63 protein-coding genes and 1 tRNA gene (1 of these 64 running past the window's edge) are annotated in these 56394 nt (G+C 43.5%); 54 read left to right on the top strand and 10 right to left on the bottom strand.

The window, feature by feature from the left end; translation table 11 throughout:
- Positions 1-52: 52 nt before the first annotated feature.
- A complete protein-coding gene (obgE, locus tag FFM84_RS04285) occupies positions 53-1348 on the top strand; it encodes a GTPase ObgE (protein WP_130843235.1) in 1296 nt (431 codons plus the stop codon).
- Positions 1349-1394: 46 nt separating this feature from the next.
- Here obgE and FFM84_RS04280 read toward each other — a convergent pair whose 3' ends face one another.
- Together FFM84_RS04280 and FFM84_RS04275 are read right to left on the bottom strand one after the other, a co-directional pair.
- Complete coding sequence (locus FFM84_RS04280) at positions 1395-2171, bottom strand: hypothetical protein (RefSeq protein WP_130843236.1); 777 nt, start codon at positions 2169-2171, stop codon at positions 1395-1397.
- 532 nt (positions 2172-2703) lie between these two features.
- Entirely contained in the window at positions 2704-2982 is a 279-nt protein-coding gene (locus FFM84_RS04275) for a hypothetical protein (RefSeq protein WP_130843237.1), read from the bottom strand.
- A gap of 146 nt (positions 2983-3128) precedes the next feature.
- On the opposite strand from FFM84_RS04275, the gene rnz reads away from it, so the two are divergent.
- From rnz to FFM84_RS04250, 5 genes are read left to right on the top strand one after another with little or no spacing between them, the layout of a single operon-like run.
- A complete protein-coding gene (gene rnz, locus FFM84_RS04270; protein ID WP_130843238.1) occupies positions 3129-4058 on the top strand; it encodes a ribonuclease Z in 930 nt (309 codons plus the stop codon).
- Positions 4059-4067: 9 nt separating this feature from the next.
- Complete coding sequence (locus tag FFM84_RS04265; RefSeq protein WP_130843239.1) at positions 4068-4859, top strand: SDR family NAD(P)-dependent oxidoreductase; 792 nt, start codon at positions 4068-4070, stop codon at positions 4857-4859.
- 17 nt (positions 4860-4876) lie between these two features.
- Positions 4877-5224, top strand: a complete 348-nt coding sequence (locus FFM84_RS04260) for a LapA family protein (RefSeq protein ID WP_130843240.1) — start codon at positions 4877-4879, stop codon at positions 5222-5224.
- A 30-nt stretch (positions 5225-5254) separates the two neighbouring features.
- Positions 5255-7582 (top strand): single-stranded-DNA-specific exonuclease RecJ, encoded by a 2328-nt coding sequence (gene recJ / locus FFM84_RS04255; RefSeq protein WP_130843241.1) that lies wholly within the window; start codon positions 5255-5257, stop codon positions 7580-7582.
- A gap of 18 nt (positions 7583-7600) precedes the next feature.
- Complete coding sequence (locus tag FFM84_RS04250) at positions 7601-8119, top strand: adenine phosphoribosyltransferase (RefSeq protein WP_130843242.1); 519 nt, start codon at positions 7601-7603, stop codon at positions 8117-8119.
- 128 nt (positions 8120-8247) lie between these two features.
- On the opposite strand, the gene FFM84_RS04245 is transcribed toward FFM84_RS04250, so the two are convergent.
- Both FFM84_RS04245 and FFM84_RS04240 read right to left on the bottom strand, forming a co-directional pair.
- Positions 8248-8586, bottom strand: a complete 339-nt coding sequence (locus FFM84_RS04245) for a ribonuclease G (RefSeq protein WP_130843243.1) — start codon at positions 8584-8586, stop codon at positions 8248-8250.
- A gap of 100 nt (positions 8587-8686) precedes the next feature.
- Positions 8687-9238, bottom strand: a complete 552-nt coding sequence (locus FFM84_RS04240) for a winged helix-turn-helix domain-containing protein (protein ID WP_130843244.1) — start codon at positions 9236-9238, stop codon at positions 8687-8689.
- 122 nt (positions 9239-9360) lie between these two features.
- Between FFM84_RS04240 and FFM84_RS04235 the strand changes: the two genes are divergently transcribed.
- The 3 genes from FFM84_RS04235 to FFM84_RS16085 all read left to right on the top strand — a co-directional run bounded on the left by FFM84_RS04235 (position 9361) and on the right by FFM84_RS16085 (position 11271).
- Positions 9361-10578 carry an MFS transporter gene (locus FFM84_RS04235; RefSeq protein WP_130843245.1) on the top strand — a complete coding sequence of 406 codons (1218 nt, stop codon included), beginning with the start codon at positions 9361-9363 and terminating at the stop codon, positions 10576-10578.
- A 124-nt stretch (positions 10579-10702) separates the two neighbouring features.
- Positions 10703-11125 carry a PTS glucose transporter subunit IIA gene (locus tag FFM84_RS04230; protein ID WP_165450101.1) on the top strand — a complete coding sequence of 141 codons (423 nt, stop codon included), beginning with the start codon at positions 10703-10705 and terminating at the stop codon, positions 11123-11125.
- Positions 11122-11271 (top strand): hypothetical protein, encoded by a 150-nt coding sequence (locus FFM84_RS16085; RefSeq protein ID WP_165444440.1) that lies wholly within the window; start codon positions 11122-11124, stop codon positions 11269-11271. The genes FFM84_RS04230 and FFM84_RS16085 overlap by 4 nt, the downstream gene beginning before the upstream one ends.
- A 588-nt stretch (positions 11272-11859) precedes the next feature.
- On the opposite strand, the gene FFM84_RS04225 is transcribed toward FFM84_RS16085, so the two are convergent.
- Entirely contained in the window at positions 11860-12318 is a 459-nt protein-coding gene (locus FFM84_RS04225; protein ID WP_371852216.1) for an HIT family protein, read from the bottom strand.
- A 294-nt stretch (positions 12319-12612) separates the two neighbouring features.
- On the opposite strand from FFM84_RS04225, the gene fabZ reads away from it, so the two are divergent.
- The 22 genes from fabZ (at position 12613) to FFM84_RS04125 (ending at position 28454) form a co-directional block, all read left to right on the top strand.
- Entirely contained in the window at positions 12613-13050 is a 438-nt protein-coding gene (gene fabZ / locus FFM84_RS04220) for a 3-hydroxyacyl-ACP dehydratase FabZ (RefSeq protein WP_130843248.1), read from the top strand.
- A gap of 76 nt (positions 13051-13126) precedes the next feature.
- On the top strand, positions 13127-14101 hold the full coding sequence (locus FFM84_RS04215; protein ID WP_130843249.1) for a beta-ketoacyl-ACP synthase III: 975 nt from the start codon (positions 13127-13129) through the stop codon (positions 14099-14101).
- Between the two features lie 31 nt (positions 14102-14132).
- Entirely contained in the window at positions 14133-14381 is a 249-nt protein-coding gene (locus tag FFM84_RS04210) for an acyl carrier protein (RefSeq protein ID WP_130843250.1), read from the top strand.
- A 3-nt stretch (positions 14382-14384) separates the two neighbouring features.
- Positions 14385-15314, top strand: coding sequence for an ACP S-malonyltransferase (locus FFM84_RS04205; protein ID WP_130843251.1), 930 nt, complete (start codon positions 14385-14387; stop codon positions 15312-15314).
- A complete protein-coding gene (locus tag FFM84_RS04200) occupies positions 15311-16036 on the top strand; it encodes an SDR family oxidoreductase (protein WP_130843252.1) in 726 nt (241 codons plus the stop codon). The genes FFM84_RS04205 and FFM84_RS04200 overlap by 4 nt, the downstream gene beginning before the upstream one ends.
- 17 nt (positions 16037-16053) lie before the next feature.
- A complete protein-coding gene (fabF, locus tag FFM84_RS04195; RefSeq protein WP_130843253.1) occupies positions 16054-17295 on the top strand; it encodes a beta-ketoacyl-ACP synthase II in 1242 nt (413 codons plus the stop codon).
- On the top strand, positions 17292-17723 hold the full coding sequence (locus FFM84_RS04190) for an acetyl-CoA carboxylase biotin carboxyl carrier protein (RefSeq protein WP_130843254.1): 432 nt from the start codon (positions 17292-17294) through the stop codon (positions 17721-17723). Before fabF ends, FFM84_RS04190 begins: the two co-directional genes overlap by 4 nt.
- Positions 17723-18139, top strand: coding sequence for a 3-hydroxyacyl-ACP dehydratase FabZ family protein (locus FFM84_RS04185; RefSeq protein WP_130843255.1), 417 nt, complete (start codon positions 17723-17725; stop codon positions 18137-18139). The genes FFM84_RS04190 and FFM84_RS04185 overlap by 1 nt, the downstream gene beginning before the upstream one ends.
- A gap of 20 nt (positions 18140-18159) precedes the next feature.
- Positions 18160-19548, top strand: coding sequence for an acetyl-CoA carboxylase biotin carboxylase subunit (locus tag FFM84_RS04180; protein WP_130843256.1), 1389 nt, complete (start codon positions 18160-18162; stop codon positions 19546-19548).
- Positions 19517-20359: an acetyl-CoA carboxylase carboxyltransferase subunit beta gene (locus tag FFM84_RS04175; RefSeq protein WP_130843257.1), complete on the top strand. Its 843-nt coding sequence runs from the start codon at positions 19517-19519 to the stop codon at positions 20357-20359. Before FFM84_RS04180 ends, FFM84_RS04175 begins: the two co-directional genes overlap by 32 nt.
- Positions 20352-21125, top strand: a complete 774-nt coding sequence (accA, locus tag FFM84_RS04170; protein ID WP_130843258.1) for an acetyl-CoA carboxylase carboxyltransferase subunit alpha — start codon at positions 20352-20354, stop codon at positions 21123-21125. The genes FFM84_RS04175 and accA overlap by 8 nt, the downstream gene beginning before the upstream one ends.
- Before the next feature lie 20 nt (positions 21126-21145).
- Positions 21146-21904, top strand: a complete 759-nt coding sequence (gene fabI, locus FFM84_RS04165; RefSeq protein ID WP_130843259.1) for an enoyl-ACP reductase FabI — start codon at positions 21146-21148, stop codon at positions 21902-21904.
- Positions 21904-22434, top strand: a complete 531-nt coding sequence (locus tag FFM84_RS04160) for a 4'-phosphopantetheinyl transferase family protein (protein WP_130843260.1) — start codon at positions 21904-21906, stop codon at positions 22432-22434. The genes fabI and FFM84_RS04160 overlap by 1 nt, the downstream gene beginning before the upstream one ends.
- A 315-nt stretch (positions 22435-22749) precedes the next feature.
- Positions 22750-23541, top strand: a complete 792-nt coding sequence (locus FFM84_RS04155; protein WP_165444439.1) for a CAP domain-containing protein — start codon at positions 22750-22752, stop codon at positions 23539-23541.
- 14 nt (positions 23542-23555) lie between these two features.
- Positions 23556-24035, top strand: coding sequence for a hypothetical protein (locus tag FFM84_RS04150; protein ID WP_130843262.1), 480 nt, complete (start codon positions 23556-23558; stop codon positions 24033-24035).
- 104 nt (positions 24036-24139) lie between these two features.
- Positions 24140-24227 (top strand) — tRNA-Ser (locus FFM84_RS04145).
- A 711-nt stretch (positions 24228-24938) separates the two neighbouring features.
- Positions 24939-25301: a hypothetical protein gene (locus tag FFM84_RS04140; RefSeq protein WP_130843263.1), complete on the top strand. Its 363-nt coding sequence runs from the start codon at positions 24939-24941 to the stop codon at positions 25299-25301.
- A gap of 228 nt (positions 25302-25529) precedes the next feature.
- A complete protein-coding gene (locus FFM84_RS04135) occupies positions 25530-25889 on the top strand; it encodes a hypothetical protein (RefSeq protein WP_130843264.1) in 360 nt (119 codons plus the stop codon).
- 9 nt (positions 25890-25898) lie between these two features.
- On the top strand, positions 25899-26165 hold the full coding sequence (locus tag FFM84_RS16080) for a hypothetical protein (protein ID WP_165450236.1): 267 nt from the start codon (positions 25899-25901) through the stop codon (positions 26163-26165).
- 609 nt (positions 26166-26774) lie between these two features.
- Entirely contained in the window at positions 26775-26933 is a 159-nt protein-coding gene (locus FFM84_RS16075; protein WP_165444430.1) for a hypothetical protein, read from the top strand.
- Positions 26934-27064: 131 nt separating this feature from the next.
- The gene (locus FFM84_RS04130; RefSeq protein ID WP_165444429.1) at positions 27065-27496 is read left to right on the top strand and encodes a MerR family transcriptional regulator; all 432 of its coding nucleotides are present in this window, start codon (positions 27065-27067) and stop codon (positions 27494-27496) included.
- Between the two features lies 1 nt (position 27497).
- Positions 27498-28454, top strand: a complete 957-nt coding sequence (locus tag FFM84_RS04125; RefSeq protein ID WP_130843267.1) for an NAD-dependent epimerase/dehydratase family protein — start codon at positions 27498-27500, stop codon at positions 28452-28454.
- Between the two features lie 16 nt (positions 28455-28470).
- Here the strand turns inward: FFM84_RS04125 and FFM84_RS04120 are convergent, their stop codons facing one another.
- Positions 28471-28962, bottom strand: coding sequence for a DUF7000 family protein (locus FFM84_RS04120; RefSeq protein WP_174795748.1), 492 nt, complete (start codon positions 28960-28962; stop codon positions 28471-28473).
- Between the two features lie 293 nt (positions 28963-29255).
- Here FFM84_RS04120 and FFM84_RS04115 point away from each other — a divergent pair, with 293 nt between their 5' ends.
- Positions 29256-30425, top strand: coding sequence for a hydroxymethylglutaryl-CoA synthase (locus tag FFM84_RS04115; RefSeq protein WP_130843268.1), 1170 nt, complete (start codon positions 29256-29258; stop codon positions 30423-30425).
- 44 nt (positions 30426-30469) lie between these two features.
- Here FFM84_RS04115 and FFM84_RS04110 read toward each other — a convergent pair whose 3' ends face one another.
- Complete coding sequence (locus FFM84_RS04110; protein ID WP_130843269.1) at positions 30470-31078, bottom strand: hypothetical protein; 609 nt, start codon at positions 31076-31078, stop codon at positions 30470-30472.
- A 168-nt stretch (positions 31079-31246) separates the two neighbouring features.
- Here FFM84_RS04110 and FFM84_RS04105 point away from each other — a divergent pair, with 168 nt between their 5' ends.
- Together FFM84_RS04105 and FFM84_RS04100 are read left to right on the top strand one after the other, a co-directional pair.
- Positions 31247-32176 (top strand): GH25 family lysozyme, encoded by a 930-nt coding sequence (locus tag FFM84_RS04105; protein WP_130843270.1) that lies wholly within the window; start codon positions 31247-31249, stop codon positions 32174-32176.
- A gap of 57 nt (positions 32177-32233) precedes the next feature.
- Entirely contained in the window at positions 32234-32881 is a 648-nt protein-coding gene (locus FFM84_RS04100; RefSeq protein ID WP_130843271.1) for a DNA alkylation repair protein, read from the top strand.
- A 97-nt stretch (positions 32882-32978) separates the two neighbouring features.
- Here FFM84_RS04100 and lexA read toward each other — a convergent pair whose 3' ends face one another.
- A complete protein-coding gene (lexA, locus tag FFM84_RS04095) occupies positions 32979-33608 on the bottom strand; it encodes a transcriptional repressor LexA (RefSeq protein WP_130843272.1) in 630 nt (209 codons plus the stop codon).
- Between the two features lie 131 nt (positions 33609-33739).
- On the opposite strand from lexA, the gene FFM84_RS04090 reads away from it, so the two are divergent.
- Positions 33740-34003, top strand: coding sequence for a DUF896 domain-containing protein (locus tag FFM84_RS04090; protein ID WP_165444428.1), 264 nt, complete (start codon positions 33740-33742; stop codon positions 34001-34003).
- Between the two features lie 97 nt (positions 34004-34100).
- Positions 34101-34334: a YneF family protein gene (locus FFM84_RS04085; protein ID WP_130843274.1), complete on the top strand. Its 234-nt coding sequence runs from the start codon at positions 34101-34103 to the stop codon at positions 34332-34334.
- 17 nt (positions 34335-34351) lie between these two features.
- Here the strand turns inward: FFM84_RS04085 and FFM84_RS04080 are convergent, their stop codons facing one another.
- Positions 34352-34987: a lysophospholipid acyltransferase family protein gene (locus FFM84_RS04080; RefSeq protein WP_130843275.1), complete on the bottom strand. Its 636-nt coding sequence runs from the start codon at positions 34985-34987 to the stop codon at positions 34352-34354.
- Between the two features lie 110 nt (positions 34988-35097).
- Here FFM84_RS04080 and FFM84_RS04075 point away from each other — a divergent pair, with 110 nt between their 5' ends.
- From FFM84_RS04075 to FFM84_RS04060, 4 genes are all read left to right on the top strand, one after another.
- Complete coding sequence (locus FFM84_RS04075) at positions 35098-35850, top strand: tRNA1(Val) (adenine(37)-N6)-methyltransferase (protein WP_130843276.1); 753 nt, start codon at positions 35098-35100, stop codon at positions 35848-35850.
- Entirely contained in the window at positions 35840-36112 is a 273-nt protein-coding gene (locus tag FFM84_RS04070) for a GIY-YIG nuclease family protein (protein ID WP_130843277.1), read from the top strand. Before FFM84_RS04075 ends, FFM84_RS04070 begins: the two co-directional genes overlap by 11 nt.
- Positions 36113-36196: 84 nt before the next feature.
- Complete coding sequence (locus FFM84_RS04065) at positions 36197-37195, top strand: D-2-hydroxyacid dehydrogenase (RefSeq protein WP_130843278.1); 999 nt, start codon at positions 36197-36199, stop codon at positions 37193-37195.
- 135 nt (positions 37196-37330) lie between these two features.
- Positions 37331-37939, top strand: a complete 609-nt coding sequence (locus tag FFM84_RS04060; RefSeq protein ID WP_130843279.1) for a DJ-1/PfpI family protein — start codon at positions 37331-37333, stop codon at positions 37937-37939.
- Positions 37940-37971: 32 nt separating this feature from the next.
- Here FFM84_RS04060 and FFM84_RS04055 read toward each other — a convergent pair whose 3' ends face one another.
- Positions 37972-38694, bottom strand: a complete 723-nt coding sequence (locus FFM84_RS04055; protein WP_130843280.1) for an HAD family hydrolase — start codon at positions 38692-38694, stop codon at positions 37972-37974.
- 224 nt (positions 38695-38918) lie between these two features.
- On the opposite strand from FFM84_RS04055, the gene rpsB reads away from it, so the two are divergent.
- From rpsB to infB, 14 genes are all read left to right on the top strand, one after another.
- Positions 38919-39725, top strand: coding sequence for a 30S ribosomal protein S2 (rpsB, locus tag FFM84_RS04050; RefSeq protein ID WP_130843281.1), 807 nt, complete (start codon positions 38919-38921; stop codon positions 39723-39725).
- 101 nt (positions 39726-39826) lie between these two features.
- A complete protein-coding gene (gene tsf, locus FFM84_RS04045) occupies positions 39827-40705 on the top strand; it encodes a translation elongation factor Ts (RefSeq protein ID WP_130843282.1) in 879 nt (292 codons plus the stop codon).
- A 158-nt stretch (positions 40706-40863) separates the two neighbouring features.
- Complete coding sequence (pyrH, locus tag FFM84_RS04040; protein WP_130843283.1) at positions 40864-41586, top strand: UMP kinase; 723 nt, start codon at positions 40864-40866, stop codon at positions 41584-41586.
- A 2-nt stretch (positions 41587-41588) separates the two neighbouring features.
- On the top strand, positions 41589-42152 hold the full coding sequence (gene frr, locus FFM84_RS04035) for a ribosome recycling factor (protein ID WP_130843284.1): 564 nt from the start codon (positions 41589-41591) through the stop codon (positions 42150-42152).
- Between the two features lie 121 nt (positions 42153-42273).
- Positions 42274-43053, top strand: a complete 780-nt coding sequence (gene uppS / locus FFM84_RS04030; RefSeq protein ID WP_130843285.1) for an undecaprenyl pyrophosphate synthase — start codon at positions 42274-42276, stop codon at positions 43051-43053.
- 15 nt (positions 43054-43068) lie between these two features.
- A complete protein-coding gene (locus FFM84_RS04025; protein WP_130843286.1) occupies positions 43069-43854 on the top strand; it encodes a phosphatidate cytidylyltransferase in 786 nt (261 codons plus the stop codon).
- Positions 43855-43897: 43 nt separating this feature from the next.
- Complete coding sequence (gene rseP / locus FFM84_RS04020; RefSeq protein ID WP_130843287.1) at positions 43898-45175, top strand: RIP metalloprotease RseP; 1278 nt, start codon at positions 43898-43900, stop codon at positions 45173-45175.
- A gap of 40 nt (positions 45176-45215) precedes the next feature.
- Complete coding sequence (locus FFM84_RS04015) at positions 45216-46925, top strand: proline--tRNA ligase (protein ID WP_130843288.1); 1710 nt, start codon at positions 45216-45218, stop codon at positions 46923-46925.
- 136 nt (positions 46926-47061) lie between these two features.
- The gene (locus FFM84_RS04010) at positions 47062-51375 is read left to right on the top strand and encodes a PolC-type DNA polymerase III (protein ID WP_130843289.1); all 4314 of its coding nucleotides are present in this window, start codon (positions 47062-47064) and stop codon (positions 51373-51375) included.
- A gap of 137 nt (positions 51376-51512) precedes the next feature.
- Positions 51513-51989, top strand: coding sequence for a ribosome maturation factor RimP (gene rimP, locus FFM84_RS04005; protein ID WP_130843290.1), 477 nt, complete (start codon positions 51513-51515; stop codon positions 51987-51989).
- Positions 51990-52008: 19 nt separating this feature from the next.
- Positions 52009-53250, top strand: a complete 1242-nt coding sequence (nusA, locus tag FFM84_RS04000) for a transcription termination factor NusA (protein WP_130843291.1) — start codon at positions 52009-52011, stop codon at positions 53248-53250.
- Between the two features lie 18 nt (positions 53251-53268).
- On the top strand, positions 53269-53568 hold the full coding sequence (gene rnpM / locus FFM84_RS03995) for an RNase P modulator RnpM (protein WP_130843292.1): 300 nt from the start codon (positions 53269-53271) through the stop codon (positions 53566-53568).
- On the top strand, positions 53558-53863 hold the full coding sequence (locus tag FFM84_RS03990) for a YlxQ-related RNA-binding protein (RefSeq protein ID WP_130843293.1): 306 nt from the start codon (positions 53558-53560) through the stop codon (positions 53861-53863). The genes rnpM and FFM84_RS03990 overlap by 11 nt, the downstream gene beginning before the upstream one ends.
- A 14-nt stretch (positions 53864-53877) precedes the next feature.
- Positions 53878-56394, top strand: partial view of a translation initiation factor IF-2 gene (gene infB / locus FFM84_RS03985; protein WP_130843294.1) — the 5' portion only. The gene runs 42 nt beyond the window's last position; the window shows 2517 of its 2559 coding nt (coding positions 1-2517); its start codon is at positions 53878-53880; its stop codon lies beyond the right edge, outside the window.

Here is a 56394-nt window from a genome sequence, read left to right as displayed (position 1 = left end):
TTCGCACGGAACCATTCGTAGATAAATAATATAGAAGAAACAGGAGAAAACTATGTTTGTCGATCAAGTAAAAGTAGATGTAAAGGCCGGTAACGGTGGTAACGGGATGGTCGCATTCCGGCGCGAAAAATTCGTGCCTAATGGTGGTCCCGCTGGTGGCGATGGTGGTCGCGGTGGCAGTATCGTATTACAAGCCGATGAAGGGTTACGGACCTTGATGGATTTTCGTTATACGCGTAAATTCAAGGCCGATAATGGTGGTAACGGGATGATCAAGCAAATGACGGGTCGTTCTGCTAAAGACCGGATCATTAACGTGCCACTAGGGACGGTTGTGACTGACGCCGATACTGGTAAGCTCATCGGGGATATCACTGAAAAAGATCAAAAATTAGTAATTGCTAAAGGTGGTCGTGGTGGTCGTGGTAACATTCACTTCGCCAGTCCAAAGAACCCCGCGCCAGAAATCTCTGAAAATGGTGAACCAGGGGCTGAATTAACGATTCGGCTAGAATTGAAAGTGTTGGCTGATGTTGGTTTGGTCGGGTTCCCATCTGTTGGAAAATCCACGTTATTATCAGTTGTCACGAGTGCTAAGCCTAAGATTGCGGCTTATCACTTTACCACCTTGGTGCCTAATCTTGGGATGGTACGTTTAGATGATGGGCGCGACTTCGTTATGGCGGATTTACCTGGGTTAATTGAAGGGGCCGCTAACGGGGTTGGTTTAGGGATTCAATTCTTACGCCATATTGAACGGACGCGGGTTATTCTGCATTTAATCGATATGAGTGGTGTTGAAGAAAATGATCCATTTGAAGATTATTTGAAAATCAATCATGAATTGACCAGTTATGATCCTGACTTGTTGAAACGACCACAAATCGTGGTGGCAACGAAGATGGATATGCCAGATTCAGCAGCTAACTTAGCTGAATTTGAAACGAAGCTAAAAGCTGATGACACGTTACCAAGTACGCCACAAATTTATCCAATTTCATCGATTACGCAACAAGGGATCAAAGCCTTGTTGGCCCAAACCGCTGACTTGTTGGCCGTAACGCCACAATTCCCAGTTAAGGGTGTCGATGATGTGGAACATCGTGATTACGATGCAACTCCAGATCAAGACTTTACGGTTGAAAATCCAGAAGATGGCTTGTTTGTCTTATCAGGTGAAAAACTTGAACGACTCTTCAAGATGACTAACTTGGATCGCGAAGAAAGTCTCATGCGTTTTGCCCGTCAATTACGGGGCATGGGCATTGACGATGCTTTGCGGGCTGCTGGCGCTGAAAACGGCGACACGATTCAAATTTTAGATTATGCTTTCCAATTTATGGACTAGTTCTGATAAAAACGGTCACCTTCATTATGAGGGTGACCGTTTTTGATTAGTTGTTTTGTAACCTTAAGGTGTGCATATCGCTAGCTTTAGTGAGTGTTTTGCCGCTAGGAGTAAAGATTCCGCCAAGCTCAACTTGAACTTGTTTGACAGTGGTTGGATTACTAGTAATCAGTGCCATCGTAAAGGCCGTTTTGCTGGCTTTGGCGGTGAGACGCAACCCGGCGCCGGCATCATACATTTGCGTTGCTTGGGTGAGTGTTTGGCCTTGATCGGTTTTGACGGCTGTGATGCCATCAATGTTGACGGATTGATCACGATGGTTAGTGACGGTATACCGTAATTGTAGCGTGTAGTACGTGCCTGTAATCTGATCGGTATTTAACGCTTGATTGGCCATTTTTAACGCGTTTTTTGTGGTTGGTTGATTCTTTAAAATCCGAATTTGCGTAAATTTAAAGGTGACGTGACCGTTTGTGAACGATTGCGTGGTTGGTTTGATTTTAGTCAAACTCACTTTAGTTCCGGCCTGATCATACGTATATTGGTGAGCCTTAGTCAGTTGCCCGCTTTTGACATAAAGTCGATCATGTTGAGCCTTTTTAGGTGCCTTGAAATCTTTAAGTGTGGTGGCAGTCCCGTTACTGTTATCATGACTAGTGCTAGTTTTGGCCTTGGTGGTGTCTTTAGGTGCTTGTTTAGATTTAGTCGACTGGCTTTCAAATTGCGCTGCCATTTTATGATAACTTGGTGTCCGACTGGCCGAACAGCCACTGAGTAAGCCAACACTCAGCAATAATCCCCAGATGATGCTTGTTTTCTTCATGTTTGTACTCCTTTTGACGCTAACTTAAGTAAAGGTTGAAAGATATACCAGTAATGACTTGAGTCGTACTTGACCACCTACGTCAGTCAGTGATTCTGCCAGCTGTGGGACCGGCTCCAGCCGAAATTCGGGCTTCCACCTCGCTTTTAAGCCTAGCCCAAATCGCTAGTCTCAAAAGTCATCCACATCGTAAGCCCGGGAAAAACATCCGGACTAACGATGTTTTCACGGCCGGCGCCATCACAGTCTGGCTCCGGTTATCTTGTCGATCACTCAAGTAATCACTATAACCGAAAGTTCACATTGAGCCCAGCCGTGGGAAGCTCTTAGCGATTTATCGCTTAGAGATTGGCGCTTTTGAAATACAGGCTTGGTGGTTCAAAACGACGGTTCAGACCGCTTTTTGGCTGAACCGGTCCTTCCACAGCGTTCCGGCTCAATGTGGGTGAACGTTAGGTGGCAAGTTGGTCTATCTTCGATCGGTGAATGCTCGTCATATCAATAATTGTTGTTAAAAAACATTTAATCTATCTTAACCTAATAATAGTCGTTGTTCACTCAACCGGTACCCAAAAATAGGGATTACCGACGTTGCAGCCACTAATAATGGCGCTTGCCCATTAAGTTGTTGGGTTCGTGCAAAGAATTGATCCAAAGTTAACGGGGTTGTTTTGGGATTAGTGACTAACAACAATTGTTTGTCGTGCCAACGTAAGTCTTGAATCGGTTGTATTTCGGCATCGACCTCCCAGTAGAGTGGGAGTTGCCGGTTTAAATCAACGGTGGAGAGCTTGAAATCAATTAAACGCATTTTTTCGCCTCGATAAATAGTTACAAACTTTCTTTAGCTGAAATGATACAATAACATAGGAACGAATACAAAGACTAATCGTTGTGAATTAGCTCGGTTTTCGGTAAAATAATTAGCAGACTGTACAGATAAGGACGAACAAAACGATGCAATTAGAATTTTTAGGAACCGGTGCTGGTTCACCGGGAAAGTTTCGTAATGTCACTAGTACGGCATTACGCTTGTTAGATGAACGCAATGAAGTTTGGTTATTTGATGTTGGTGAAGGGACACAACATCAAATTTTACGCACGACGTTAAAACCGCGAAAAATCACCAAAATTTTTATTACCCATTTACATGGAGACCATATTTTTGGGTTACCTGGGTTGTTAAGCTCGCGGTCGTTTCAAGGTGGCGATGAACCGTTAACGATTTATGGCCCTAAGGGAGTCCGTGATTTTGTGATGACTGCGTTGCGTGTTTCTGGGACGCGATTGTCCTACCCATTAAATTTTGAAGAACTAACCGATGGTGGCGTTATTTTTGAGGACGCAACCTTCAAAGTTTCTTGTCAAAAATTGGAACATCGGATTGCAACCTTTGGTTATCGCGTTGAAGAAGCGGATCATCCAGGTGAGCTACAAGCTGAAAAGCTAAAAGCGATGGATATTCCAAGTGGTCCCGTCTATGGGCAATTAAAAGCTGGTCAAACGGTTACGTTACCGGATGGTCGGACGATTAATGGTCAAGACTTTTTGGCTGCGCCACAAGCTGGTCGCACGGTCGCCATTTTAGGTGACACGCGTCAGACGCCGAATGCACTTGTGTTGGCCCAGGACGCGGATGTTTTGGTGCATGAAAGTACGTTTGGTAAGGATGAAGGTAAACTAGCGCATAACTATTACCATTCAACGAGTACCCAAGCGGCTCAAATCGCTAAAAAGGCCGGCGTAAAGCAATTACTACTGACACATATTTCGGCTCGCTATACGGGTAAGTTATCCAAAGAACTTCAAAAACAAGCGCAAGCAGTTTTTAAGAATACAAAAGTTGTGCGTGATTTTGATATTATTGACGTTCCTTTTCAAAAGTAGGTGTAAGTAATGACGGATTTAACAGGACAAGTTGTCTTAGTTACCGGGGCTTCTAGCGGTTTGGGCGAGCAACTTGCGTTAGCCGCTGCCACGGCTGGGGCCACGGTGGTTCTAATGGCTCGGCGACAAGCCCGATTAACTCGGGTGGCCGATCAATGCCGAATCTTATCAGCGGCGCCAGCCGTGGCCTTAGCTGGTGATATTAGCTCAGTGGCCGCGGTAGATCATGTGTTTGCAACGATTGATGAGTTATATGGCCGTTTAGATGTGGTTATCAATGCAGCTGGTTTTGGTTATTTAGCACCGGCAGTTGAGATTGATCAGGCCGCCATGGCTAAAATGTTGCGGGTGAACACGTTGGGCGTGATGTATGTCAGTCAATTAGCCGCCAAAAAGATGTTAACGGCGGGACATGGCGAAATCGTCAATATTGCCTCCATGGCTGGTAAAATGGCCACGCCTAAATCGGCTGTTTATGCCGCGACGAAGGCCGCATTGATTGCTTATGATAATGCGTTACGGCTGGAATTGCGGGCGGCCAATATTAATGTATTGACGGTTAATCCCGGACCAATCACGACGGACTTTTTTAAAACCGCTGATCCAACGGGGCACTATTTAGATGCGGTCAGTTGGTTAGCCTTAAATCCAGTTAAACTGGCTGAACAAATTGTGGGTAAATTAGGACATCATCGGCGTGAACTGAATATACCGTGGGTGATGAACGCGGCTAATCTCGGTTATCAATTAGCACCTAAACTGGGCGATTGGTTAGCGGGATCGGTCTTTAATTTTAAATAAAATAAGGGGTTGTGGTCATGAAGAATCAATGGCGATTAGTAAGTGCGTTAGTGATTGTGTTGATTATTGTGGTGTTTGCGATTTTAAATGTTGAGCCAGTTCGGGTGAACTTTGGGGTAGCTGCAGTCCATTGGCCACTGATCTTAGTGATTGTGATCACGCTAATTTTAGGCGTGGTGATTGCGGTATTAATGGCGACAGTCGCTGCGGCTAAAGAGCGCAGTGCACATGCCGAAGCCTTAGCTGCGGCTCAAGCAGAAATTGACAAGCTAACGACTGAAAATAAAAGTTTAACGTTACGTTTAAACAATAAAGGTAAACAAAATCGGTCAAAAACGCCGACAGAACCGACATCAGCGCAATAAAGATCGATTGATGATGAAAGGAAGGATGCCATGTTAGCAGCAAAAAAGCACTGGGTGCAACCAACACCAACGGTTGACGAGACAGCGGTGACGGCTTTAGCTGAAGCCGTCTCGGTCACACCATTAGTCGCACGACTATTAATCACGCGTGGCATCACTACGCCGGCAACGGCGAAGATATTTTTACAAGCGGATCAACAACCATTAAATGATCCATTGCAAATGCATGATATGCAAAAGGCTATTGATCGAATTCAGGATGCGATTGTAGCTGGTGATCAGATCACCGTTTATGGCGATTATGATGCCGATGGGTTAACGAGTACGTCAATTATGGTTGAAACGCTTGATCAAGTGGGCGCACAAGTGAATTATTATATTCCTGATCGATTTAAGGATGGCTATGGCCCCAATCAAGCCGCTTTTGACCACTTAATTGAAGCGGGGACTAAACTGTTCGTGACCGTTGATAATGGGGTAGCAGGTAATGACGTCATTAATGCGGTTCAAGAAAGAGGCATTGACGTGGTCGTAACTGACCATCATGAATTGCCAGCAGAATTACCCGATGCGTATGCAATTGTGCATCCACGTCATCCAGAGGGGCACTATCCGTTTGGCGAATTATCAGGTGCCGGCGTGGCCTTTAAAGTCGCAACGGCCCTATTGGAAGAAGTTCCTGAGGAATTGCTCGATTTAGCGGCAATTGGGACTGTTGCCGATTTAGTGTCGTTAACTGGTGAAAATCGGACCTTGGTTACGCTGGGGCTAAAAGTTTTACAACAAACAACGCGGCCAGGTCTATCAGCTTTGATTAAAGCAGCTGGTTTGGACAATGATCAGTTAGATGCCACGAGCATCGGTTTTGGGATCGCACCGCGCTTGAATGCGTTGGGACGGTTGCAGTCGGCACAAAGTGGGGTCGAATTACTGACCACTTTAGATGACGAGCGCGCGACGAGTTTAGCGACGACCATTAACCAACTCAATGACAAACGTCAAGGCTTAGTACGTGATATTGCGGATAGTGCTTTAGCGCAAGCTCAGTTGCCGGAAAATCAGGCCCGGCAGACGTTAGTGATTACTGGGAAAGATTGGCACGAAGGCGTCTTAGGGATTGTGGCGAGTCGGTTAGTGGAAGCGACGGGTAAACCAACCTTAGTCTTGAATGAAGATGCTGACGGGCGACTAAAAGGGAGTGGGCGTAGTATTGACGCCTATAACCTGTTTGCGGCCATTGATCCGATTCGCGATGATTTAGTTGCGTTTGGGGGGCATCACATGGCTGTCGGCTTGACCGTCATGGCTGATCAATTGTCAACGCTAAAAGAGGCGTTAGAAACAGCGGCGACAGCTAATGATTTAGCTGCGCATGCGCAAGCAACTTTACAAGTAGATGGTGTCTTGCCGTTAAGTGAGGCCACTTTGGAAACGTTGGCGGCCTTGCAACCGTTAGCGCCATTTGGAACCGATAATCCAGCACCGATGTTTGAAATTGATCCGACTGAAATCACCCAAGTGCGGGCGATTGGGGCGGACAAACAGCATTTGAAACTTCAATTAAGTGATGGCACGCAAAATGTCGATGCGATTGCTTTTTCAATGGGGACTGCAGCTGGGGCAATTGAGGCCAGTCCAACAAATGTCAAAGTTGTGGGTGAACTGAGTGCCAATACTTGGAATGGTCAGACTAAGCCACAAGTTATGGTGAAAGATTTAGCCGTAACTGGCAGTCAGGTGATCGATGCCCGGACACAACATTTAACGGCGCATCAGTTTAATCAGCCAGGGGTTTATGTGTTCTTCCATCAGAATTTGATGAAACGATTAACGGATTACTTGAATGATCATAGTCAAGCGGTTTTGGCGAGTGACCAAGCGGCACTAGCAGCAGTGACTGATCAATCAGTGTTTATTGTGGACTGTCCAGATACATTAGCTGATTTAACCGACGTTTTACAACAATTACCACTCAATCAAGTGACCTTGTACTTGTATCGGCGTGAATCGCTTTATTTGGCGGGAATGCCAAATCGCGAACAATTTGGTAAACTATATAAATTCACGTTGGCACATCATGATGTCGATATCCATCACCAACTGTCACTGGTGGCTGGACACTTACATCTTCAACGAAATCTGCTTATTTTCATGATACAGGTGTTTTTTGAGGTGGGATTTGTTAAAATAAATGATGGTGTCATGAATGGAGTTTCGAATCCACAAAAAGCGGATTTACATCACGCCCCTAGTTATCAGCTACGCGAGCAACAAATTGCTGCTGAAGAAACTCTTTTGTATAGTAAATCTGCAGCGCTTCAAACCTGGGTGAAAAACCAAGCTGCAGTGAAGAATTAAAGGAGCTGTTTATAAGTAATGGCATTAGATTTAACAAAATACGTTGCCAGTATTCCAGATTATCCGGAACCCGGCATTATCTTTCGGGATATTTCACCATTGATGGCTGATGGCGAAGCTTATCGTGAAGCAACTGATCAAATCGTTAAATTTGCACGTGACAAACATGTCGACATGATTGTCGGCCCTGAAGCACGTGGTTTTATCGTGGGTTGTCCCGTCGCTTATGAACTAGGCGTTGGTTTTGCCCCTGCTCGTAAAAAGGGTAAGTTACCACGGGAAACGGTTAAAGCAACTTATGACTTGGAATACGGCCAATCAGCCCTTTACTTGCATAAAGATGCGATTAAACCTGGTCAAAATGTCTTGGTGACTGACGACTTGTTAGCCACGGGTGGAACGATTTCCGCAACCATTCGCTTAGTTGAAGAATTAGGTGGTAATGTGGTTGGGACCGCGTTCTTAGTTGAATTACAAGACTTACACGGCCGTGATAAAATTAAAGGTTACGATATCTTAAGCCTAATGGACTTTTAGGTTAAAAAATAGTGCAGTAGTCAGAAATTGACTGCTGCACTATTTTTTTAGTTATTGGGCTAAGATTGAAAGCTGTTTTTTAGCCAAAATTAGCATTTTTGCCACCTGACTCGTTACGGTTTCAACCTTTAGTTACTGAACAACTGCATTAAAATACTGAAGAACATGAGATAAGAGACCAAAATTAGCACGCTGTTTACAATAAATGCCACGATACCTGCGCGATTCCAGGTTGCTTGAGTTGCTTTAAACTTATCGATGTCTACTGCTTGATACTGACCTTTTTGCCAGGCCCAAGTATTGCCTTTAATCCCACAAACAAAAACCCAAATGAGATTGAAACCAGGAATTAAAGCCAAGAGTGGCAAATAAGTTTTGTTGCCGATTCCCCAAAGATAAGAAAATGTAAACGCGCCCCAGTTCCAACCTTTAACTTCGGCCGGAATGGGGGTTTCTTTATCAATCATGATCATACCTCCCCAAAAATAATTATTGTGATGAATAAATGATGTTCATCATTAAATAACTACGCCAAGGAGGGAAACTTTCATTTTTAACTATTAAAAATTACCACTTTTCAATTAGGAGATGATTCACTTGTTTGTCGGTGGCAGCCGGATCAGGGTCATTTTTTTCAGCATTTTCAATCAGATTCAATAGATCCGCACGTAATTTTTGGGTGCCGGCCGGGGATAACTCGAGTTTACTAAAGGTTGCTAGTAGCGTATCGAGTTCAGTATCCGCTGCTGTCTCTAGCTTTTGTTCTAAATGGGTTAAAAATTGCTGTTGCTGATAGAGGAGTAGTTGAGTAACGTCACTGGGATGAGCTTGCACCCAGGCCCGTGATAACGCTGGTGTTGACATTTCGGCTTGGGTTAACTGATAACTGGAGTAGTAGTATTCTGTTAGATTCTTGACCTTGAGTTGCTGTACAACAGTTAATAAATCAGCAGCGACCATTTTATTAATCGTGTAGTACAACTGATTAAGCGGAATTTTAGTTGCGGTTGAAATTTGTTTTGGTGTTAAGCCGTTGGGGTCTTTGGTGGCCGTAATAATGGCCATGACTTTATCGTCGGCTAATAGTTTCGCGAGTTGAGACCGCGTTGATGTTGTCATTTCATTCACCTCACAAGTTAGCGTATCCGTTTGACAAAATAAAATCAACTGATTATACTTTATTTTATCATTTAAATTAATTTAAATGATAAAATAATTTTACATATAGGAGTGATCAGCCGTTGACAGCTTTGTTAAAGAATCGTGCATTTGTGGCCTTAACGGGTGCAGATGTGTTAGAAACGATCGGTGTTAGTTTGTTTAATCTGATTTTATTGACGTATGCCCGGACGTTTGCTCAGGCACAACTGTTGGTGTCAGTTGTTTCGGTAGCCGCGGTTTTACCTGGCGTATTTGGCTTGGCTTTAGGACGTTTAGCTGATCGATTGGTGGCAAAAGGCCGGTGGTTGATGCGAACGAAGTGGTTACAAGCGGGGTTGTATGCCGTGATGACACCATTAATTAATCACCGGACGATGGGAATTTTTTTCATGGTCGTTGCCATTAATTTAGGTTCGGACTTGCTTGGTCAATTGAGTGCTTGTTTGCGGCAACCGTTGCTGCAAGCAAAAGTACCGACTCAGTGGCAAGCTGAAGCGTTGGGAATCAATCAGGGGATTGCCACCTTAATGCAACTAGTCGGTCAAGCTGGCGGAGTGGTGCTCATTGGACTAAATGGTAGTTACCAACTAGCCAGTGCGGTTAACGCGTTCACTTTCTTGTTAGCCGGTTTAGTTTTGAACTGGCAGCAGCGTGTTTTGACATTACCATTAGTTGCTAAAAAGCTACCAGTTTTGTCAATACGGGCGTTGCTGCGACAAGTCAAAGTGGTGATGGAAGCGAGTGCTGGTCTGAATTTCGTAGCCGTTAGTTTGAATTTATTGTTGGTTAATGCAGTGGGTGCGAGTATTGATGGTATTTTGACTTTGTTTTTGTTGCAACAAGGTTCACGGTTACCGGTTAGTTTTAGTGTTGGTATCGTGATTGTCAATACAGGCTTTATCGGTGGGCTGATTTTAGGTAGCTGGTTACAACTAGCTTGGTTGCGTCGCCTGACTTATCGGACCATGGTCTGGTTCACAATTGGTGTGTTGAGTTTGATTTATATCGAGCTTTGGTGGGGACAAAATTTTTGGGTGGTGACGTTGGGAATGTTGTTAGCTGGCTTTGGCATGGGCCAATTGAATCCGAAACTGAATGCCGGTTTATTACAACGTGCACCTGCTGAGATCGTTGGGAGCTTGCAAGGGTTATTAATGTCGTTAGCCACGTTGGCAGTCCCGATCGGTAGTATTGGTATCGTCCTGATTTATAATGTCGAATCGCAACAAGCCGCCTATGGTGTTTCGTTGGGCTTACTCGTGTTAGCGGCCGGTTGTTTAATTAAACGATCGGCGTAGCAAAATTTTTTTGAAAAAAGTTAACAGAAACCCTTGACCTGAAACGCGTCTCATACCGTACAGTATAAATGTAGTAAGGAAGCGTTAACAAAGTAACGTTTAAAAAATACTGGAGGCTATGATCATGGGACTATTTCGACGGCATCATCAATTTAAACTTAAAGCACCGGTTATGGGGATGCCAGTCGATTTAGCATCCGTTGCCACCAATGAACAAGTTCGGTTGGCAATCAAGCCAACTAATGCTGAGGTGCATTCACCGATTCATGGTGAAGTTGTCGCGTTAAATACACGAGCGATTAAATTGCAGGATTTAGAGGGGCATACGTATTGGGTGCGGTTGACGCAGGCCTTAGCGCATGCCACAACAACCTTGTTTGATTGGCAAGTTCGCGTTGGCGATTCAGTCTCACCAATGACGTTACTCGGAACCTTTGATATCACGGCTGTTCGGCAGGCGCAACAAGCGGTATTGGTTACACAAACCACTTTGACGGCGCAAGCGCCACAACGTGAAGTGATGACAGGGATGGTGATGCAGTCATGACATTATTAATCACTTTGGCAGTCATTCGCTATGTCCGTGGGCGACTAGTCGCACATGCTGCACGAGCACAATCTCATGTGACTAAAGCGGTCACGCCGCAATATCAAACGACGGTAACCGTTAAGAAAACGCAACATGCTTGTTAACTCGCAACTAATAAAAACCAATTCGCATTGACGAATTGGTTTTTTTTATTTTCAAATTATTGATATTTAGCTAAAGGTTGAAAGCTACTTTTTAGCAATAATCGTTGACATGATGAGCATTCATCGATCAAAACTGATCGTACTTGCCACCTACCGTTCGCCCACATTGAGCCGGAACGCTGTGGGCGGACCGGTTCAGCCAAAGAGCGGTCTGAACCGTCGTTTTGAACCACCAAACCCGTGTTTCAAAAGCGCCAAGCTCTAAGCGATAAATCGCTAAGAGCTTCCCACGGCTGGGCTCAATGTGTGCGCACTCTCAGTTATAGTGGTGATCACAAACTTGATTAACAACCACAAGGTAACCGGAGTTAGCCAGTGATGGCGCCGGCCGTGAAAACATCGTTAGTCCGAATGACTTTTCCGGACTTTACGATGTGGACGACTTTTGAGACTAGCGGTTTTTGCTAGGCTCGAAAGCGAGGTGGCAGCCCGCACTTTGGCTGGAACCGGTCCCCACAGCCGGCAGAATCGCTGGCTGACGTAGGTGATCAATTTAGCGTAATTACCGTCATACTTAACTTTCAACCTTTAGTATTTAGCTAAAACGTGATCTAACGCTTGGTTCAATGCGGCTTTAGCTGTTGCTAATTCGGTCGCATTGGGGGTCGCTGTGTCGGCATACATGATGGCTGGATCAACCCACCAAACTGGTCCGGGTTTAGGCGTATCCCCAAGATGGCGTGGAAAAAGATGCCAATGAGCATGGGCGTCACCATTACCGAGCATTTCAATGTTCATTTTATCGGCGTGAAAGGCTAGTGCGCAAGCTTCGGCGACCCAACTCATTTCAATTAAGAAGCGTGTTTTTTGTGCTGGCGTCATTAAGTGAAGTTCCGTCACGTGAGCTTTGGCGAGGAAAAGCGTATAACCTTTAAAATATTGAGAATCAGCCAAGACAACGTAACCACTTGTCAGTTCGCGCACGAACCAAGGATTTTGGTGCTGCTGAATGGCGGTGATCCGTTGGCAAATGAGGCAATTTTTCATGAGCATGACGGCTTTCTTTTAATTATTTTAATAAAACAGGTATTTAACACATTATAAACTTTATAGTCCAATAACTAACCTGATGACATTCATTAGCTAAACTGATATCAGTTTAGCGTAAAATGCCTATAAATTCCAAAATAAATTTGTGCGGTCGAAAGTCAATTGGCATCAGCTTTTAGGTTTAATTAGAAATGACATATTATAAACGATTTGCCAAAAATCGATTGACAATTTTTTCCCAAATCGCTAACTTAATGCCATTCCCAAACGCCACGAAAGGAGCAACAAACAATGAGTGTCTTATCAGCAAGTGAAATTATGCAATTGATTCCGAATCGCTATCCCATTTTATTTATGGATCGGGTGGACGAGTTACATCCAGGAGAATCAATTGTTGTGACGAAAAATGTCACGATTAACGAATCTTTTTTTCAAGGCCATTTTCCGGGTAATCCGGTGATGCCAGGTGTTCTAATCATTGAAGCCTTGGCACAGGCCGCATCAATTCTGATTTTGAAATCTGAAAAGTTTCAAGGTAAAACCGCCTATTTAGGCGCGATCAAACAAGCCAAGTTTCGGCACATGGTACGGCCAGGTGATGTTTTAAAATTACATGTCCAATTGACCAAACAACGATCCAACATGGGAACGGTTAGTTGCCAGGCAATGGTCGATGATCAGCCGGCTTGTACGGCGGATTTAACCTTTATTGTTGGGGCGACCGACTAAATCTTTGAGAGAAAGGTGGCTTAGGGTCGAGATGTTGGCGGTTTGGGAAGCTTGAGCACACATCTCGACTACCCCCATGACACAATCATTTTCGATATTAGCGAGTGCCAAAGCAGTACCCAAAAAAGTGGTGACCAATCAAGACTTAACGGCATTGATGCCGACTTCGGATGACTGGATCACACAACGCACGGGCATTCGGCAACGACATGTTGCCACGACTGAAACGACAACTAGCTTAGCCGCGGCGGTTGCTAAAAAATTATTAAGACAAAGCCAAGTCGCCGCTACCGCAATTGATCTCATCGTCGTGGCGACAATGTCACCGGATTACTTAACGCCGGCTACTGCGACACAGGTTCAAGCAGCGATCGGTGCTGACAATGCGGTTGCGTTTGATATTAATGCGGCTTGTGCGGGATTTGTCTATGGTATGCAAGTGGTTAATTGTCACTTGCAACCAGGGCAAACCGCCATGCTGATTGGCAGTGAAACGCTTAGTCGGTTAGTCGATTGGCATGATCGTCGTACGGCTGTGCTGTTTGGCGATGGTGCCGGTGGGCTGCTCATAACACGACCAGCCGAGTCGAGCGGACAATGGCTAGGTAGTCATTATGCGACATTTGGTGCGGCCGGTCACTATTTAACGGCTGGACAGTTGCCAAATCAGCATCCGTGGGCAACTGCCACGGACAGCACGCAGTGGCCATTTAAAATGAATGGTCGCCGTGTTTATGACTTTGCCACCAAGCAAGTGCCAATTTCAATTCAGGCGGCCTTAACTGATGCACAACTGACAACAACCGATATTAAAGGATTTATTTTACATCAGGCCAACGCACGAATTATTAAGCAGGTGGGTGACCAATTACAACTAACCACCGACCAGTTACCGATGAATATTGCTGATTACGGCAATACGGCAGCCGCTAGTGAACCAATTTTATTGGCTGAGCAACTCGCACGAGGAACTTATCAGCCAGGCGATAAATTGGTGTTTACCGGGTTTGGCGGTGGCCTATCTGTCGGAACCGCAATTGTGACTTTATAAGTCAAAACTAACTTTTATGGAGGATTTTAACATGACTAACACAGAGGTATTTGAACAAGTAAAAAAGATGATCGTAACGCAATTAGATGTGGATGCTGCCAAGATTACGATGACGACAAATTTTGCCGATGACTTGGCGTTGGATAGCTTAGATGTCTTTGAAGTGATCGACAAAATTGAGGATGAATATGATATTGAAATTGAAACCGATGATGCGTTAGCGACGGTGGGTGATTTGGTCAATTATGTGGTTGCTCAAGTTAGTACGCCTGAGGAATAGCCGATGAAAACGGCAATTTTATTCAGTGGTCAAGGGCAGCAATTTGCGGGAATGGGGGCTGATTTATATGCTGAACAACCCATTTATCGAACTGCAATTGATGCGGTTAATCAACAACTGACTTGGGACTTACGCTGTGATGACGATTGGCTAGACGATGTGACCCGAATTCCAGTCGCCATCACGGCCATGGATTTGGGTTTATATCAGTTGCTACAGTCCCAATTTCCACAACCCGCTGTGGTGACGGGATTGAGCTTAGGCGAATATAGTGCCCTGATTGCGGCTAAAGTGATGTCTGTGTCGACTGGGATAAAACTCGTTGCTGATCGCGCCCGTTATATGGAACGTGCCGGCTTACAACAGCCAGGACAACTAGTGGCGGCATTAAAGGTAACGCCGGAACTGGTTGAGATGGCCTGTCGAGCCGCACAGACTGCGGGTGGACGTGCTTATCCAGCCAATTATAATTTAGCCGATCAAATTGTTTTGGGCGGTGATGCGCTTGGTATTCAGGCTGCAACAGCCTTTTTAAAAACTCACGGTATTAAACGCGTGGTACCACTATCAGTGGCGGTGGCTTCACATACACCATTAATGACTACGGCAAGTACCGCTTTAGCGAAACGGTTGGATTTTGTAGATGTTCGCTTACCCCAAGTACCGGTGATCAGTAACACAACAGGGCAACCATTTACCATGGCGACCGTGAAAACGACGTTAACGCAACAGTTAGTGGCCCCAACGCATTTTGACCAATGTTTACAGGCTGTGAAAGCGGCCGCGGTCGATATGATTATTCAAGTGGGACCTGGTCATAATTTAGCGAAGTTTGCCAAACAGACGATTCCAACGGCTAACGTGTTCACGTTAGAAAATAGTCATGACTGGCAGGCGCTGATGGCCTTGATTAATGGAGGTGTTCAAGCATGACCGATGATGTGATTTTGATTACGGGTGCTGCTCATGGTATTGGCCGCGCAGCGGTTGCCCAATTAGCCCCACAAGTAGGGCAAGTTGTTATGAACGTGCATCATGAACTACCGGCCGATGACTGGGCACAGCTGCAGGCAAAATGGCCCAATGTCACCCAACTAGTCGGCGATGTCGGTGATGAGACCAGCGCTGAGCAACTTGTGGCAACAGTTATGGCGCGCTTTGGCCGCTTGGATGGGTTAGTGAACAATGCAGGAATCACCCACGACAAGTTATTAACGCGGTTACGTGGGCAAGATTTTGCAGCCGTGTTACAAACGAATTTGGTCGGGACGTTTAACATGACGAAATATGCGCTAAAAGTCATGCAACGTCAGCATCGTGGGGCTATTGTGAATGTTGCTAGTGTGGTGGGCTTGCACGGCAATATTGGCCAAGCCAATTACGCTGCTAGTAAAGCGGGAGTCATTGGTTTAACCAAGACAACCGCTAAAGAAGGGGCTCGTCGCCAGATTCGGTGTAATGCCGTGGCGCCTGGGATGATTACGACGGCCATGACTGATCAATTGTCCGAGCCAGTGACGACAGCGGCGTTGGCCGAGATTCCATTACACCGGTTTGGAACGCCGGCGGAAGTCGCCCAAGTAATTCAATTTTTATTACAACAACCTTATTTAACTGGACAGGTCGTCACCATCGATGGTGGGATGACGATTTAATGCTAGGAGGAATGAAGATGACACAACCACGAGTCGTTGTAACTGGGATGGGGGCCGTCACCCCTTTAGGAAACGATGTGACCGATTTTTTGACGGGGATCTTTGCAGGTCAAGTTGGGATTAACCCAATTACTAAATTTGATGCCACTGCGACGGGAATTACCGTTGCTGGCGAAGTCAACGGGTTTCAACCGGAGAAACGCTTGGCTAAAAAATTAGCTAACCGGTTGGACTTGTTTTCAACTTATGGGTTATATAGCGCCGATGAAGCGATGACCCAAGCCGGTTTGACGGCCGAGACAATTGACCCCGAACGCTTAGGCGTCATCTATGGGTCCGGCATCGGTGGCTTAACGACGATCGAAGAACAAGTGATTAAAATGCATGATAAGAGTCCTAAACGCGTCTCACCATTATTTGTGCCAAATGCCATTGTAAATATGGTGGCGGGCAATATTGCGATGCAATTTAATGCGCAAAACACGAGTCAAGCAATTGTGACAGCGTGTGCTTCGGCAACGAATGCGATTGGTGATGCGTTTGAATACCTACGCCAAGGCAAAGCCGACGCGATCATTACAGGTGGTTCAGAAGCTTCTGTGAACCAGATTGGGATTGCGGGATTTGCGGCATTAACAGCTTTATCTAAGGCGACTGATCCGATGCAAGCGTCATTACCATTTGATAGCCAACGTCAAGGGTTTGTGATGGGTGAAGGTGCCGGTACCTTGGTGCTAGAGACCTTGGATCATGCGCAACAACGCGGTGCGACCATTTTGGCCGAAATTGTGGGTTACGGGACAACGAGTGATGCCTATCATATGACAGCTCCACGCCCAGATGGTGCTGGTGCCAAACGCGCAATGCAACAGGCGATTGATGAAGCGGGAATTACGCCGGCAGCAGTCGATTATATCAATGCGCATGGGACCGCGACGGCCGCCAACGATAGCGCCGAAGCCCAGGCGATTGCCAGTCTCTTTGCGGCTAATGAATCACTGAAGGTCAGCAGTACTAAAGGGATGACCGGTCATTTACTTGGTGCGGCGGGGGCAATTGAAGCGATTGCCACGGTTGGTGCTTTGCAGCAAGGTCGTCTGCCGGTTAATGTGGGAGTGACGCAGCAAGATCCAGCGTGTCCAGTCACACTAGTAGATGAAGCCAACCAGCAGACTGCGCCTACTTATGCGTTGAGTAATTCCTTCGGCTTTGGCGGACACAATGCGGTGGTGGCGTTTAAAAAGTGGGTGACTGCATGAGTGAATTGAACAGTGAAACGATTACAACCCTAATGAGTCAGTTTGATACATCCACGGCGCAAGTGTTGGATTTAAAGACAGACCAGTTTACGCTGCATTTAAATAAGAATGTGGACATGGCATCTGATACCACTGCGAGTGCTAAGCCAGTGATAGCAGACCAAGTTGCTAAAGCCGTAACTACTGAGCAACCAAAGATTAAAGCACCACTAGTTGGTGTGGCTTATTTAGCCGCGTCGCCTGATAAACCGGCCTTTGTATCAGTTGGTGATCATGTTAAAGCCGGTGAGACGGTCTGTGTGATTGAAGCGATGAAGCTAATCAATGACGTGCCAAGTCCGGTGAGTGGCACGATTACGAAAATATTGGTGAGCGATGCGACCATGGTTGAATATGACGAGCCATTATTTGAGATTGAGGTGGACTAATGGCAACTGTTCAAGACTTAATCCCACAACGGTATCCGTTTCAACTACTGGACAGATTGATTGACGTGACGCCAGGGGTTCAGGCACAGGCTGAGAAGCTCGTAACGATTAACGAGTGGTTCTTTCAATCTGAGACGTTAACTGGACGGACGATGTTGCGTCCACTGTTACTAGAAATTCTCGCTCAAACAGGGGTGGCAGCGTTGCTTTCGATGCCTGATAATCAGGGGAAAAACGTCTTTTTTGGTGGCATTCAACAAGCCACCTTTCAAGCTTCGGTACAGCCTGGTGACCGTCTGCAAACCATGGTGACGTTGACTAAATTAAAGCATCGAATTGGCATGGGACATGGTGTTATTCGTTGTGAAGGCCAAGTCGTGGTGACCGCCGATTTGATTTTTGTTATACAACCTTAAAGGTGAAGGAGGAAACGGTCATGTTTACCAAAGTATTAATTGCCAATCGTGGTGAAATCGCGGTACAGATCATTCGTGCCTTGCATGAATTAGCCATTCAAGCGGTGGCCGTTTATTCGGTGGCTGATCAAGATAGCCCGTTTGTGCAGTTGGCAGACGAAGCGATTTGTATTGGCGCTGGGCCTGCGGTTGACTCTTATTTGAATATGCAAGCAATTGTTAGTGCGGCTAATTTAACGGGGTGCCAAGCGATTCATCCTGGGTATGGTTTCTTATCTGAAAATGCGACGTTTGCTGCTTTGTGTGCGGAGTGCCAATTGACGTTTATTGGCCCGGATCCTGCGGTGATTGAAAAGATGGGTGACAAAGCCGTTGCGCGCCAAACGATGCAGGCTTTGGGGATGCCAGTTATTCCAGGCAGTGTCGGTATTCTGGATACCGCAAGCGCGGCAGTCACGGCTGCTAAACAACTGGGTTATCCAGTGATGATCAAAGCCGCTGCTGGTGGTGGCGGTAAGGGTATTCGAGCGGTAAACAATGATCATGAGTTAATGATCGCGTTTGAAACCGCCCAGCAAGAGGCCCAAGTGTCTTATGGTGATGACCGATTATATCTCGAAAAAATAATTACGGCGGCTAAACATATCGAAGTTCAAGTGATTGCTGATCAGCATGGGACCAGCGTCTACTTACCAGAGCGAGATTGCTCGCTACAGCGACAACATCAAAAGGTAATTGAAGAGAGTCCTTGTCAAGCCTTAACGACCAGCGAACGCCAACAATTAGGTGAACTAGTTGCCAGTACAACCAAGAAATTGCATTATACAAATACTGGTACTTTTGAATTTTTAATGAGCCCTGATCATCAGTTTTACTTTTTGGAAATGAATACCCGATTGCAAGTTGAACATACCGTGACTGAAATGGTCACGGGTGTCGAATTAATTAAGGCTCAAGTGATTGTTGCGGCCGGTGAGCCGCTACCATTCACGCAAGCTGATATTAAAATTCAAGGTGTGGCGATTGAAGCACGTTTAAATGCCGAAGATCCCGCGCAACAATTTCGCCCACAACCGGGTCGGATTGACCAATTATTGTATCCAGTCGGTACGTTAGGTGTTCGAATTGATGCCGGCGTGGTTGCTGGAAGTACGATTTCACCGTTTTACGATTCAATGATTGCGAAAGTGATTGTGCATAGTCGTCATCGCGCAACGGCGATTCGTAAATTGCAGCGGTGTTTGACAGAATTATCGATTACAGGTGTGAAGACCAATCGTCATTTCTTAACTGCATTGTTGGACACTACTGCAGTGCAAACGGGTGAGACGACCACTACTTATATTGAAAAGTCATTTTTGAAAGGATGGTTGACCGATGCCCAAACGAAAATTTCAAGCGCCAACTGAGCAACAATTATCGGTGCGACGCGACCAAATTCCAGATGAGTTATTGACACAATGTCCGGTCTGTCAAAAAACTTGTTATACCCAAGAACTAACTGAATGGCAAGTTTGTCCACATTGTGGTTATGGCTTTCGGTTAACTGCTTGGACACGAGTTGCTCAGTTGACAGATGACTTTCAAGAACTAGATGCTGAGTTAACAATACCGGAACGATTCGCTGATGCGGCTTATCGAGCGAAAATAACGCAGGCAAAAGCAGCAACTAAGTTGAAAGAAAGTGTATTGACTGGGTTAGCCAAACTTGAGGATGAGACGGTTGGGTTAGGTGTGATGGATCCCTATTTTATGATGGGTAGTTTAGGTAGTGCCACCGGAGAAAAAATCACCCGATTATTTGATCGTTGTACGGCTCAAAAGTTACCTGTGATCCTATTGACGGCATCGGGTGGTGCCCGGATGCAAGAAGGAATGTCCGCTTTAATGCAGATGGCAAAGGTGTCAGCGGCAGTAGCAAAACACCGTAATGCCGGATTATTGTATATAACAGTTTTAACCGATCCCACAACTGGTGGTGTGACGGCTAGTTTTGCGATGCAAGGCGATATTATTTTAAGTGAGCCAAAGGCATTAATTGGGTTTGCCGGTCGCCGAGTGATTGAACAGACGATTCAGCAGACGCCACCGGTTGATTTTCAACGCGCCGAAACCTTATTAAAAAATGGTTGGATTGATCAAGTTGTGCCACGACCAGTTTTGAAAGCGACGCTGGGTCGTTTATTACGATTAACGAGTGGAGGTGGCGACAATGGCTGAAAATCAATCAGCGTATGATCAAGTGTTAGCCGCACGGGCAACTGACAAGATTAGCATTCAACGTTTGATAGCTGGATTGACAACCGATTTTTTTGAGTTGCATGGTGATCGACAAGCCGGTGATGATGAGGCGGTTATTACCGGGGTAGCGATGTTGGCTGGTCAAACCGTGATGACGATTGGGATTCAAAAAGGGACATCGACTATGGAAAACCAAGCGCGGCATTTTGGATGTGCCACTCCAGCTGGTTATCGTAAAGCACGACGAGTCATGCGGCTGGCAGAACAGCTTGGTTATCCGGTATTAGCATTGATTAATACGCCAGGTGCCTATCCGGGTGTCGATGCTGAGTATGCGGGACAAGGGCGAGCCATTGCCGATTGTTTATTAACCGGACTGCAATTGAAAGTCCCATTTATCAGTGTGATTGTGGGTGAAGGTGGTAGTGGCGGCGCGTTAGCGTTAGCTTGTGGTGATCAAGTTTGGTTATTTGAACACAGCACTTATTCGATTTTGTCGCCTGAAGGCTATGCAACTATTTTATGGAAGCATGCCAATAAGGCGCCACAAGCGGCCGCTAAAATGCGTTTGACCCCAGCGGAACTGTTAGCGGATGGTATGGTTGAACGAATTGTACCAGAAGTGAAAACGGCTGCGGACTGTAATAAGTTACAACAGGCCTTAAGTCAAGCGTTTCAAGGATTAGCGGCCAAGCCAGTGACTGAATTAGTTGCTGAGCGTCAGGCACGCTATCGTCAATTTTAATGAAGTGAGGATTTGAAGTTATGGATGGCATTTTAACAGGTAAAACGTTGGTCGTGATGGGAGTGGCCAATCAGCGCAGTATTGCATGGGGGTGCACGGAGGCCCTTATTGCTCAAGGGGCGCGGGTGATTTTAACGTATCAAAATGATCGCTTGAAACAAAGCTTGCAACGGTTTGTTGCGAAAGATCAGCCCATGGTTGCCTGTGATGTGGCCGATGATGATCAGATTGAACAGGCTTTTGCGACCATTAAAGCGGAATACGGTGAAATTGATGGCTTAATCCATGCCATTGCCTATGCGGACAAGGCTACCTTAGAAGGTGATTTCGTTGAGACAACTAAGGCCGGCTACGATTTAGCTCAAAATATCAGTGCCTACTCGTTAATTGCGATTGCACGGGCAGCACGGCCAATGTTGAAACCGGGTGCTAGCTTGGTGACACTGACATATTTTGGTTCTGAACGGGCCGTGCCTAATTATAATATGATGGGGGTGGCTAAGGCTGCACTGGAAGCCAACGTTCGTTACTTAGCGCGTGATCTCGGCCCGCAAGAAATTCGCGTCAATGCGATTTCAGCGGGAGCCGTCAAAACTTTAGCTGTAACTGGGATTCATGAGCATCGACAACTATTGAAATTGTCACAAAATATGACGGTTGATGGGGTACCTGTGAAGACGCGTGAAATTGGCAACGTTGCCGCGTTCTTGTTGAGTGACCTATCGACTGGGATGACCGGTGATGTGATTTACGTGGATAAAGGGGTTCATTTGAGCTGATGGCATTAACCACTTTTAAATTGAAGTGGCAGCTTTTACCTGATGGAATGGTTGGTCAGCGGTTAAAACTGGCTCAGAGCCAGACTGGGCGGGCATTAGCGCGAGCGATGCAATCTGAATCGTTAGCTTATCATCGTTTAGGGCAACCGTATTTACCTACAAAACCGCATTGGGGAGTCAGTATTAGTCATTCTCAGCGGTTCGTGGCAGTGATCGTTGCGCCACAAGCAGTTGGGTTCGATATTGAACAATGTCGGCCATTGGTGTTAACCAAGATTAAGCGGGCGTTTACGGCAGCAGAATGGGCTTTCTTGCAGTCGTTGTCGGCTGTTGAACAAGTAACCATGGCTTGGCGGTTATGGACAGCTAAAGAGGCCGTTTTGAAATTACTAGGTTGTGGGTTAACCAAATCACCGCGCCAGGTCGTTGTTCAGTTGCCATTATGTGATCGTGCGATGTATCACGGTCAGGTATTTGAGTTGATATCAGTAAAAATCGTACCAGGAGTTGTGGGGACGTTGGCGTGGTGATATGTGAAAACTTGATTTTTGAAAGCCATGATGGTGATTAGATGAAAGTTGTCTAATCTCTGTCGTGGCTTTTTTGTCGTTGGCTTTGTCTGATACAGAATGGGACTTGATAAGCAATGGGTTGTTTATCTATAAAAATAATAAAAGGTTAAAATGGTTGTGGTTATAGAGACTATTTAATAATATTACCCAAATAACGATCATAAGTCATTAGATGATGTCGTTCTTTTTACCACTAATGTTGATAGGATTATTCTTATTTGTTAATATTAACATAAGTAATAATATGTTAATCATGAATTTGGAGGAGTAATGATGACAATTAGAAAAGCAATGGTGTCGACATTAACGGTTTTTAGTGTGGCAATGGTGGGTACCGCTGTGATAGCGAACCAGACTCAACCAGCACTGGCTAAGACCAATGCGGCGAAGGTGATCAAGACGACCGAGTATCAGGCCAAGCGCAAGGTACATGTCAATGGTGGTTGGATGTATACTAGCGCAAAGCTAACGCATAAGAACTACCAGATGACCAAATATTTATACACGAAGTTTTACGCCACAAAACAAGTTAAGGTCCGTCAAAAAAATGGGCAGACAACTACTTTAACTTATCTCATCTCAAAAAATGGAAAAGTGAAAGGATACGTTCATGCAACCAATGTCCAAAACTTGTGGGGTTATGGTAAATATAGTGTGACGGCTTATCGGAAGGCCGCGTTGACGGCATTAAATAATGAACGGAAACAACAAGGGTTATCTGCGTTGAAAGAAAACGCAAAACTTGATCGAGTTGCGCAAAATAATAGTAATCAAATGCTTAAATCTGGTAAAAAATTTAAAGTGAATGTGACCGGTGTTTCACATGCTGGTTGGGTTTTCGATAATTACATTGCGCCTAAAAATAATCCGATTATTCATTACGAAACCGGGGCCGAATGGGGTAAAGGTACAATTGATGAGCTCATGAGTCATACGAATTTAGTGGCAAATAAGGGTGCTAAAGCTAAACCATATTTGTTGAGTAAGACGCATACGCAGGTTGGCTTTGGGGCGACTCAGCATGGTGAAGCGATTTATATGTTTGTCTTGCTGTCACATAAATAATGGGGTGCAGGTCGTTGAAAAAAATAAAGTTATTTAAAATTAGTTTGTTGATGTTACTGACGGTAATCGGGCTGTCAGCGGGATCGCTAACCGTGAATGCGGCTAGCTGGCATCACGGAACGCCAAAAGAAATTCGGGGATTATACCAAGGTAAAAGGACGAGTCAGGCAGAAGGATTTGGTTATTATTATACAGTGACGAGTAAATCATTTACGTTGGCGGTATCTAATTGGCCGTTACAAAAGGATGTTCATCTGAAGTATAAGAAACTCAGACCGCACGTTTATCGGTTAGTGGGTCATACGCAAAAGCGTGGCATCGTTAAGGGTGGTCATTCTGATTCAGTTGTCTACCGAAAGGGCAAATTGTTGTTAACGACTGATTATAAAACGTATCAAAAGAAGAAACTAAAGGCATTCAAGTTAGATCTTAAGAACCCGGCTAAACGGACACATAAGCTTTCGGGCGAAGAGGGGCCGATTGTGCGGTCGTAAAATCAGTGATACTTGTGTAGTAAATGCTGATAAATGTGACGGGATTTTCCTGAATAAATATTTGTTCTCAACATAAATTATGCTATACTATTCAAGTACCACATGGAGAGTTGGCAGAGTGGTAATGCAACGGACTCGAAATCCGTCGAACCGGCTAATACCGGCGCGCAGGTTCAAATCCTGTACTCTCCTTATTAAGGTTCATAAGAGTAACATCAAAAAAAAGGAATCCCGTTAAATCAACGTTTAGCGGGGTTCCTTTTTTTGAAATCTCATTGAAATGTACTATGATATGGAACTTGTTTGTGCACTTCTTGTGTGATAAATAGAAAATATCCTAAAATGATTGCCATTTTGAAATATATAGAAGGTTATAGGGTGAGTTTTATGCCTAAATATGATAATTAATCTTTATTCTTAGTTGTAAAAGAATCATTATCGATGAATTTTAAAGGCAGAGAGACGATAAAGCTATGACAAAATAAATTATAAAAGGTATTACAGTAAAAATTGGAGTGTGATACGTTACGGTGTAAAAACGCATGTTACTGAGTAGAATTTTTTGAATGAAATATTAAAATTATTATGAAGTGTAAGATGGAACGTTAATTTTCATTACTATAATTATCTTCTGACTAACACCAGCGATAGTTTTGAGGTTTTGTCACGTTTAGATTTTAGGAGGAGATAATAATGCACGACATTACGAGTTGGCTAGTAACAATTGGGTTGTTAATTGCTCTGGGATTCATCGCGCGAGCACCTTATGTTTGGCAGGATTAACTTCTTGAAGATAGAAAATCCAAAGACAGCAGTCAATTACAGAGAGAATCTTTCTTTAAGCAACTAGGTGGTCAAGGTCAAAAGGAAGTGTTTGACAGATGGGCTCGCAGAATCACATACATGGAAAAGATCGACGATGAGGCCGGTGTGACGGAACTAATGGACTTGATTCATCAAACTGTTATTTATGGTTCAGATAGAACTGTAAATGCATTAGCCTCTATGATGCAGTATGTGTATACGCATCCGTATGAAGATGCGACTGGAATGAAAATTATATATTCTAAAGATGACTTACAAATGCTTCCGATGTATACAGCGTTTATTATTTCTTGTCTCAAGGACGATTTTGCCGGATATTCTGTTGATCCCTTAACTATAATTCAGCTAAAAATAAGTGATTATGATGATTTGAGAAACTCGTATCAACGGTGTTTAAATGAGATTCGAACGGATGTAGAGGAGCGTAAAGCAAAAAGATAGTAGGTGTTAAATGTCTCCTAATTAGAGCGAGTCTAAACGTTGGCCTGCTGTATAATTAACGAAATATAGCAAATTGGGATAAAAAGATTGGTACCAGTACTGATTATTCAAAATTTGAATTTGTTGAGCAAATAAATTATTGTCTATAAATGTCTAGCGAAGTTTTTACTAAGCCTCGCTTAACAACGAATTTTTTTGTATAGTTATTATTTGGAGGTGTATAAAAACATGAATGCATTTTTGGATTTTGCTATCTTTGAATATACTAAAGAAGAACTGATTGAACGAGTGCAAGAATATTTAACATACGGTGTTGAAGCTGCAAAGCTTTTCAACGAGGCGAGCCCTAAGCGTGCAGTTAAATATATTCGGCCAATTCGGCAACAACTAGATAATGAATATAGTCGTTATTCTCGAGGAGAAGTGTTGCAAGCTGTTCGAAAAAGTGTAGCTGCTAACACCTATTATGATTGGTTGGAGACGGTATCGACTAATACGGTTGGGCCAATAACTTCACAAAATGTTGAGTCGTTTTTAGATAATATGAAGAATTATGCACAATATTATTTTCCTAACGCAGTAAAATAGTTCTTCAATTTGAAAAGAAGTGACTTTTTAGGTATCAAGATATCGATAGATCATCGTGATAGGCACGGGTGTTTAAAAAGCACTTGGAAAAAGGATGTCACTGGAGGTGTTGCAGGATGCTCGATCAACCAAAAGGAATCGAGTACTGATATAGAGGGCAATGATACAATTGATCCGAATGCACCTGCATGGGCAAAACAAGAGTTTGATGATTACCAAGAAAAAATGAAACAAAGTGGTAAAACCGACAAAAATGGGATTACTCGCTATTATTAGCACCCAACGATAAAGTTGAGTGTTATTTTTTATACATCGATTTTCCTCGACAAGATGATATTATTGAAAAGTATTATCAGCAAAAAAGATTTAAGGAAGGGTGCTCGTTCAGGAGTTAATGAAACATTTTGAGTGGTTTACTTGAGCCATGTGGTATTGGTTGAAGATACCCTAGGAAGCTGAAAAAGAACATGAGATTGATTTTTAAGAAGTATTCGATTTAGCTTGTTAGGCGAATTTTGTTTAGTCTCTTTGTAGAATGTTTTCGGACAGAGATTTATAGAAAGCGGTGATCAATGTTGTTTAGTGCAGAAAGTGGTGCAATGGCTATTATTAATCAAGTTATGGCTAAATATGAGTCCTATTTTCAGATCGGATTTCCACTTTATGAGTACCTCAATATAACTAGGAGTGAGAACTATGACTTTTCAGTCAAAGGTGCCTATCGAGTCAAGAAACTAATTGATGGATGCCTTGAAACTGGCATTCCAGTTGATACTCCTGATGATTATCATGATCGGATATATTAGAAACACTGCTACAAGTATTCTAGCTTTCGCCCGGTCAATGGAAGTTATCGTTAATCGAATTTAAAGAGGAAAAATAAAAATGTTTATCTGTGAATTTGTAAAACATCCAGAATGGTATATTTGGCATTCAACTGGCCCACTTGAACTTGTAGACAATGCTCCTGATGAAGCTAAGAAAGCCTATGATGAATATTTAGCGTTATTAGCTTATCAAGAGCAACATAATATTGATTTTTAGTGATGCGCAGTAATAAATTATTGAGTAGCAGTCTATATAAGACTTTTTCACTTTAATCAAATAAAAATGATGTTTCCCCTTGACCTCGCGTACACGCGAGGTTTTAAGATAAGTACATAGGAGATGAGATGGTGACATATAGTATTGGCGAAGTCGCCCAACGACTGGGTGTGTCGGTGAATACGCTTAGATATTATGATCAACAAGGATTAATGCCGGATATTAAGCGTTCAACTGGTGGTAAACGATTGTTTGAAGAAGATGACCTACATTATTTATATGTCGTCTTATGTCTGAAACGAACCGGAATGACCATTTCACAGATTCAGGAGTATGTAGCGTTAACGCGTGGCGGGGATGCCACGTTAGCAAAGCGATTGACCATTTTTAAAGATCAGATGGCCGCAGTCGATAAAGAGATTCTTAAGTTACAAACCTATCGCGACTGCTTGAACTATAAGGCTGCCTATTATCAACGCGCTGTCGCAGCTGGAACGGAGTCGGTTAATGCGAATGATGAAAGTTTACCTTTTCCTAAAATTATGAATATGGAGGATGATTAGGATGAAAATTGTGGTAACTGGTGGCTCAGGGCATATCGGCACCTATTTAGTACCAATGTTAGTGAATGCTGGTCACGAAGTGGTTAGTGTGACGCGTGGTCAAGCAAATCCTTATGTTTCAGATCCTGCTTGGCAACGCGTCGAAACTGTGCAATTAGATCGGCAACAAGATCCTGAGTTTGCTGAAAAAATTGCCGCACTTGATCAAGATGTAGTGGTTGATTTGATTAGTTTTACTTTAAAAGAGACGCAATCAATGGTATCGGCGCTACGGCAGACACGCTGCAGTCACTATTTATTTTGTTCATCATGTTGGGCACACGGTCGCGCCGAAGTGTTGCCGTTGAATCCAGATTCCATTCAAAAAGAACCACTGGATGACTATGGTAAAGAAAAGTTCGCCTCGGAACAGTTTTTAAAGGCCGAGTATCGTGAGCATCATTTTCCAGCGACCATTATCATGCCTGGTCAAATTTCTGGGCCAGGTTGGGCAATTATTAATCCATGGGGTAATACATTGTTGACCCCATTTCAAAAGATCGCAAATGGCGAACCCATTTTATTACCAAACTTTGGGATGGAGACGTTACATCATGTTCATGCTTATGATGTGGCGCAATGCTTCTTTCAAGCCATTGGTCATCGTAATCAGGCACTTGGTGAAAGTTTCGATGCCGCTAGTGGGGGCTCGATAACGTTATATGGTTATGCCAAGTTGATGTATGCCTATTTTAATCAAACGCCACAAATTGATTTTCTACCATGGCGTGAGTGGTGTGCTTATGTTAATGATAAAGCGGCTTGTGAACATACGTATTATCATATTGCGCGTAGTGGCTCATTTGATGTCAACAAAGAACAACGGCTACTTGACTATCAGCCGCGTTATTCCAACGTTGAGACGATTAAAATTGCGGTTCAAAATTATGTGGAACGTGGCTTGGTCAGAGTAAACTAATCAACATTGAAAACCATTAGTGGGAGTGGGTTCTTAAATCGTCTTCGATGTCGCGAGTATGTGTTAATGTTGCTTGCCAAATAAGCGTTGCAAGCGAATCGAGGTCGTTAAAGTCTGGATCTGCTAAAAGCGTGATGCTTAAGACGGAATAGATCGGTTTTTCATTTAGTTTCGAATTCCAATGTGAATCTTTAAGTAATTCCCAATAGCCCGCTTGAACTTTTTCGTTTCTGCCTAATAACCAGAGTTCGAACTGCATTTTTTGGTGATTCAATACTAATCCAAAACGTAATTGTTTTTCTTTTAAATAACTATCATAAAAATAAAAGTAGGTATAGTCCATGTAGCCTGAAAACACGTTACCGCAAGTATATTGTGGCGCATTTTTGATGAAAGTGGCCCGTAACGTGGACATAAACTTTCGGAGTGCAACATAAGCGATTTCAATCTCGCCTTTATTTAGTGCTTTCTTGTAGATGTCAACATATTGATTTAAATTTTTAGTCATCATTATCCTCTTTTTTAGCTGGTGTTTTTATCATCATCTTCCTAGAGGACATCTAGCCTGTCAACAGATATTCGAGAGATTGGTTAAATAAACGGAATTAGATTACTTTTTAAGCTTGTTTCGGTTAAACTAGGGTAAGTGTTAAGTCGGTGTTTATGATCCAGTTTGTTTGGACGATAAAAGAGATTGTGCATAACAAAAAGGATAATAGCATAGCAGCGCCATTTTATAATTAAACAAAAACCATCATTTGAAAAAATATTAATTAGTATTAACCAATTGGAGGAGATTACGTGCAAGTCGGAATTGATAAAATGCATTTTGCCACGTCACATCTATATGTTGACATGGCTGAACTAGCCGATGCTCGACAACAGGCCCCAGATAAGTATTTAATTGGGATCGGTCAATCACAAATGGCGGTGATTCCACCGTCGCAAGACACCGTTACCTTGGCAGCTAATGCGGCCTATCCGATGTTAACCGCTGAAGATATTGCGGCCATTGATCTAGTGATTGTCGCCACCGAATCTGGCGTTGATAATTCTAAGGCGGCGGCTATTTATGTTGCCAAATTACTAGGATTGTCCAAACGGGCACGAACGATTGAAATGAAGGAAGCCTGCTATGCGGCTACGGCTGGGTTACAGTTAGCGGCCGATCACATTCGGGTTCATCCAACTAAAAAAGCGTTAGTGATTGGTAGTGATATCGCTCGTTATGGATTGAACACCGCTGGGGAGCCGACCCAAGGTGGTGGTGCCGTCGCGATGTTAGTGAGTGCTGATCCACAGATTTTAGTATTAAACGATGATTCAGTCGTACTGAGTGACGACGTGATGGATTTTTGGCGGCCATTGTATCATACCGAAGCCTTGGTCGATGGTAAATACTCATCCAACATTTACATTGACTACTTCCAAGATGTGTTCCAAGCGTACTTAAAAGAACAGTCAGCTGATTTAGCCGATTTTGCAGCGTTAACCTTCCATTTGCCATATACAAAAATGGGTTTAAAGGCGTTACGAAGTGTTTTGCCAATGGCGACAACTGATCAGCAAACAACGTTGTTGGCCCATTTTGAACATGCGCGGCGATTTAGTCGGCAAGTGGGTAACTTGTATACCGGGTCGCTTTATTTAGGCTTGTTATCTTTATTAGTTAGTGATCCGGATTTGAAAGCTGGCGATTTGATCGGTCTCTTTAGCTACGGTTCTGGCGCGGAAGGCGAGTTCTATACGGGTCGCTTGCAGCCAAAATATCAACGTGGATTAGATCTTGAGTTACCACAACGATTGACCCGTCGTCAACGAGTGAATGTGGCCGAATATGAAGCACTCTTTAATCATCAATTGCAATGGATTGCGGATGATCAGCAATTGGACTATCAAAATGATCCACAGCGATTTGTATTAACCGGCCAAGTAAACGAGCAGCGTCAATATTTGGATCAACAGGCTTAATAAAAAGGCCGCAATCACGTCAAACGGATTGCGGCCTTTAGTGGCTATTTCTTTAAATTATTAACGAGAACTTGACCATCTTTCAGGCTAAGCAAGGTTTTAGTGGTCCCAGGTTCTAAGACGCGAACGGTATAGCCTTTAGCTAAATTCTTCTTGATTGATTTAGACAAGGATTCATAGTTACTAACCACAGTCGTACGGGCTTTTTGGTTCTTGCTAGGGTACTTTTTGATAATTTTTAACGATTTCACGTATTTTTTACCAGTTGGTTTTAACGTGAAAGTCTTAGTGTCACGATCCAAAGTAAACGTTCCGATCGATTGATAATTTGTCTTCAATTGTTTCAGGATACTGTCTTCTTTAAGTTTAGTCGTTGCCGCGGCTTTCTTTTGACTGTCTTCATTAAAGACCGTGTCCGATGAGTCGAGCTTGGCCGAATTTGATGTGGCACTGCTACTTTTCGTAGTCTGTTCAGTTTTAGTTTGATTATAGGGCCAAAATGGTAATTTGATGGTGGCGTAAATGGTGACTAACGCGCTGATAACGGTGATGACAGCTAAAAACTTCCAGCCACCGCCAGATTGCCGAGCCGAAAATAACGAAAAAATAGCTAATAGGAAAACGATAATACCGATAATTGCTAAAAATAACAAAAAGACCAACTCCCAAAATTTTGATTGGTAAGTTCATTATACCATTGAACAATTTAATCGCCGAAAGTAGTTAGCAAAAATATTTGTTAAGAAAATGTAAAATAACTGTCGTGGCATTGCCTTATTTACATTGTACAATGGGGTCAGCTAATAAAGAGGAGCGTGCACATGCGAAAAGGAAAGTTAGGTCGACTGATAATTGCTGGAATTAGTGGGTTAATTGCACTAGGGATTAGTACGAGTGCCTTTGCCAGTGCCAATAAAGTGATTGATGTGTCTCAATACCAAGGTAACATCAACTGGTCAAAAACATCTAAGGTGACGAAGATGGCCATCATTCGGGTTCAACATGGTGGCGGTACAATTGATACGAAACGTAATGTCAATGCTAATGGTGCCGCGAAATATGGGGTGCCATTTGGTCAATACGCTTTTGCAGAATTCACCAGTGTGGCGGATGCCCAAACGGAAGCCAAGCAATTTTACAGCCGTAGCAATTCAAAAGCGAAGTTCTTTGTGTTAGACGATGAAAAACACATGAGCGGCGTCAGTGCTGCAGCTGAACGGAAATATGCAAAAGCTTGGGTCACGCAAATGCGCAAGTTGACGAATAAAAAGTTAATCTTGTATTCTGGGGAATGGTATGCAAGTACTGTAAAATTCGATCAAAGTTTATTTGACGGTGTTTGGATTGCCAATTATTCAGCCAAGCCAAAATTAACTGCGGATTTATGGCAATATTCAGCAACTGGCCGGGTTAGTGGGATTAGCGGCAATGTTGATTTGAGTAAAATTTTAGACAGTAGTGCAGTTAGCAGCTGGTTGTTGCCACACAGTAGTACTATTAATAGCAGCGTCTCAGCGAAAAAGACGACCAAGTATTACCATAGTGTGCCAACAAGTAAGCAAGTTAAGACACTCAAAAAAGTTAATGGCTATAAAGACGTTAGCTTTAAGACTAAGAGTGGTTCTAAGTACGCCAAAGGGACAACGTTAACCGTTAAAGCGGTTAAGAAGTCTAACGGTGGTGCTTATCGCTTTAAGCTAAGTAATAATCAATATATTAGTGCTAAAAAGACATTAGTCGTTACAGAATAAACGATTTAAAAGGTGATCGGGCGAGTTCCGATCACCTTTTTTAGGAGGAAAAAGTCAATGCTATCATTATTCTTACCCACTTATCCAAATAATCAAGCACCAATGGCGGCCTATATGCGGCATCAATTCGAATTTTTAGGCGTTAAAGCCGGTGAACGGCGACAATTGACACGGCCCATCGCGCAGCAGAGTAAGAAAGTGACGTCAGCCGAATTGACAACTTGGCTTGAATTTTATTATCAACAGCCATATCGCGAGTATCAATATGTGGCAATTGATTTGGCTTTAGCTAATGTTCGTCGTTTAACTCCAGCACAGTATCAATGGTGTCAAGATCAGGTCACTGTGTCAGCTTGGTGGGATAGTGTTGATAGTTGGCGAAAAGTCTTAGCCACGTATATTTGGCAGCACCAAGCATTGGCAACGTTAGGTGAAGATTATCTAATAGCTGAAGATAAGTGGTTGCGACGAGTCGGGATTACGTTGCAACTGGGACAAAAATCGGCGACAAATCCATTGTACCTAACAAAAATGATCGAACAGAATCAGGATGACCCAGAATTCTTTATTCAAAAAGCGATTGGCTGGGCCTTACGTGATTACAGTAAGACTGAACCAGCCTGGGTAGCCAACTTCTTAGTCACGCATCCGGTGTTATCAAATTTGGCCAAACGGGAAGCTAGTAAGTATTTGCCAGGTCATTAACATAAATTGGGTGTGGCAATATGCTGATGTATCAGGAATAACAATAAAAAAGCTGTGCGACCAAAATAGGTCACGCAGCTCTTTTATTGGTTGAAAATTAGTAAAGCATGTCACGGTATAAACCGACAACTTTACCTAAGACACTGACACTCGTTAGGATAATGGGAGCCATCGTATCATTTTCTGGTTGGAGTCGATAATGATCAGCTTCTTTGAAGAAACGTTTGCAAGTAGCTTCGTTTTCATCGGTCATCGCAATGATAATATCACCGTTATCCGCAAAACTTTGCCGCCGGACGATGACTTGATCGCCATCCATGATCCCGATGTTAATCATACTTTCACCACGAATGGTGAGCATGAATAAGTCACCGCCAAAAGTTTCGAGTTCTTTCGGCATTGGAAAATAGTCGGTTGCTTCTTGCACCGCTAAGATGGGTTGACCAGCCGTTACTGTTCCCAAAACGGGAATTTGATGAGGCATGGTTTCAACACCCAAAGCTTCATAACCAGCGGGGGTTACTTCAATTGCTCGGGGCTTCGTTGGATCTTTTTGCAACAAGCCTTTTTTCTCAAGTCGAGACATGTGTCCATGTACCGTGGAGGTCGAAGACAAGTTGACAGCTTCGCCAATTTCGCGGACCGTTGGCGGATAGCCTTTCTCATTGACACGTTCATAAATAAAACGTAGAACGGCCATTTGTTTGCTTTCTGATGTTTTACTCATCGTGGCACCTCATTTTTTATTTTCATTGTTGGTTACACCAATTGTAGCATAGCCTGCAGCACCTTTCAAACAAATGTTCGGTTGACAAAGTCTTTTAATTGATTTATGTTCGGAAATCAGGTATTCTATTCATGCTTTTGAAAGGAGCGAATGGATTGATTTCAAAAGAATTATTAGGCCGTATTAATGAATTGGCACACAAAGCCAAAACAGAAGGTCTGACTGAATTAGAAAAAGTCGAACGTAAAGATTTACGTGAGAAATACTTAAAAGAATTTCGGGCGGGTTTCCGTCAACAAGTTGAAATGTTACAAGTGTACGACAAGCAAGGCAAAGAAGTTACCCCTGAAAAAGTTCGTCAGATCCAACGGGATCGCGGCTTACGTGACGATTAAGTTAATGAAGGAAAGTTTACACTTTGTGTAAATTTTCCTTTTCTTTTATAAATAAGTTGTGTAGACTAGTTTATTGAAGACTGTTTAAGGGAGGGGAATGACTGTGAATATTGGTATTGGTGTATTGGTCTTACTAGTTGGGATCTTAATCGGGTTAGTCGGCGGTTTCTTCGGTGCACGGCACTACATGAAGAACTACTTAAAGCAAAATCCACCAATTAGTGAAGAGATGTTACGGACCATGATGATGCAAATGGGTCAACGCCCATCAGAAAAGAAACTTCATCAAATGTTAAATTCGATGAAAGCTTCGGCTCGCAACGAAAAATAAGCTAAAAAAACACGCCATTAATGGGCGTGTTTTTTTGTGGCTGGATCAACGTAATGAAAGTTAGGATCAATTGCTTGATCTAATTCATCAAACGCGGTCAGCATTTGGGTTTCAATTTGTTTTTGACCAGCTTCGTCGAGTTTGAGCTTACGATCAATATAGATCGGTTTGCCAAAACGAACGGTAATTCTCTGGCGAGTAAAGAGCCGCTTAAACGTCAATGGGCCTTGATAAACCGTTGGAATCAATGGGACACGGGCCATTTTAGCAATGACGGTAGCGCCACCTTTTAATTCTTGGGAATGACGAGTTCCAGATGGAAACATAATCAGTGATAATTTACCGCTACGTAAAAACTTAACCGGTGTTTTAATCGCTGAGGGACCAGGATGATCCCGGTTAACCGGAAACGCATTGGCGCGCGTTAAAATAAACCGTAAAACGGGGTTTTTGAAAAGTTCTTCTTTCGCCATAAAGCTAAATTGCATTGGACTCCCTGCGAGGGCATATAGCAACGGGTCAAACCACGTCCGGTGGGGACCAACTAAAATATAAGCCCCATCGGGTAAGTTTTCGCGACCTTGGTATCGTGGCTTGCCATTGATTAAGCCAATGATGACCCGAACCAAGCCCCGCATAAATGAATAGAACATGGCAATCTTCCTTTCGATCAGATCCTGTCCATAGTATGACGAAAGTTTTCACTTGGTGCAAGCAATTTGTGGTAAGCTGACAATGATATTTTAAAAAAGGGTGGGATCACATGGCGACAATCGCCTTACGCGCGGATGAGCGTATTGACCAATTATATAGTAAGAATATTCAAATCATTCAAAGTCCAACCGTTTTTTCGTTTTCACTTGATGCTGTTTTGCTGGGCGCTTTTGCCACTGTGAGTCGGGCCGCTAAAACACAAATTGTTGATCTTTGTGCGGGTAATGGAGCGGTTGGTCTCTTCGTGAGTGGCACAACGAATGGTCATATCACAGAAGTGGAATTACAACCACGCTTGGCCGATATGGCAACACGGAGTATTCAATTAAATGACTTGACTGATCAAATGACGGTGTTGAATCAAGATTTGTTGACCGTTACGGATCAACTTAAAAAAGATTCGATCGATGTGGTACTATGCAATCCACCATATTTTAAGGATCAACCTGAAAGTCAAAAAAATCCCAATCCTCATTTAGCGATTGCCCGTCATGAAATAACGGCGGATCTTGATCATATTTTGGGTGCGACGAGTGATTTACTGAAAATGAATGGCAAGGCCTACTTCGTTCATCGACCAGAACGCTTGGATGATTTATTTGCAGCGATGCAGCAACATCGCTTAGCCCCTAAACGGTTACGATTTGTGCATCCCAAAGCGGATCGTGAAGCAAATATGGTATTGATTGAAATGATTAAGGATGGCAAACCCAATGGCGTGCGCATTATGCCACCAATCGTGGTCTATGCGGCAGATGGCACGTATCAAGAAGAGGTGCGACAATTACTTTATGGCAAGTAAACCGTATTATTTTTATGTTTTGTTATGTGCGGATCAGACATTGTATGGTGGGTTTACAGATGATTTAGATCGACGATTGGCGACACATAACGCAGGTAAAGGGGCTAAATATACCCGGCCAGCGTCACGACGTCCCTTAAAAATGATTTATCATGAAACTTTTGACAATAAATCAGCCGCTTTGAAAGCTGAATATGCGTTTAAACATCAGCCACGAAAGGCGAAATTACAGTATTTAGCTGCCCATGATGTGAAAATTTAGCAAAGTTTTCATAAATAGTCATTCTATTTCTGACATTTACTGTTATAATATTTACTGTATCAATATATAGGAGGAATTCTTGTAATGAAAATTATTGCTTATGCTGTACGTGACGACGAACGTCCTTTCTTCGATACTTGGATGAAAGAAAACCCAGATGTTGAAGTTAAATTGGTTCCAGAATTACTTACTGAAGACAACGTTGATTTAGCTAAAGGCTTCGACGGTGCCGATGTATACCAACAAAAAGACTATACTGCTGAAGTATTAAACAAGTTGGCTGACGAAGGGGTTAAGAACATTTCTCTTCGTAACGTTGGTGTTGATAACTTGGACGTTCCTACTGTTAAAGCTCGTGGCTTAAACATTTCTAATGTACCAGCATATTCACCAAATGCGATTGCTGAATTATCAGTAACGCAATTGATGCAATTATTACGTCAAACCCCATTGTTCAACAAGAAGTTAGCTAAGCAAGACTTCCGTTGGGCTCCAGATATTGCTAAAGAATTAAACACCATGACTGTTGGTGTTGTTGGTACTGGCCGTATTGGTCGTGCTGCTATCGATATCTTCAAAGGTTTCGGCGCAAAGGTTATCGGTTACGATGTTTACCGTAACGCTGAACTTGAAAAAGAAGGTATGTACGTTGATACCTTGGACGAATTATACGCCCAAGCTGACGTTATTACTTTACACGTTCCTGCCTTGAAGGATAACTACCACATGTTAAATGCGGATGCCTTCAGCAAGATGAAAGATGGCGCCTACATCTTGAACTTTGCCCGTGGGACACTCATCGATTCAGAAGATTTGATCAAGGCTTTAGACAGCGGCAAAGTTGCCGGTGCTGCGCTTGACACTTATGAATACGAAACTAAGATCTTCAACAAAGACTTAGAAGGTCAAACGATTGATGACAAGGTCTTCATGAACTTGTTCAACCGCGACAACGTTTTAATCACACCACATACTGCTTTCTATACTGAAACTGCCGTTCATAACATGGTTCACGTTTCAATGAACAGTAACAAACAATTTATCGAAACTGGTAAAGCTGATACGCAAGTTAAGTTTGACTAATTTCTGATTATTGCTAAAAACACGCTCATCTTCGGATGGCGTGTTTTTTTAAATCTTTTTAGAACGTATGTTTGTGCTTGGCTGTTATAATCACTATACTAAGAACATAGTCATCAAAAAAAGGGGATTATAAAAATGCAAACAGCTTTATTTGTGATGTTGGATCAATATGCGGACTGGGAGCCAGCATATTTAGCGGGACAATTAAATCAACGGCAAGATTGGCATATTATAACGGCGTCTGATCAACCAACAGTGCACTCAATTGGTGGATTTACCACAACGGTCGATGTGCAATTAACGGCGCTACCTAGTGTTGTGGATTTGGTTGTTTTGATTGGTGGACAGTCATGGCAACGAGACTTACCAACATTAACGGCCTATTTAAAGACACGGTTAACTCAAGGGACAATCGTTGGGGCGATTTGCGGGGCGGTGGATTACTTAGCGACACGCAGCTTGCTCACCGGCTATCGACATACTGGCAATGCGCAAATTTTGTGGCAGAACGCGGCAGCTTATCAGAATCCAAAAGATTTTGAAGCCACGCAAGTCGTAGCGGATCGTAATCTAGTGACGGCCAACGGTACAGCCGCAATTGACTTTGCGAAGGCCGTACTCAAACAGCTAGATTTGTTCACTGATCAGGATCAACAAACATTAAACTTACAACAACTTGGGTATACCAACTATTGTCAGCAGTATGGTGATCCGTTTAAAACTACGGCAACAAAAAAAGCTTAGGCAGGTCGCCTAAGCTTAACTAACGCAATCGGTTAAATCGTGACTGCTTGAACGAGGGCCATGAGCAAGTCGCTCAACTCGTCAGGTGTTTCGATCGTTTGGTCTGGAATGACAGTTGATGATGTGGCTAAGGCCTGTCGATGGTTAAACCAAAATGTTTGCCAACCAGCGTGTTTGGCGCCAGACATATCTAACGTGGCGTTGTCACCAACATAGACAGCTTGATTGGCACGAATGCCAGCCTGATGGGCCCAAGTGGTGAAGATTGATGGGTCAGGCTTGGCAATTCCTAGCGTTTCAGCAATGAAAATATTGTCAGCGTGAACGTATCGTTCAATTTGCAATTGATGCAATTTCTGACGTTGGATTTCAGTCGGACCATTGGTAATGATGCCGATCTGAAAATGATGACTGAGCTTAGCCAAGGTTGTGCTCAAACCACTGAATAGTTGAATCTTTTTTAAAGCCTGCTGGTAAGCCATCTCGAATTGAATGGCCCAATCGGTACTAATTGTAGGCAGGTTCAATAGGGCTAAGGCGTGCCGCAAACGAGCGGTTTGCCAAGCCTTGAGGGTCAACTCATGGGTCATCACTTGATGATAGGTGTGATCCGTAAAGTCACGAAACCGATTGAAAATGACGGCCAGTTCAGACGCCGATAGCGCGTGGTCTAATGTTTGCGCTAAGGCAGTCTCAACTGGTGATTTTTGATCGTAGAGGGTATCATCTACATCAAAAATAATCGCTTTGATCATGTTTAATTGAGCCTCCTATGCGAAAAATAGTTTAGCATACAATTGAAAAATTACAAATTCTGAATGAAACTTCTTGCAAGCGTCTTTATTTTTCGGTATACTATCTTTCGGTGCTAAAACACCAATTCACACTTGTGGTGATGATGGTAGTCGTGCTCGGAAGAGTTCTGCTGTCAAGTGAGCCATGAGGAGGAAAAAACAAAATTTTTGGAGGCACATATATTATGGCTGTTATTTCTATGAAACAATTGCTTGAAGCCGGTGTCCATTTCGGTCACCAAACTCGTCGTTGGAACCCAAAGATGAAACCATACATCTTTACGGAACGGAACGGCATTTACATCATTGACTTACAAAAGACGGTCAAGATGATCGATTCTGCTTACAACTTCGTTAAGGATGCCGCTGCTGATGATGGCGTTATCTTGTTTGTTGGGACTAAGAAACAAGCCCAAGACTCAATCGAAGAAGAAGCTACCCGTGCTGGTCAATACTACGTTAACCATCGTTGGTTAGGTGGGACTTTGACTAACTGGAACACCATCCAAACTCGGATCAAGCGTCTTAAGCAATTGAAGAAGATGGAAGAAGACGGTACTTTCGATCGTTTACCTAAGAAGGAAGTTTCATTATTAATCAAGCAACGTGCTAAGCTTGAAAAATTCTTGGGTGGTATCGAAGACATGCCTCGCATCCCAGATGTGATGTTCATCGTTGATCCTCGTAAGGAACAAATCGCCGTCAAGGAAGCTCAAAAATTGAACATTCCGATCGTTGCGATGGTTGATACCAACACTGATCCTGATGATATCGATGTTATCATCCCATCAAACGATGACGCTATTCGTGCCGTTCGTTTGTTGACTTCAAAAATGGCTGATGCTGTTATTGAAGGTCGTCAAGGTGAAGACGAAGATGTTACCGAAGACTCATTTAAAGACAACAAAGACGCTAAAAAGTCAGTTGATTCTTTAGAAGATATCGTTGAAGCTGTTGAAGGCGACAACGACGCTAAGTCTGACAAAAAATAATTGAAATAAATTAGGCTGTCTTAAAAGTCGTGGACCTTATCGGCCTGATTTTGAGGGCAGCTTTTTATATAAAATCAAACATGCTCAAAGGAGAGTAAACTATGGCAAAGATTTCTGCAGCACAAGTTAAAGAACTCCGTGATAAAACCGGTGTTGGTATGATGGACGCTAAAAAAGCGTTAGTTGAAACTGAAGGCGACATGGAAAAAGCCGTTGACGTTTTACGCGAAAAAGGTGTTGCTAAAGCTGAAAAGAAGAGTGGCCGTGTTGCTGCTGAAGGGATGGCTGCCGTTGCCATTAAAGGCGACCATGCTGCGATCGTTGAAGTTAACTCTGAAACTGACTTCGTTGCCTCAAGTGATCCTTTCAAAGCTTTAGTTGCTGAAATTGCTGACAAGATTGCTGATGAAGCACCAGAATCAGTTGACGCAGCCTTAGCTTTAGCTTCTGACAAGGGCACCATTAACGATGCTGTTATTGCCACGACTCAAGTGACTGGTGAAAAAATCAGCTTACGTCGTTTCAAAGTGATCGAAAAGGGCGCTGACCAAAACTTTGGTTCATACATCCATAATGGTGGCCAAATTGGCGCGTTAGTTGTCTTAGATGGCGCTGATGAAGATGCAGCTAAAGACGTTGCCATGCACGTTGCTGCCATCAACCCAGAATACGTTTCTCGCGAACAAGTGCCTGCTGAAACGTTAGCTCATGAAAAAGACGTTTTAGTTAAGGAAGCTTTGAACGAAGGCAAACCTGAAAAGATCGTTGAAAAAATGGTTGAAGGCCGTTTGAACAAGTGGCTTTCAGAAATCAGTTTGGATGATCAAGAATTCGTTAAGGATTCTGACCAAACTGTTGCACATTTCGTTGAATCTAAGGGCGGCAAGGTTAACACCTTTGTTCGTTTCGAAGTCGGCGAAGGCATCGAAAAGCAAACTGGTAATTTCGTTGATGAAATTATGAGCCAAATCAAAGACTAAATTTTAGTCTGATTAAGGGGGATTGCACAAAACATTGTTTTGTCGCAATCCTTTTTTTACGGCCAGGAAGCTTTTAGGCACCGAATTGGTGTGAAAGTATCAGTCGATATAAATATTATGGTAAAATAGATGCAGATAAGCTTGAGGAGGACAAAACGATGTCGGAAGTTAAATATAAGCGTGTGATCCTAAAGTTAAGCGGTGAAGCCTTAGCTGGCGAAAAGGGCTTCGGGATTAACCCACCAGTAATCAAAACGGTTGCTGAAGAATTGAAGGATGTTTATGATTTGGGCGTCCAAATTGCGATTGTTGTTGGTGGCGGTAATATGTGGCGTGGTGAAGCCGGTGCCCAAATGGGTATGGAACGGGCCCAAGCCGATTATATCGGTATGTTAGCCACCATCATGAACGCCTTGGCGTTACAAGATAACTTGGAATCAATTGGGGTACCAACTCGCGTACAAACCTCTATTGAAATGCGCCAAATTGCTGAACCATACATTCGACGCAAGGCCATGCGGCATCTTGAAAAACGTCGGATTGTCATCTTTGCTGGTGGGACTGGAAGTCCTTACTTCTCAACTGATACAACGGCGGCCTTACGCGCAGCTGAAATTAACGCAGATGCGATTTTAATGGCTAAAAACGGCGTTGATGGTGTTTATTCAGCTGATCCTAACAAGGATGCCAATGCTGTTAAATTCGACGAATTGACTCACCTTGATATTATCAACAAAGGGTTACAAGTTATGGATACAACTGCTAGTTCATTATCGATGGATAATGATATTCCAGTCGTTGTCTTCAACTTGAACCAAGCTGGCAATATTCGGAAAGTGGTTGCCGGTGAACATATCGGAACAACTGTTAGGGGGAAATAACAATGGCAGCAACAGAACCAATTTTAACTGCAGCACAAGATAAGATGAAAAAAGCGGAAGCCTCATTGCAACGCGAACTCGGAAATATCCGGGCTGGTCGTGCCAATGCGTCTTTATTGAACCGGATTTCCGCTGATTATTATGGGACTTTGACCCCATTAAACCAAATGGCCGCAATTAGTACGCCTGAACCACGGGTGTTAATGGTAACACCATTTGATAAGTCAGCTTTAAAAGAAATCGAAAAAGCTATTTTAGCTTCTGACTTAGGTATTAGCCCAGCTAACGATGGGTCGGCTATCCGGTTAGTGATTCCACAATTGACGGAAGAACGCCGGAAAGAATTGGCTAAGGACGTTAAGGCCGAAGGTGAACGTGCCAAGGTTGCCGTTCGTAATGTTCGTCGTGACGCCATGGATGCCTTGAAGAAGGGCCATAAGAATGGCGACTTTACTGACGATCAATTACATGATCTTGAAGATCAAACGCAAAAGTTGACCAATCAAGCCATCAAAGATGTTGATGCGATTGTGGCTGACAAAGAAAAAGAAGTACTCGAAGGTTAATTTGAGTACGGATTGTTTAAAAAGGCTTGAAGAAATTCAAGCCTTTTTTTGTTGAAGATAGTTTAATGGCGCTTTTTTTGGTAAAATAGTGCTTGGTTAAGCTTTTTTTTGGAGGTGCAACTTGTTCGCTTTTTTTAATAAAAATGATCCAGCAACTGATGAGAACGTTGAATTAGATGCGCAACGCATTCCAGCTCACGTGGCCATTATTATGGATGGTAACGGTCGCTGGGCCAAGTCACGGCATTTACCACGCGTGGCTGGACACAAAGAAGGCATGAACACCGTCAAAAAGATCACAATCGCAGCTAGCGATTTAGGGGTCAAGGTGCTCACCCTTTATGCCTTTTCAACAGAAAACTGGAAACGTCCGACTGATGAAGTCAACTATTTGATGCAGTTACCGGTTAGCTTTTTTGATACGTTTGTCCCTGATTTGGTTAAGCACAATGTCCGTGTCCAAGTGATGGGCTATACGGATCAATTGCCAGCTAAGACCCAAAAGGCGGTCCGTGATGCGGTTGCTGATACGCAAGCGTGTGATGGGATGGTTTTGAATTTTGCACTTAATTACGGCTCACGCGCTGAAATGGTGACTGGGATTCAAGCCATTGCACAACAGGTACAAGCTGGTAAGTTAACGGTTGATCAAATTGATGAACGTACTGTTGACGATGCTTTGATGACGTCAGCGCTCGGTCAATATCACGATCCTGACCTGTTGATTCGGACGAGTGGTGAAGAACGGATCTCAAACTTTTTGCTTTGGCAAATTGCCTATAGTGAACTGGTCTTTACAGATGTTAAATGGCCAGATTTTACAGCGACAACCTTAAAAGCTTGTATCGCGGATTTTCAACACCGTGATCGACGCTTTGGGGGGCTGTCGGATCATAAATAAAGGGAGTTTTAGCTTATGAAACAACGCGTCATTACGGCGGTTATTGCGCTAATCTTGTTTATTCCCGTCATTTTTATTGGTGGGGTAACCTTGGATATTGTGGCGATGCTGCTTGGGGCGATCGCGATGTCAGAATTGTTAATTATGCGGAAAAAACTGCTGATTTCGTTTGAAGCGATTGTCAGTATGTTGGCTGTGATGGTAGAAATTGCGCCTAATCGCTGGTTTAATGGTCTCCCAGACCAATTGAACAAAGCTTATGTGGTTTATTTCTTCATTATTTTAATGTTATTACACACGGTTTGGTCACGGAATCGATTTTCATTTGATGATGCTGGCGTCTTAACGCTAGGTATTTTCTACATTGGGATGGGATTCAACTATTTTACGGCCGCTCGTGGTGTTAACGTTGAAATGTTACTATATTTGATGTTTATCGTTTGGACAACTGATAGTGGTGCTTATATGGTTGGCCGCAAGCTCGGTAAACATAAGGTCACGCCAATCAGCCCCAATAAAACTTGGGAAGGCTGCGTTGGTGGGAGTGTGATTGGCGTGGTGATTGCCACGGCCTTTGCACTTGCCTTACAAGTCGGTTACCAAAATTGGCTCAGTATGTTAGTGATCACGATTATCTTATCGATCGTTGGTCAGTTCGGAGACTTGGTGGAATCTGCCTTGAAGCGTTACTATGGGGTCAAGGATTCTGGTAAAATTTTACCTGGCCATGGTGGGATCTTAGATCGCTTTGACAGTATGTTATTAGTCTTTCCAATTGCTCACCTCTTTGGCTTGTTTTAATCACTAAGGACCTCCACTGTGAGTGGAAGAAAGGACCCACTTCTTGATAGTTACAATTATTACATTCATTATCGTTTTTGGGATTTTGGTAATTGTGCATGAATTCGGTCACTTTTACTTTGCTAAACGGGCCGGGATCTTAGTCCGAGAGTTTTCAGTTGGGATGGGCCCCAAGGCAGTCGCGTTCCGTCGAAATGCCACAACCTATACGTTGCGATTACTGCCGATCGGTGGTTATGTGCGGATGGCTGGAGTTGCGGATGACGAAGACGACGAACTTAAACCCGGGACCCCCATTAGTTTACAAGTTGGTCAGGATGGCTTGGTTCATTCGATTAATGCCAGCAAGAAGACGACCTTGTTTAATGGGATTCCGTTATCAGTGACGGCTAGTGATCTAGAAAAAGAACTCTGGATTGAAGGCTATGAAAATGGTGACGAAAGTGAAGTTAAACGGTATCCAGTAGATCATGATGCCACGATTATTGAAAGTGATGGCACCGAAGTTCAGATTGCCCCCGTTGACGTTCAGTTCCAATCGGCCAAACTCTGGCAACGGATGCTGACCAACTTTGCGGGGCCGATGAATAACTTTATTTTGGCGATTATCACGTTTGCCATTTTAGCCTTCATGCAAGGTGGCGTTACGACCGTTACGACGAAGGTTGCTGCTACAACCGCTAATTCAGTTGCCCGTCAAGCTGGGATTAAAGCTGGTGATCAGATTGTGTCCGTTAATGGCAAAAAGATGACCAGTGCGCAATCGATTTCAGTGTTGATTCAAGATAGTCCGAATAAGACCGTTAAATTAGGTGTTAAACGGGCTGGTCAAACGCGAACAGTTAGTGTGAAGCCGAAAGCAAAGACGGTTTCGGGCAATCGCGTTGGTCAAATTGGGGTACAATGGGGCAGTCATACTGACTCACGGTTGAGTACCAAGTTGACCTATGGCTTTACGGGTGCGTGGAGCATCACGACTCAGATTTTTCAAGTCTTGGGTCGGATGGTCACTCACGGATTTAGCTTAAATGATTTAGGCGGACCAGTGGCGATTTTTGCGACCACTTCGCAAGCCGCTAAGTCCGGCATCCGGCAAGTGATTTACTTGCTTGCAGTATTATCCATTAACTTAGGTATCGTCAACTTATTACCGATTCCAGCACTGGATGGTGGTAAGCTGTTACTAAACATTATTGAAGGTATTCGCGGAAAACCACTTCGAGTGGAGACAGAAAGCGTGATTACGTTAATTGGGTTTGGTTTATTGATGTTATTAATGGTGTTAGTCACTTGGAACGATATCCAACGATATTTCTTCTAAGCGATTATTAAAATAGGACCATGAAGGAGAATATGTCTAAATGAAACAATCGAAGTTGTTAATTCCGACCTTAAAAGAAGTGCCTAACGATGCTGAAGCCTTAAGTCATCGTATGATGTTACGGGCTGGCTACATTCGTCAAATTTCGGCTGGTATGTATGCGTACTTACCATTGGCTTATCAAGTATTGACCAAAATTGAGGCGATTATTCGCCAAGAAATGGAAAAAATTGATGCGGCTGAAATGTTAGTGCCAGCAGTCATTCCAGCGGAACTCTGGCAAGCCACCGGCCGTTATGAAACTTATGGGCCAGAATTGTTCAAACTAAAGAACCGTCATGATCGTGAATTTATCTTGGGGCCAACCCATGAAGAAACCTTCACCTCAATTATTCGTGATGAAGTTAAATCATATAAAAAATTACCATTAACGTTATATCAAATCCAAGCTAAATATCGGGATGAAGATCGGCCACGTTATGGGTTACTTCGTGGTCGTGAATTTATCATGAAGGATGCTTATTCATTCCATGCAGATGAAGACTCATTGGATGGCACGTTCCAAGATATGGCGCAAGCTTATCAAAATATCTTTGAACGATGTGGATTGAAGTTCCGCTCAATCATCGGTGACGGTGGTGCGATGGGTGGGAAAGACTCCCGCGAATATTCTGCGATTGCCCCAGTTGGGGAAGATACAATTGTGTATTCTGATGCTAGTGACTACGCGGCTAACTTAGAAATGGCCCGTAGTTTGTATGTGCCTAAGAAGTCACATGCGTCATTAAAGGATATGGAAAAGATCGAAACGCCAGGCGTTGGTACGATCGACGAATTGGCCGATTTCTTAAAGGTTGGCGCTGATCAACTTGTAAAGAGTATCTTATTCATGGCTGATGATGAGCCCGTGATGGCGTTAGTTCGTGGTGACCATGAAGTTAATGATGTTAAGTTGAAGAACTATTTAGGGGCCGATTTCTTAGAGATGGCGACACCTGAACAAGCTAAACACTATCTTGGTGCCAGCTTTGGATCATTAGGGCCAGTTAATGTCAGTGATGATGTGAAAATTATTGCGGATGTTTATGTCAAAGATATGGCTAACATTACGGTAGGTGCTAATGAAGATGGGCATCACTTTACGAATGTCAATCCAGAACGTGATTTTCACGCTGAAGACTATGTGGACATCCGCTTTGCTCAAGAAGGGGAATTGTCACCTGATGGCGCCGGCGTCTTGAAGTTCACTAAGGGAATTGAAATTGGTCATATCTTCAAACTAGGCACACGTTACTCTAAAGATTTGCATGCTGAAGTCTTAGATCAAAATGGTCGTAATATTCCAGTGATTATGGGTTGCTACGGGATCGGGGTTTCTCGATTACTGTCAGCGATTGCGGAACAACGGGCTGATGATAATGGGCTAGTTTGGCCAAAGGCAATTGCGCCATTTGATGTCCACGTCATTCCAGTTAACCCTAAGAAGGCTGAACAAGTCGAAGTTGCGGATCAAGTTGAAGCACAATTAGAAGCAGCGGGTTACAAAGTCCTCTACGATGATCGTAAAGAACGTCCTGGTGTGAAGTTTGCTGATTCTGATTTGATGGGCTTACCTGTTCGGATTACGGTCGGTAAGAAAGCAAGCGAAGGCATCGTCGAAATCAAACTTCGTCAAACTGGCGAAACACTTGAAGTTAAGCAAGAAGAAATTGCCAACAACTTGGCTGTTTTGATGAAGAACATTGATTAAACGTTAGACAAGAATGATTGCAAGTTAATTGAAAAATGCGTACACTAAGACAGTTAGGGTATGCAGAAATCACCTAGTTTCGAGCACCGTGAAACTAGGTGATTTTAGTTCATTTTTTAGATAAGGAGGCGCCCGCGTGAGCTTAAATCAGCACGAAATGTTTATGAAGTTACTTGAACAAATCGAGTTACCAGATGATCCGTGTTTTGCTGATGCGACGATTGATAAGTTAACTGTTCATCAAACGTCAAAAATCTGGGAATTTCATTTACATTTCCAACACGTCTTACCATTTAGTCAGTTTATGACGTTCCAAAATAAATTGCGACTGGCTTTTCACGATATCGCTGAGGTTAAAGTGATGATTAGTACCGATGAGACCACGGTCAACTCGACAGAATTGGCGAATTATTGGGAGTGGATCGTGCAAAATAGTGGGATTACCTCACCGTTAGTGCAATCGTTATGCAATAGTAACGTGCCCACTTATGAAGATGATCGGGTGTTATTGCTGGCTGAAAATGAAGTGATTCAACGCTTTTTAACCAATCAGGCGTTAGGTCCGATTGAATCGACTTATCAAGCACTCGGCTTTCCGAAGTTTTCCGTGCACACGATGATCGATGAATCAGCTTCGCAAGCCAAAATCCAAGCGTTTCATGCGCAAAAAGCTAAATCTGATCAAGAATTAGCGAAAAAAGCGGAAGCGGCCATTAAAAAGGCTAATGAAAAGCGGCAACAATCCGATGCACCGGCACCGATTGAAGGCCCTGTTCAGTTAGGGAAAGGCATCAATCCGGCTGAACCAGCTAAACAGTTAGTTCAAATTACCGAAGAAGAACGATCCGTCATTATTGAAGGCTATGTCTTTGATGTGGAAGTCCGGACGTTGCGGTCACAACGACAACTGTTGATTTTAAAAGTGACTGATTATAGTTCGTCGATGGTTGTGAAGAAGTTCTCGCGTAATAGCGATGATGAAGCCCAATTTGCGGCGATGAAACCAGGCATGTGGGTTCGTGTTCGTGGTTCCGTGCAAGAAGATAGCTTTATGCGTGATTTAACGTTAAACGCCTATGATATTAACGAAACCACTCATGCCTCACGTCAAGATAATGCCCCAGCCGACGACAAACGGGTTGAATTGCATTTACACTCGAATATGAGTCAAATGGATGCGACCAATAGTGTCTCAGATTTTGTGAAGCAGGCGGCTAAATGGGGGCACCCGGCGATTGCGGTGACCGATCATTCAGGGGCCCAAGCCTTTCCTGAAGCCTTTGCGGCCGGTCAAAAGAATGGCATTAAGGTGTTATACGGGGTCGAAGCCAACATGGTTGATGATGGGGTACCGATTGCGTATAACGATGCTCACGTCGATTTAAAAGAATCGACCTATGTCATTTTTGATACGGAAACAACGGGGTTGTCAGCGATTTATGATAAAGTGATCGAACTTTCAGCGGTCAAGATGGTCAAGGGAAATGTGGTCGATCAGTTTGAAGAATTCATCGATCCCGGTTTTCATTTGTCTGAAACGACGACGAACTTAACCAGTATTACTGATGATATGGTTCGTGGATCGAAATCGGAAGAAGAAGTTTTCCGATTGTTCCGTGAATTTTACGGCGATGCGATTATCGTTGGGCATAACGTCACATTCGATATTGGGTTTATGAATACTGGTTATGCGCGTCATGATATGGGGCCAATTGAGAATCCAATTATTGATACGTTGACCTTAGCGCGCTGGCTGTATCCAACTTTCAAGAGTTATCGGTTGAATACGTTAGCTAAAAAGTTTGGCGTTAATTTGGAACATCATCACCGGGCAATCTATGATGCGGAATCAACGGGTCACTTGAATCATTTGTTCCTAAAAGATGCGGAAGAACGATACGACGTGGCTTTTCATGATCAGTTAAATGACCATATGAATGAAAATGCGGCTTATCGGCATGCACGACCATTCCATGCGACACTATATGCACAGACACAAGCCGGGTTGAAGAACTTGTTTAGGATTGTGTCGTTATCTAACGTGGAATATTATTACCGGGTACCACGAGTGCCACGAAGTATTTTAAATAAATATCGTGATGGCATTTTGGTTGGTTCGGCTTGTTCTAGTGGTGAAGTCTTTACGGCCATGATGCAAAAAGGGGCTGCTGAAGCACGGCAAAAAGCCAGTTACTATGACTTTTTGGAAGTGCAACCCAAAGCAGCTTACGCCCCATTGCTTGAGAGTGAACTCATCGCGGATAATCAACATTTGGAAGAAATTATCGGCAACATGGTTTCATTAGGTGATGAATTGGACATTCCGGTTGTCGCGACAGGTGATGTGCATTACTTAAATCCTGAAGATAAAATTTATCGGAAGGTCCTCATTCATTCACAAGGCGGTGCCAATCCGTTGAACCGGACTGAACGTCCTGATGTGCATTTTAAGACGACTGATGAGATGCTCAAAGACTTTAGTTTCTTAGGCGAAGATGTGGCTCATAAAATTGTGGTTGAAAATTCTCAAGCGATTGCTAACCGGTTCGAAAATGTGCAGCCGGTTAAAGACAAGCTCTATACGCCGCGGATGCCTGGGGCTGAGGATGAAATCAAGCAATTAACGATGGATCGCGCCCATGCTTGGTATGGGACGCCGTTACCAGAAATTGTTCAAAAACGAGTCGATAAAGAACTGAAGAGTATTATCGGTAATGGGTTCTCCGTTATTTATTTGATTGCGCAACGTTTGGTTTATAAATCCAATAAAGATGGGTACTTAGTTGGGTCACGGGGGTCCGTGGGGTCAAGTTTAGTGGCGACTTTATCTGGGATTACTGAAGTGAATCCGATGCCAGCGCATTATCGTTGTCCGAAATGTCAATATTCGCATTTTTATGTCAATAATGAATATGGGTCAGGGTATGATTTGCCACCAAAAGATTGTCCTGAATGTGGGACTGATATGGTACGTGATGGTCAAAATATTCCGTTTGAAACGTTCTTGGGATTTTATGGGAACAAGGTTCCGGATATTGATTTGAACTTCTCAGGAGATTATCAACCGATTGCGCACAACTATACCAAAGTCTTGTTCGGTGAAAAGAATGTTTATCGAGCGGGGACTATTGGGACAGTTGCGGATAAGACGGGTTATGGTTACGTTAAAGCTTATGAGCGTGATACCAGCCAAAATTTGCGAAATGCGGAAATTGATCGCTTAGCTAAAGGGACAACTGGAGTTAAGCGGACAACTGGGCAACATCCGGCTGGGATTATTATTGTGCCCGATTACATGGACATTTATGATTTTACGCCGGTACAATACCCGGCTGATGATCAAACCGCTGCTTGGCAAACCACCCACTTTGATTTCCATTCGATCCATGACAATATTTTGAAAATGGATATTCTGGGACATGATGATCCGACGATGATCCGGATGTTACAAGATTTATCTGGGATTGAGCCTGAAAGTATCCCACCAGTCGATCCGAATGTCATGAAAATCTTTTCAAGTCCAGAAGTGTTAGGTGTCACGGAAGATCAAATTTTCTCTAAAACTGGGACCCTAGGTATTCCTGAATTCGGGACGCGGTTTGTTCGCGGCATGTTAGAAGAAACGCATCCCTCGACATTCAATGAACTCTTACAAATTTCAGGGTTGTCACATGGGACTGATGTGTGGTTAGGTAATGCGGAAGAATTAATTAAAGATGGCACGGTTACGTTAGCTGAGGTTATTGGGTGTCGGGATAACATCATGACCGACTTGATTCACTACGGTATGGAATCCGATATGTCGTTCCAGATTATGGAACACGTGCGGAAAGGCCGTGGGATTCCAGATGACTGGCAACAAGCGATGAAAGATTCGAATGTGCCTGATTGGTATATTGAGTCGTGTTTGAAGATTAAGTATATGTTCCCACGGGCTCATGCGGCGGCTTATATTTTAATGGCGTTGCGGGTGGCTTACTTTAAGGTGTACTTCCCACTTATTTATTATGCAGCCTACTTCTCAGTTCGGGCTGATGACTTTGACCTAGTTGCGATGGCGCACGGTAAAGAAGCCATTAAGGCATCGATGAAAGCTATTACTGATAAAGGCATGGATGCGTCAACGAAGGAAAAGAACTTACTAACTGTTATGGAATTAACCAACGAAATGGTTGAACGAGGCTTTAACTTCTCGATGGTTGATTTGGATAAATCTGATGCGGCAGATTGGCTTATTGAAGGTGACACGTTGATTGCACCGTTCCGGGCAGTTCCCGGACTGGGGCTAAACGTCGCCAAGCAAATCGTGGCTGCGCGAGCAGATAAACCATTCTTGTCGAAAGAAGATTTAGCTAAACGGGGGAAGGTTTCGAAGACGTTGATTGAATTTATGACTGATAATGGGGTTTTAGAAGGGTTACCGGACGAAAACCAATTATCTTTGTTCTAAATTTTGTGGCTGTAAAAGGCGCTGGGTTGCGGATTATGCATAATTATGATACTATATGAGTGTAATTTAAAACTCGTTAACGAGTGAGCAGCGATGCTCACTCTTTTTATTGGACTAATCTGGATAGGAGGCGCAACGTGAGCAGTAATGTTGTTGAAACAATTCAACCGGTGGCCCAGGCCATTGTGGCGGCCCACCAGTTTGAATTAGTTGATGTTGAATTTGTTAGAGAAGGGCAAAGTTGGTACTTAAGAGTCTATATCGACAAGCCAGGTGGCATTAACATTGAAGAATGTGCCATGGTTAGTGATGAATTAAGTGAAAAGTTAGATACGATGGATCCTGATCCAATTCCCCAAGCGTACTTTTTGGAGGTTTCTTCACCAGGTGCCGAACGGCCATTGAAGAAAGAAGCCGATTACCAAAATGCCATTGGTCAATATGTCCATGTGGGGCTATATCAAAAAGTTGATGGCAAAAAGGTCTTCGAAGGCGATTTAGCTGAAGTGACCCCAGAAACATTGACAATTAATTATTTAGATAAAACCCGCCATAAGACGGTGGTCATTGATCGGCAACAAATCGCCCAAGCGCGATTAGCTGTTAAGTTCTAATTAGCAAAGGAGTTTACGCATGAGTAAGGAATTATTAGGGGCTTTAGACACCCTGGAATCAGAAAAAGGCATTAAAAAAGAAGTTGTGATTGAGGCTTTGGAAGCTGCCTTAGTTTCTGCCTACAAACGGAACTACGGCCAAGCCCAAAACGTGGAAGTTGACTTTGACCAAGTTAAAGGTAATATTCATGTTTATGCGGTTAAAGAAGTGGTTGAAGATGTGTTTGATTCACGATTAGAAGTGAGCTTACAAGACGCGTTAGAAATCAACCGTGCTTACGAAATTGGTGATGATATTCGTTTTGAAGTCACACCTAAAAACTTCGGTCGGATTGCGGCCCAAACGGCTAAACAAGTTATTATGCAACGGGTTCGTGAAGCTGAACGTGGCATTATCTTTGATGAATATAGCCAATATGAAAATGAAATTGTCACGGGTGAAGTTGAACGCCAAGACAATCGATTTGTTTATGTTAGCTTAGGTAAGGTTGAAGCGGTCATGGGTCGCTCTGATCAATTACCTGGTGAAGTTTACCGGATTCATGATAAAATCAAGGTCTTCGTATCTAAGGTTGAAAACGCGACTAAAGGACCACAAGTCTTTGTGTCACGGACAGCGCCAGATTTGTTAAAACGGTTGTTTGAACAAGAAGTTCCTGAAATCTTTGATGGTATCGTTGAAATCGTGTCAATCGCTCGCGAAGCCGGCGATCGGGCCAAGGTTGCGGTTCGTTCTAATAATCCTAATGTTGATCCAGTGGGGACTTGTGTTGGACCTAAAGGTCAACGGGTTCAAACCATTGTGAATGAACTTCATGGTGAAAACATGGATATCGTTGAATGGACCGATGATACGGCCGTCTTTATCGCGAATGCTTTGAATCCTGCGGAAGTTTTGGATGTCATTTTTGATCCACAAAACGAACGCGGTTGTACCGTGGTTGTGCCAGACTATCAATTATCTTTAGCCATTGGTAAGCGCGGCCAAAATGCACGTTTAGCAGCTAAATTGACTGGCTTCAAGATCGATATTAAATCGGAAACTGAAGCATCTGATATAATGGAAGCAAACACAGCGGATGTGGCTGCAGCTGAAACTGAAACGACGAGTGATGATGATGTCACACCAGTTGCTACGGATGACGTTGCTGACTTAACCGTTGATGATGATGCACCTGTCTCGGCAGATTCAGCTGATGCAATGCCTGAAGAAGATTCGGCTATTGTCAGTGATGATGCCGCTGATAGCGCTGCAGAATAACTGAAGGAGGTCGGGCTGATGAAAAAAAGAAAAGTGCCGTTACGTAAAGATATTGTAACGGGTGAAATGCATCCCAAGAAAGAACTAGTCCGGGTTGTCAAGAATAAACAAGATGAAGTGAGCGTTGATCCGACAGGAAAAATGCCTGGTCGAGGTGCCTACATTGCGTTAGATGTTAAAGTTGCGGAACAAGCTAAGAAGCAAAAAACATTTGACAAAGCGTTTGGCATTAAAGTTGGCACTGAATTTTATGATGACTTGGTGGCTTATGTTGACCATCAACAAGCCCGAAAGGAATTATTCGGTGATGACGCCTAAACAAGCTTGCTTGAACCTACTGGGACTTTCTCAGCGTGCCCAAAAACAGATTGCCGGTGAAGACTTAGCGCTTGTCGCGATCCGAAATCAATCTGCAAAATTGGTTTTTATTGCCAGTGATGCGGGGCCCACGACCGCCAAGAAGTTCCATGATAAGGCCCAATTTTATGAAGTACCAGTGATCGATACCTTTACGAAGGCGGAATTGAATGCTGCCACTGGTAAAAAACGGACGATAATTGCGATTACCGATGCCGGATTTGCCAAGAAAATGGTTGCGATCATGACGAACTAAAGGAGGATGATAAGATGGGGAAAAAGCGGATTTATGAATTAGCCAAAGAACTCAATGTGCCGAGCAAACAATTGATTGCTCAAGCGCAACAATTGGGTTTTACCGTTAAAAATCATATGTCGACCCTCGGTGACAATGAAGCCCAGCAACTTAAGCAGGCTCGCGTTGGCACCCATCCTAAATCTCAATCGGCTAATGCAACAACTAGCCAAGCTTCACATACTGAAGCTGGAAATGTGACACGAACTGCTTCTAGTGAGCAGCAATCCAACTCGCGTCATCAACAGAGTGGTGATTCTTTGAATAATAATCGTAATAATAATAACCATAGCCAAAGTCGGAGTAATAACGGTAACCGGACGAATAATAGCAACAACGGTTCACGTTCAAATAACTCAACGAACACGCGGTCAACTAATAATAGCCAAAATCGTTCCAATGGGTCACAAAATCGGAACAATAGCAGTGCTAACCGCAGCAACAACTCGGCTAATCGGTCAAACAATAACAGTAATCGGTCAAATGGCGGTAACAACAGCCAAAACCGGAATAACACGAACAGCAATCGCAGTTCAAACGGTAGCGCTAACCGTTCTAGCAACGGTAACAACACGCAAAACCGTAGCAACGGCGGTAACAGCAATAGCAACCGTAATGGTAGTGGCCGTTTCGGTGGTGGCTTAAACAATAGTAACGGTAGTCGTTATCGTGGTAACGGTAATAAACGTCGGAACAATAAGAAACAAAGCCGTAAGAACCAACGTATTCGCCAAGTAAACAACAAGCCAGCGCCAGTTCGTAAGGACAAGCCGTTGCCAGAAACGTTGATTTACACGGTCGGGATGAATGCTCAAGATTTGGGTAAGATTTTGCATCGCGAACCTGCTGAAATCATCAAGAAGTTGTTTATGTTAGGCGTTGCCGTCAACCAAAATCAATCTTTAGATAAAGATACGATTGAAATTTTGGCGACTGATTATGGCATCGAAGCTGAAGAAAAAGTACAAGTCGATGTGACTGATTTGGATAAATTCTTCGACGATGAAAACAAAAACATGGAAAACGCCGTACCACGGGCACCCGTTGTCACGGTTATGGGACACGTTGACCATGGTAAGACGACCTTATTGGATAAGTTACGTCATACGCACGTGACGGCTGGTGAAGCCGGTGGGATCACCCAAGCAATCGGGGCTTACCAAGTTAAACATGATGGCAAAGTCATCACCTTCTTGGATACACCTGGGCATGCGGCCTTTACCGAAATGCGGGCGCGTGGTGCTGATATTACTGATATCACTGTCTTAGTCGTAGCGGCTGATGATGGGGTCATGCCACAAACTATCGAAGCGATCAATCATGCGAAAGCAGCTAATGTGCCAATTATCGTGGCGGTTAACAAGATTGATAAGCCAGGTGCCAATCCTAACCATGTCATCGAACAATTGGCTGAATACAATTTAATCCCAGAAGACTGGGGTGGCGACACGATCTTTGTTCAAATTTCGGCTAAGTTTGGTAAAAACTTAGATGAATTATTGGAAATGATCTTGTTACAAGCTGAAGTCTTGGAATTAAAGGCTAACCCTGATCAAAACGCGGCTGGTTCCGTCTTGGAAGCTAGTTTGGATCGTGGGAAGGGCTCAACTGCGACCTTGTTAGTTCAACAAGGGACGATGCACATTGGTGACCCAATCGTCGTTGGGAATACCTATGGGCGTGTTCGGACGATGACCAACGATAGTGGCCATCGGATTGAAGAAGCTGGTCCATCAACACCAATCGAAATTACTGGGTTGAGCGACGTGCCTGAAGCTGGTGATCGTTTCGTCGTCTTTGATGATGAAAAGACGGCGCGTGATGCTGGTGAACAACGTTCTAAACAAGCGTTAATGGAAGATCGTCGAGCAACTAATCACGTTACTTTGGATAACTTGTTTGATTCAATGAAGCAAGGTGAACTTAAAGAAGTTGACGTTATTATTAAGGCTGACGTACAAGGGTCTGTTGAAGCGTTAGCTGGTAGTTTACGTAAGATTGATGTTGAAGGTGTTCGCGTCAACATTATTCATACGGCCGTTGGGGCCATTAACGAAAGTGACGTTGCTTTAGCCGAAGCAAGTAACGCGATTATTATTGGGTTCAACGTCCGGCCTACGCCACAAGCGAAGTCGCAAGCGGATACTGACGATGTTGACATTCGCTTGCATCAAGTCATCTACAACGCAATCGATGAAATCGAAAGCGCGATGAAAGGGATGCTCGAACCAACCTACGAAGAAAAAATCACTGGTCAAGCTGAAATCCGTGAAATCTACAAGGTTTCTAAGATTGGGACTATCGGTGGTGGGATGGTCACTGACGGTGTCATTCATCGTGATTCTGGTGTTCGGGTGATCCGTGACGGCGTCGTCATTTATGACGGTAAGTTAGCTAGTCTACGTCGTTTCAAGGATGACGTTAAAGAAGTTAAACAAGGTTTCGAATTAGGACTTCGGATTGAAGACTACAATGATATCAAGGTTAATGAT

Source organism: Lactiplantibacillus mudanjiangensis (genome assembly GCF_005405385.1).
GTDB classification, from domain to species: Bacteria; Bacillota; Bacilli; order Lactobacillales; family Lactobacillaceae; genus Lactiplantibacillus; species Lactiplantibacillus mudanjiangensis.
The sequence above is the reverse complement of the archived record's forward strand: the minus strand, read 5'-3'. Positions and strand labels throughout refer to the sequence as shown.

What these genes read in the sequence shown, in the direction of transcription:
- FFM84_RS04160 (WP_130843260.1), top strand. Translation starts at nt 21,904, where the DNA reads ATGGCATTAACCACTTTTAAATTGAAGTGGCAGCTTTTACCTGATGGA.
- FFM84_RS04210 (WP_130843250.1), top strand. Translation starts at nt 14,133, where the DNA reads ATGACTAACACAGAGGTATTTGAACAAGTAAAAAAGATGATCGTAACG.
- pyrH (WP_130843283.1), top strand. Translation starts at nt 40,864, where the DNA reads ATGTCGGAAGTTAAATATAAGCGTGTGATCCTAAAGTTAAGCGGTGAA.
- frr (WP_130843284.1), top strand. Translation starts at nt 41,589, where the DNA reads ATGGCAGCAACAGAACCAATTTTAACTGCAGCACAAGATAAGATGAAA.
- FFM84_RS16085 (WP_165444440.1), top strand. Translation starts at nt 11,122, where the DNA reads ATGACATTATTAATCACTTTGGCAGTCATTCGCTATGTCCGTGGGCGA.
- FFM84_RS03990 (WP_130843293.1), top strand. Translation starts at nt 53,558, where the DNA reads ATGACGCCTAAACAAGCTTGCTTGAACCTACTGGGACTTTCTCAGCGT.
- rnpM (WP_130843292.1), top strand. Translation starts at nt 53,269, where the DNA reads ATGAAAAAAAGAAAAGTGCCGTTACGTAAAGATATTGTAACGGGTGAA.
- FFM84_RS04065 (WP_130843278.1), top strand. Translation starts at nt 36,197, where the DNA reads ATGAAAATTATTGCTTATGCTGTACGTGACGACGAACGTCCTTTCTTC.
- FFM84_RS04105 (WP_130843270.1), top strand. Translation starts at nt 31,247, where the DNA reads ATGCGAAAAGGAAAGTTAGGTCGACTGATAATTGCTGGAATTAGTGGG.
- fabF (WP_130843253.1), top strand. Translation starts at nt 16,054, where the DNA reads ATGACACAACCACGAGTCGTTGTAACTGGGATGGGGGCCGTCACCCCT.
- FFM84_RS04025 (WP_130843286.1), top strand. Translation starts at nt 43,069, where the DNA reads ATGAAACAACGCGTCATTACGGCGGTTATTGCGCTAATCTTGTTTATT.
- tsf (WP_130843282.1), top strand. Translation starts at nt 39,827, where the DNA reads ATGGCAAAGATTTCTGCAGCACAAGTTAAAGAACTCCGTGATAAAACC.
- FFM84_RS04185 (WP_130843255.1), top strand. Translation starts at nt 17,723, where the DNA reads ATGGCAACTGTTCAAGACTTAATCCCACAACGGTATCCGTTTCAACTA.
- rnz (WP_130843238.1), top strand. Translation starts at nt 3,129, where the DNA reads ATGCAATTAGAATTTTTAGGAACCGGTGCTGGTTCACCGGGAAAGTTT.
- fabZ (WP_130843248.1), top strand. Translation starts at nt 12,613, where the DNA reads ATGAGTGTCTTATCAGCAAGTGAAATTATGCAATTGATTCCGAATCGC.
- recJ (WP_130843241.1), top strand. Translation starts at nt 5,255, where the DNA reads ATGTTAGCAGCAAAAAAGCACTGGGTGCAACCAACACCAACGGTTGAC.
- FFM84_RS04200 (WP_130843252.1), top strand. Translation starts at nt 15,311, where the DNA reads ATGACCGATGATGTGATTTTGATTACGGGTGCTGCTCATGGTATTGGC.
- nusA (WP_130843291.1), top strand. Translation starts at nt 52,009, where the DNA reads ATGAGTAAGGAATTATTAGGGGCTTTAGACACCCTGGAATCAGAAAAA.
- FFM84_RS04205 (WP_130843251.1), top strand. Translation starts at nt 14,385, where the DNA reads ATGAAAACGGCAATTTTATTCAGTGGTCAAGGGCAGCAATTTGCGGGA.
- FFM84_RS04085 (WP_130843274.1), top strand. Translation starts at nt 34,101, where the DNA reads ATGACTGTGAATATTGGTATTGGTGTATTGGTCTTACTAGTTGGGATC.
- FFM84_RS04060 (WP_130843279.1), top strand. Translation starts at nt 37,331, where the DNA reads ATGCAAACAGCTTTATTTGTGATGTTGGATCAATATGCGGACTGGGAG.
- FFM84_RS04125 (WP_130843267.1), top strand. Translation starts at nt 27,498, where the DNA reads ATGAAAATTGTGGTAACTGGTGGCTCAGGGCATATCGGCACCTATTTA.
- FFM84_RS04080 (WP_130843275.1), bottom strand. Translation starts at nt 34,987, where the DNA reads ATGTTCTATTCATTTATGCGGGGCTTGGTTCGGGTCATCATTGGCTTA.
- FFM84_RS16075 (WP_165444430.1), top strand. Translation starts at nt 26,775, where the DNA reads ATGTTTATCTGTGAATTTGTAAAACATCCAGAATGGTATATTTGGCAT.
- FFM84_RS04215 (WP_130843249.1), top strand. Translation starts at nt 13,127, where the DNA reads ATGACACAATCATTTTCGATATTAGCGAGTGCCAAAGCAGTACCCAAA.
- obgE (WP_130843235.1), top strand. Translation starts at nt 53, where the DNA reads ATGTTTGTCGATCAAGTAAAAGTAGATGTAAAGGCCGGTAACGGTGGT.
- accA (WP_130843258.1), top strand. Translation starts at nt 20,352, where the DNA reads ATGGCTGAAAATCAATCAGCGTATGATCAAGTGTTAGCCGCACGGGCA.
- FFM84_RS04275 (WP_130843237.1), bottom strand. Translation starts at nt 2,982, where the DNA reads ATGCGTTTAATTGATTTCAAGCTCTCCACCGTTGATTTAAACCGGCAA.
- FFM84_RS04140 (WP_130843263.1), top strand. Translation starts at nt 24,939, where the DNA reads ATGGAAAAGATCGACGATGAGGCCGGTGTGACGGAACTAATGGACTTG.
- FFM84_RS04120 (WP_174795748.1), bottom strand. Translation starts at nt 28,962, where the DNA reads ATGACTAAAAATTTAAATCAATATGTTGACATCTACAAGAAAGCACTA.
- FFM84_RS04075 (WP_130843276.1), top strand. Translation starts at nt 35,098, where the DNA reads ATGGCGACAATCGCCTTACGCGCGGATGAGCGTATTGACCAATTATAT.
- FFM84_RS04155 (WP_165444439.1), top strand. Translation starts at nt 22,750, where the DNA reads ATGACAATTAGAAAAGCAATGGTGTCGACATTAACGGTTTTTAGTGTG.
- FFM84_RS04070 (WP_130843277.1), top strand. Translation starts at nt 35,840, where the DNA reads ATGGCAAGTAAACCGTATTATTTTTATGTTTTGTTATGTGCGGATCAG.
- FFM84_RS04265 (WP_130843239.1), top strand. Translation starts at nt 4,068, where the DNA reads ATGACGGATTTAACAGGACAAGTTGTCTTAGTTACCGGGGCTTCTAGC.
- rpsB (WP_130843281.1), top strand. Translation starts at nt 38,919, where the DNA reads ATGGCTGTTATTTCTATGAAACAATTGCTTGAAGCCGGTGTCCATTTC.
- FFM84_RS04280 (WP_130843236.1), bottom strand. Translation starts at nt 2,171, where the DNA reads ATGAAGAAAACAAGCATCATCTGGGGATTATTGCTGAGTGTTGGCTTA.
- FFM84_RS04240 (WP_130843244.1), bottom strand. Translation starts at nt 9,238, where the DNA reads ATGACAACATCAACGCGGTCTCAACTCGCGAAACTATTAGCCGACGAT.
- FFM84_RS04090 (WP_165444428.1), top strand. Translation starts at nt 33,740, where the DNA reads ATGCTTTTGAAAGGAGCGAATGGATTGATTTCAAAAGAATTATTAGGC.
- FFM84_RS04180 (WP_130843256.1), top strand. Translation starts at nt 18,160, where the DNA reads ATGTTTACCAAAGTATTAATTGCCAATCGTGGTGAAATCGCGGTACAG.
- FFM84_RS04225 (WP_371852216.1), bottom strand. Translation starts at nt 12,318, where the DNA reads ATGAAAAATTGCCTCATTTGCCAACGGATCACCGCCATTCAGCAGCAC.
- FFM84_RS04015 (WP_130843288.1), top strand. Translation starts at nt 45,216, where the DNA reads ATGAAACAATCGAAGTTGTTAATTCCGACCTTAAAAGAAGTGCCTAAC.
- lexA (WP_130843272.1), bottom strand. Translation starts at nt 33,608, where the DNA reads ATGAGTAAAACATCAGAAAGCAAACAAATGGCCGTTCTACGTTTTATT.
- FFM84_RS04260 (WP_130843240.1), top strand. Translation starts at nt 4,877, where the DNA reads ATGAAGAATCAATGGCGATTAGTAAGTGCGTTAGTGATTGTGTTGATT.
- FFM84_RS04190 (WP_130843254.1), top strand. Translation starts at nt 17,292, where the DNA reads ATGAGTGAATTGAACAGTGAAACGATTACAACCCTAATGAGTCAGTTT.
- FFM84_RS04230 (WP_165450101.1), top strand. Translation starts at nt 10,703, where the DNA reads ATGGGACTATTTCGACGGCATCATCAATTTAAACTTAAAGCACCGGTT.
- FFM84_RS04100 (WP_130843271.1), top strand. Translation starts at nt 32,234, where the DNA reads ATGCTATCATTATTCTTACCCACTTATCCAAATAATCAAGCACCAATG.
- FFM84_RS04175 (WP_130843257.1), top strand. Translation starts at nt 19,517, where the DNA reads ATGCCCAAACGAAAATTTCAAGCGCCAACTGAGCAACAATTATCGGTG.
- FFM84_RS04250 (WP_130843242.1), top strand. Translation starts at nt 7,601, where the DNA reads ATGGCATTAGATTTAACAAAATACGTTGCCAGTATTCCAGATTATCCG.
- FFM84_RS04245 (WP_130843243.1), bottom strand. Translation starts at nt 8,586, where the DNA reads ATGATTGATAAAGAAACCCCCATTCCGGCCGAAGTTAAAGGTTGGAAC.
- fabI (WP_130843259.1), top strand. Translation starts at nt 21,146, where the DNA reads ATGGATGGCATTTTAACAGGTAAAACGTTGGTCGTGATGGGAGTGGCC.
- FFM84_RS04135 (WP_130843264.1), top strand. Translation starts at nt 25,530, where the DNA reads ATGAATGCATTTTTGGATTTTGCTATCTTTGAATATACTAAAGAAGAA.
- FFM84_RS04055 (WP_130843280.1), bottom strand. Translation starts at nt 38,694, where the DNA reads ATGATCAAAGCGATTATTTTTGATGTAGATGATACCCTCTACGATCAA.